The sequence below is a fragment of the Chromobacterium phragmitis genome (genome assembly GCF_003325475.1).
GTDB classification, from domain to species: Bacteria; Pseudomonadota; Gammaproteobacteria; order Burkholderiales; family Chromobacteriaceae; genus Chromobacterium; species Chromobacterium phragmitis.
The window spans coordinates 4,284,818-4,341,651 of record NZ_CP029495.1; the positions used below are offsets into that span (position 1 = coordinate 4,284,818).

The following is a 56,834-nucleotide window of genomic DNA, read 5'->3' on the forward strand; positions in this document are numbered from 1 at the left end:
TGGGCCTGTTCAACTTCCGCATTCCCGGCGAGCCCGCGCCGGACGGGGAAAGCCGCATGCCGGACTCGCTGGCCAGCTATCTGAATCTGGCGCTGGGGCGCGGCTGGCCGGTGCTGGTGCATTCCAACGGCGACCATTCGATGGAGGTGGTGCTGGACAGCTATCAACAGGCGCTGGAGGCCACCGGCGCGGACGCCCAGGCGCTGCGGCTGCGGGTGGAGCACGCCTCGCTGCTCACCGACGCCGCGCTGGGCCGCATGGCCAAGCTGGGCCTGTCGCCCAGCTTCCTGATCGGCCACGTCGGCTACTGGGGCCACGCCTTCCAGGGCGAAATCCTGGGCGAGGCGCGCGCGGAGCTTCTGGATCGCTGCAAATCGGCAAGCGACGCCGGCATGCGCTTCACCTTGCACTCGGACCATTTCGTCTCGCCGCTGGGCTCCTTGCGGATGGCGGAACAGGCGATCTACCGCAAGATGGAAGGCGCTCCGGGCGAGAGCAAGCCAGTGTTGAACGCCGAGGAATGCCTCAGCCACCGGCAAGCGATGGCCGCCGTCACGCTGGATGCGGCCTGGCAATGCCACATGGAGCAAATGACGGGCTCGCTGGAAGCCGGCAAACAAGCCGACCTGGTGATTCTGGACCAAGATCCGCTGGACCCGGCCATCGCAGACCTGCGCCACATCGTCGTCCATGAAACCTGGCGCGGCGGCGCCAGGGTTTACGCCAACCAGCGCACCCATTAACGCAGCGCCCCCCTGCGCGGCCTGTCCGGCAACGGGCAGGCCGCTTGCTATATTTGAGCATGGAGCCCGCCCCGCCACCGCAGGTACGCCACGTGTCCATCCCCAGCGCCGCCATGCCCCCGCCCCTGTCCTGCCGCGCGTTGCTGTGGCTGGCGCTGGCCTGGGCCGCGGCCAGCCCGATCCATGCCGAGCCGGCGGCACAAGCGGAAGCCGTCGCGCCGGCTTCCGGCCCGCCGGCCCAGCCCGGCCGGCGCGTGCTGCTGATCGCCTACGAGCTGCGCAACGGCGGCATCTCCAAAACCACCCGCAGTTTTCTGGACGCCGCCAACCGCCTGCGATGGAAAGTCAAGGTGGCTGACGCCAGAAGCAGCGCCGCCGCGGTGAAGGAGCAATTGCTGTTGCAGGCCACCGCCCCTGACATCTCCGGGGTGACGCTGATCGGCACCGACAGCGCGCCCTTCCACCTGGAGCTGGCCATGCTCAAGCAGATGGGCAAAGTCGCCGTGGGCTGGCACGCGGGCAGCGTGCCCGGCCCCAGCCCCGAACTGTTCGCCAACATCACCACCGACCCGCTGTCGGTGGCCAAAACCGCGGTGGACTACGCGATAGGCAGCAGTACCGGGCCGATGGGCGCTGTCATCTTCACCGACTCCCATTTTTCCATTGCCATGCGTAAGGCCAAGGCGATGCAGGACGCGCTGCTGCGCTGCAAGCGCTGCAAAGTGCTGGCGGTGCGCGACGTGGACCTGAGCCAGACCGAGAAGACCATTCCCAAGCTGGTGCCGGAGCTGGCCCGGCAATACGGCAAGGCCTGGACCCATACGCTGGGCATCAACGACCTCTATTTCGACAACATCAATTTCCCGCTGCACCAGGCGGGCCGGCCTGACATCGTCAACATCTCAGCCGGCGACGGCTCCAACTCGGCGCTGAACCGCATCCGGGAAGGCATCTCGCAGCAGAAGGCCACCGTGGCCGAACCCTGCAATCAGCAAGGCTGGCAGATGGCGGACGAGTTGAACCGCGGCTTCGCCCGCCAACCACCCAGCGGCTTCGTCAGCAAACCCTTGCTCGTCACCCAGGAGAAGCTGGCCGGCCGCGGCCGGGACGGCGACATCGAGGACGACGCCGCCTACCGCCGCGCCTATCTCGCCATCTGGTTCCCCGGCGCGCGCTGAGCCCGCCTCCTTTGCTACGCGAGTGGCGGCGCCGCTCCCCCGCTGCTATTCCTGAAAAGACGCCTTCCGGTAAGCGCGATGGACACTTCTCCCAGCCTCGGCATCCACGACCTGCCCGTCTCGGCCACCTCGCTGGCCTTCGGCGGCCTGTACCTGGTCGCCTGCGACAGCGATGCGCTGACTCAGGCGCTGCTGTTCGTGAACCTGCCCGCAGCCAACGCCGCGCCGCTGATCTGCAGTTGCCCCCATTCGCCCGGCTCCAAACAAAACACCGTGTGGCTGGACCGGCGCATCCTGTCCGGTAGCCTGACCCTGCTTTCGCCCAAGGGCGCCACCCCACCGCCGCTGAGCGAATGCCTGGAAGAGCTCAGCCACGCCCGCGACCACCTTCGGCGCGATCCGGCGCAGAAACTCCTCGTGCTCGGCAACGCCGAGGACTACCTGAACTTCAAACACCCTGACGCGTCGCGGCGAGAGCTGCGCGCGGCGATGCGCTGGACAGAGGCGCGTGGCCACTGCGCGCTGCTGCTGGCTAGCCGCCAACGGCTGGATATGGCCGCGCAGGCGATGCTGACGATGGCGGCTCGCCAATGCGCGGGACTGGCGCTGGCCCAGGAGATCGGCGCGGACACCTACAGCTGGCAGGCCGAGCACTGGATGGGCGCCGGCCCGGCTGAGGAGTCCCATGCCAGCGTGCTCACCCGCGACGCCGCCGGCGCGCTGCGCCTGCTCAAGGAAGAGTCCGACGCGCTGGCATCTCGGCCAGCAGGCGACATCCTGCAGGTTTACGCCACTCGCGCCAGCCTGGCCGGCAGCGAGCCTCCATCTCCGCTGTGGCAGCTGTTCGAGGACATTCCGGCGCTGCTGGACGCCACGCGCGACGCGGTAGCCGCCACCGTGCTGCTGGACACGGCCGGCCGCCAGCGCGAAATCTTGGGCGAAGCGGTCGCCAAGCTACGGCAGCAGTGCGGCTGCCGCCTCAAGATACTGGTGCGCGAAGCCGGCAACCGCCGCTTGCGCCAGAACGAAGAACAACTGATGCTGCAGCTGGGCGCAAATCTGGTGCTGCCTGCGGAGTTGCATTTCGCTACCGCAGTCAATCTGATCAACTCGCTGCAGCCCGCCGTCTACCAGCGCCACAGCCATCTGGAGCCCCAAAAGCTGCAGGACGCAAGCCAACCCCTTCCCGACCGCGGCTATCTGCCGCCAGCCCGCTTCGCAGACGCGGTGCGCAAGACGGTGCAGCGCAGCGGCTCCATCCATATCAGCAACACCTTGGTGATCTTGAGTCCTGCCAGCGGCATCGCCCCGCGCGAGATGCTGGCGCAAGGCCGTTTTCAACGCGCCGGCGACCTCTGCACCGCGGACGCCGCACAGGCCTACCTATTCCTGTTCGCCTGCGGAGAGGCCGATGTGCCGGCGGCCCTGCGCAACCTGTTCCGCCTGCCCGTTTCCGAACTGGCCGAGAACGAAGTACGCTGCCCGGACAACGACGCCATCGCGCAGGCGCTGGCGCGGCTGGAAAGCCAGCCCGACTTGCCTGACCTGAGCCAGGCGCTGTCTAACGACGCCCCGCCTGACACGGGCAGGATCGCGCCGCGGATAACGCTGCGCCGCGGCGCGCTGCGACGACGCGACAACGACGGGGAAGCCATCGATGCTTGACGCCCAACTCAGCGAAATCCAGTTCCAACTGCTGCTGACCGCGCTGGCAGCCGCCTGCGCGGGCTATGCGCTGCGTGCCTGGCTGGTGGCATGGCTGATGCGGCGGCGCCAGCGCAGGCTGCGCCATTTCCAGCCGCACGCCTATCGTCCGCCGACGCTGGACCTGAAAACCTCCGCCCGTAAGTCCAAACCCTGATGAGCCCGCCCCACGCTCCTGCGGGCCCAAAGCCCCCTCTCTCGCAGCCTCCCGCCGGACTGGGCGGCTGGAGCCTGTATTTCATCCTGAAACTGCTCTTGGAGTGGAAAGGCTCGCTCAGCCTGCACCCGCTACCGAACCTAGCCTTCGCGCTGCTGCTGTTGCTGCCGCTTTCCAAACGCTGGCTGCGGCTGGCGCGTTCCGCGCTGGCCTGGCCGGCCGCCCTCGCCTTGCTTTATTACGATAGCTGGCTGCCGCCGCCGGCCGCACTCTGGCAACAGCTGTCCGAACTGAAGGGCTTCAGCTTCAGTTACCTGGCGGAACTGGCGGGCCGCGTGCTGACGCCGCAGCTATTGACCGGACTGACCATCGCATTGGCCGGCTACCTGCTCATGTCCCGCATCCTTAGGCTGGGCACGCTGGTGATGGCCGCCTTGCTGTTCCTATGCGGACGCCAGCTGTGGCAGGAGAGTAGGCCCGCTCTCCCCATCGCCGCGGTGACCGCCAGCGCAGGCGCGGCCTACGCCGCGCAAACACCTGACCAGCAACTGGACAATTTCTACCGCACCGAACAACAACGCCAGGTGAACTTTCAGGGACCGCTGGCTGATCCCGGCTTTGACGTGCTGCTGCTGCACGTGTGTTCGCTGTCCTGGGACGATCTGAAGGCGATAGGCTTCGACAAACACCCGCTGCTGGACCGCTTCGACATCGTATTCGACCACTTCAACAGCGCCGCCTCCTATAGCGGCCCCGCGGCCCTGAGGGTGCTGCGAGCCAGTTGCGGCCAGCCTCGCCACGCGGCGCTGTACGAATCCGCGCCCGAACAATGCTTCCTGTTCCAGGATTTGGCCAGGCTGGGATTCAAGACCGAGCTCGCCCTCAATCACGACGGCAGTTTCGACAGCTTCCTGCAGCAGGTCAGACACAACGGCCGCATGGAACTGCCGCTGACCTCCCAAAGCGGCGTGCCGGTGGGGCTTCGCGGTTTCGACAGCAGCCCCATCTACAACGACTACGCAATGCTGAGCCGCTGGCTGCAGCTGCGGATGGAGGACGGCAGCCCCCACGTGGCGACCTACTACAACTCCATCAGCCTGCACGACGGCAATCGCATTCCGGAAGCGCCGACTCTGGATACGGACGCCAGCTACAAATACCGCGCCGATCATCTGTTTCGCGATATAGGCCAATTCATCGACCTATTGGAACGCGAGCACCGCAAGACGATACTGCTGCTGGTGCCTGAGCACGGCGCAGCCTTGCGTGGCGACAAGCTGCAATTCAGCGGCTTGCGCGAAATTCCCTCCCCAGGCATCACCACGGTGCCTGCAGCGATCAAGGTGATAGGCGGGAAAAGCCATCCACGCCCCATCCGCATCGAGCAGCAGGTCAGCTACACCGCGGTATCAACGATATTGTCCCGAATGCTGGCCCAGAGCCCCTTCGGCGCGGACTACCGGCCAGAAAGCTATGCGCAGGACTTGCCCATCACGCCCTTCGTGTCGGAAAGCGCCAACTTCACGGTGATGCAGCGCGGCAACAACTACCTGCTGCAGCCAGGCGGCAGCGCCTGGAGCGACTACCCGATGTGAGCTACCAGAGAGACGGCGGTTCCGCCGGCGGCCAGAGCGCGGGCGGTTCGCTGCCGGCCCCCTCGCTCGACGCCGGAACCGCGGGCCTCGCTTCGCTCGCGGGCGCCGAAGCAAACAGCCGCCTCTCGCCCCGCCTCGCCCGAGCAAGATTGGCGCGGATGTCGGCCCGGTCCGGCGCGATCAGCAAAGCGCGCTCCAGCAGCAAGGCCGCCGTCGCCGCGTCGCCGCGCGCCGCCAGCAGCGTCGCCAGGCGATTGATCGCCTCCGGCTGATAGGGATGCCGCCAATACTCGACGCGCGCCTGAGCCAGCTCGGAACCGGACGTTTGCGCAGCGCCCCCCCCAGCGGCCAGCAACGCCGCGATCGCAATCCAGACTGGCGCGCCTCTCATCGTCAGAATCCGGAATACGGCTGCAGCGGCTCAACCGGGAACGGCAGTGTCAGCGACGCGCCGCCCGGCTGGTAGCGTAGATAAAACAGCAGCCGGCTGGGCTGGTAAAACTGGGAGTGCTGGATGTCCAGCATGCCGCCGAAAGCCAGGCTGGACGTGGCCTGGTACTCGAAAGCGCCGGTCAGCTCCGCCCCCCAGCCAGGCCCGGCGCTGGCGCTGAAAAACGGATCTCCGGCCTGGGCCTGCAAATCCGGCCGCGTGGGATAGAACGACGACGCATCCTCCCGGGCGCTGGAGACCGATGCGGAACCTCGCAGGAAATAACTCCAGCGCTCGCCGCGCGCGGCGTAGCGGACAGGAAAGGACAGCGAGTGGTAGCGCTGAGGGCTGTAATAGCCGCCTTGACCGAAGGTGAAACCGCCCAGGTTCTTCTGGTACCAGAAATTGACGGTGCTGGCGCCTAGCGTGACCAGCCGTGCAGGCTCGTCCACGACCCGCCAGTAAATGCCGGCCATCGCCGTCAATTTTCGGTTGCTGTCCACGTTCTCGCCGGTCAACTGCTGATAGGCGAAATTGGACCACACGCCGAAAGCCCCTCCCTTGTCATAGCCCAAGCTGCCTCCCGCGCCGGCCGCCGTCACGCCGCCCCAGGTTTGGCCGGTGTAAGAATCGCGCGCGCCGGCATAGCTGAGCAGCGAGCTGGTCAACGGTCGCCGCGCCAGCTCCAGCTTGTAGCTTAAATCGCCCAGCTCGCCTGAGCGACGCGCGCCGCCGACGATATTGGACACAGGAAAGCCCTGCGGCGCGACGCCGATATCGAAACGCCAGTTCTCGCTCTCATAGCCCGCGGCCAGGCCGACGCCGCTGGCGCTTTGCGAGCCGTAGGCGGCGGCGCAGGCTTGCGGACTGGATTGCGCGGCGCAGGCCGCCACGCTTCCGAAACGGTTCAGGGTGTAGTCGTTGCCTGGATCCAGATTCAGCGAGCCGGCGCGGATGTCGACCGCCTCGCCGCGGAGAAAGTACCGGCCGCCGCCCGGCTCGCCTTTCTCCAGAAGCAGAGGCGTCTGCCACATCGTCATCTGCGAGGTGCCGGGCGTGCCGTCGCGCGGGCTGCGATACAGCAAATCGACACCTTGCCACGCCTTCCAGCCCCGCGCGTCCAGCAACTCGGCGTAAGCCTGGTGCAAATCCTCACCCCGCGCCGGCGCGGCCGGCAATGGCCGCAACGGGCCGTCATCTCCGACGGCCTGCGGCGCGCCATCAGGCGCGAACCCCTGCGGAGCCGCCTTGCGCGCCGACGCCTCCAGCCCTTCCCGATATAGGGCCAGCGCCTGCCCTGGCTGACCCTGCGCCTGCGCGCGCTCTCCTGCCAGCAGGTAGACGCCCGGCTCGGTCTGCCCCTCGCCCCTCAGCCGCGCCAATTCGCCATCCACCCGGGTGGCGTCGCCCAGCGCCGCCGCCCGGCTCAATACACGCAGCGTGAAATCGACATCCCTGCCCGGCTTGGGGCTGAGCAAACTGTCCACGCCGGCGCGCGCCGCGCCCAACCGGCCGGCGCCGATATCGGCGTCGGCCAGACTCAGTCTGGCCTCGTCATTGTCAGGCTGCGCGGCCAGCGTCCTTTCCAAGCGCGCCCGCGCCGCATCCCAACGTTTGGCGGCCAAGTCCTCCTCCGCCAACGCCCGCTGCAGCCGAATATTGCCCGGCGCGGCTTTCTCCGCCTGGCTCAAGATATCGGCCGACTCATTCGCGCGTCCGGCTGCGCGCGCCAGCTCTGCCCGGGCCAGCGCCTGGTCGGCCAGCAGGCCATCCAACGTTTGCCCCTGCTCCGCGCTCATCGCCGCCCGGTTGCGAGCCGCCGCCGCCAAAACCGGCTCGGACTCCGTCAACCTGCCCTGCGCCATCAGCAAATCCGCGTATGCCAGTTCGGCGTCGGTGCTCGGCTGCGCCAGATACAACCGCTGCGACAGTTCCCTGGCCCTGTCAGGCTCGCCCAGCCGCAGCCAACCCTTGGCCACGTCGGCGAGTAGGCCCGCATCGTCCTCGAGGCTCGCCTCGGCCGCCTGCAAGCGCCGCCTCGCCTGCGCGCCGTCGCCGCGGGCGGATTCGGCGTCGGCCAACGCCATCGTTTGCCGCAGCCAGGCGCGGCGCTGCAACGCAGCCATGCCGGGGGTGCGCGCCGCCGGCGCCACCTTGTCCAGCGCGACCATCGCGGCCAGGTTGTCGCCGCGCTTCGACTCGAACAAGGCATAGGCATAAAGATTGGCGGGATCGGCGGTGGGCGCGTCGGCCAGCTCCCGCAGCAGCGCGCCGCCCTCGCCGCCTCGCCCTGTCGCCAACAGCGCGTTGGCCAATGCGTAGCGGTTCCATACGTTCTGCGGCTGCAGGCTCACCGCCTTGCGAAAATAAGGCAGCGCCGGCGCTGCCTGCCCCTTGTCCAGCCAGGCGTCGCCTTCCGCCCTCGCAACCTGGGCCTCCGCGCTGCGATAGGCTTCGCCCAGCCGCGCGCGCTGCGCCTCGGGGATGGCTGCCAACAGCGCGCCCGCGTCCTCGTACTTGCCTTGATCCAGATACACGCTGGTCAAACCGGCCAAAGCCGGCCCGTTGTCAGGCTTGCGCCGCAACGCCAGCCAGTAGTAATCGCGCGCCGAGGGCAGGTTTTTGCGGGCCGCGTGCCAATCAGCCTCCGCCACCAGCAGGCCGTCGTCGTCCGGCTGGATGCGTCGGGCGTCGTCCAGCTTCGCCCGGGCCGCGGCCCAGTCCTGTCCTTCCATCGCAGACTTGGCCGCCGCCAGCATCTCGGCCAGGCGGGCATCGTCCAGCCGCCGCTTCCATCCCCCCCTCCCAACGCCAGTCCCTGTCGATACGCGGCGGCGGCATCGGCGTAGCGACCCTGCCTTTCGCGCAGGCGCCCCAGGTTTTGCAGAAATTGCGGATCGCGCCCGTAACGGACTGAGGCCAGTTTCAGGCTTTGCTCCGCGGCGGCCAGCAGATTGGCGTCCAACTGCTGGCCGGAGGCCAGCAATGCTCGATAGCCGGGATCGGCCAGCAGCTCGCGCTGGCGGCTCTGGACGGCATCTTCTTCCTCCATCCGGCTTTTCACCGTCTGGTCATCCGGCGCCCGCAGCAGGTATTGTCGATAACTGTCCAGCGGCGCGTTGCCGCTGCCCTGCAGCAACGCGCGGCGCCACAGCCCCATCGCATCGTCGCGGCTGTCGTCGAACTGGCTCAACGCCAACAATTCGTCCAGTACCGCCTGCGGCACCGGGGGGTGCAGCAAATAGATGCTGGCCAGAGCGATGCGAGTCTGGTGGCTGGAGGGGTACGCTGTCCGCAAACGCTGCAATTCGGCTTGCGCGCGCCTCCAGCCGTCTCCGGGAAGCCTGGCGACCAACTGCCAGTACTCCAGCTCCAACCCGCCTTCCGGCGGCCTGCCCCGGTACAACTGATTGAACGCGGCATAAGCCTCCTCCGCGCGCCCAGCCTCGGCCAGCGCCCGCGCGCGCTGCAGCTTGCCGCTGTCCTCTCCCCTCAGCCGCAGCATCAGCTCCACCCTGGCGACGCCGGGATAGCCCGGGTGGGCCGCGCGCAAACGGGCCAGCGTTTGCCGCGCCTGCTGCGGCTGCTTCTGCTGGATTTGCCCCAGGGCTTCCAGCGTCAAGGCCTCGGCGTGCAATGCCGAGGCAGGCGGTGCCATCAAAAATAGCTGGTCCAGCGCATGCCGCGCATCCTGCGGCCGCCCCAAGTCCTGCCATTGCCGGACCTGCTCCAGCAATCGCGGACCGGGGTCCACCGCGTCGGCCGGCCAGGCCGGCGCGATCAGCGCGCTCAATGCGATGCCGGCAGCGATGCGGGACATTTTCTCTCCCAGGCGGGTTGCAGTTCGCCATTGTTCGCAAAACGGAAACGGCCCTGATGCCAGCCCAGGCCAAACAGCGTCAATACATGGTCATAGTAGGCATCCGCTCTTTGATCAAGCGGCATGGACTGCAACCGGCGCAACTGCGCTCGCAGCGCGTCCGTCTCGCCTTGCGCCTGCAGAAAAGGCAGCAAGGCGGCGGAAAAGCCGGCCGGAGAATGTCCCTGGGCTTTTCCGTCGACAACATTCACTTTTTCCGGCGGCTCGCCCTCTTTCGCCACCCGCAATGCCATGGGCCTGTACTTGGCCAGCAAGGCCCCCCGCAAGGGCGCGGCCGGCGCCAGCATGCCTGCCCACAAATAGACGCGGATGGCGTTGTAGCTGCCCAGTGCCTGGCTGTCCGCGTCCGGCGACAAACCTTTGCCCGGCTGAAAGCGCAGCCAATCCGGCGCGAAGCCGGCCGGCGCGCCATCCAACAGCACGCGCTTGCTGCCGCGCGGCAGCCTGGCCCAAGCGGAATCCGGCAAGCCGTAAGCAAAACGGGCCAGCAATTGCGGCGGCAGGTAGCTGGGGTTAAGCCTGGCGGCGCCGTCGGAAAACAGGAAGCCCTGCCGTCCCGGCAGCAAGGTGAGCCCCAGCCCTGGCAAATCAGCGGTTTCTTCGCGCAGAATGCGCAAGGCCAGGAGCTTGCCCTCCGCCGTGTAGCGCGGCTCGCGCCACAACCTGCCGGCTTCCAGAAGGTCATAGGCTATCCACATGTCGGAATCGGCTGCGCTGTTGGCGTCCAGCACTTGCCAACGCCCATCCTGCCCGCGCCCCCATAGCCAGGCCGGCAAGCGCGCGCCCAGATCGCCTCCCGCCAAGCGCCCGCGCGTCCATGCCAGCAAAGAATCGAAGCCTGGCCTGTCGTTGGCCACCAGTGCGAAGAACATCGCATAGCTTTGCCCTTCCGACGTAGTCGGCAGACTGCCCTGGCTGCGGTCCACCACCCGTCCGCCATCGACGACGAAGCCCTGCCGGAACGCCTGCCAGGCGGGCCATCCGTCACAGGGATCCGCTCCCGCCTCCGGAGCGCTCAACAACAAAGCCGCGCAAAGCGGAGCCGCGATAGCCTTCATCCTCCCTCCCTCAGCCGGCGCGCCGCCAATATCCTGAAGATGCGCAAGATGACGAAGGCCATGATCAGCACCGATACCGCGGCCAGCGCGGCCAGCAGCAAGGGATGGCCCGACAGGAACAGCCATATCCAGTCCCAAAGCGGCAGGCTGCCCACGTGGTAAACCGGTCCCAGCAGCTCGCTGTCGATGGCGTCGCCGCGCAACAACGCCACGCTGCCCGATATCTGCGCCAGCTTGGCGTCGTCTATCAGCGCAGCGGCCATGCCGTTCATCGCGGCAGACTCGCTGGCAGTGACGATCACCACGCTGCGGCCAGGCGACAGCGGCGACTCCAGCCCCATCAGCGCGCCCACCTTGCCGCGGGCGGAGAAGTCCGCCTCGCCATTGGCCGGATGAGATGCCACCCCCAGCGACTGGAAGGTCACCGCATCTTCCGGCGCCACCGTGTCGCCGTCCGCCACCTGGCGCTTATCGCCGTCCAGCCGCGTGGGCAGATGGGCGCGCCAGGTTTTCAGCAAAGCCAGCTCCCTTGAATCTCCCACCACCAGCAGGTCCGCGTCCCGGACGGAATCCAGATTGTCCTCGCTCACCAGCCGGTAGCGCAGCGCCGGGAAGCCGGTGGACGCGCCCATCCGTCCCATCACGGCAAGAAAGGCGTCGATGTCGGATTTCTGCGGCTGCCGGGGCAGCACCACCGCGGTTTCGGCCAAATCAGCCAACCTGGTGAAGGGATAGCCGGAACTGGCGAACAAGGCCAGGTTTGGCATTTGGGCGTAATGCGGATATTGGCTGAAATCTATCGTCGAATCCGGGTCGATCTCGCCGCGGAAGCTGTCCACCACGCCATTGGCGCATTCGCCCTGCTTCTCGTAAGCGAAATTGAAATGGAATTCCAGCTCGTTGCGGCTGCTGACCCGAAACGGCGGCAGCAAGATCTGGTCGACATTGGTCAGCAAGCCGTTCTCCAGTACCGGCAGCCGCAAGCTGGTCTGCACCCCGCCGATGCCGCTGGCGTTCAGGTTGAGGCTTTGCACGAAAAAATCGTTGACGCCGATATTAAGCCGGGAGCCGTTGTTGGACTGCGGCCCGGTATAGCGGAACTTGAGGTTGAGCGGAATGCCGCGGCTACCCCAGGTGAACAGGTCCCCCGGCACGCGAAATGCCACCCGGACGGGCGCCAGCTGCAACCCGGACACCTGCAGATCCTCCTTGCGCGCCGCGAGGCTGCCCAGCCGCGTGGGGCGGTCGGAGCTGACCCAGTTGGGCGCGTCGTAAGGCCTGCGCGGCGCGACCAGCTTCACCTGCCCCACCCGGACCAGGTCGCCGGTCATGCCAGCCTGGCCCAGCACCAGCGCCCGCACCGCCTGCAGCAAGTCCTTGTCGTCTCTCCCCAGCAACACCAGCAGCTTGCGCTCCGGCCGTTCCGGGTGCGACATGATGGCGATCATGGGCTCCCGCACCGGCGGCAGGCTGGCGAGAAACGCCGGCCGCTGCCCATTGGCGGCGAATACGACTGCATGCTGAGGCGGCAGCATGCCGTCCAGCACGGCGGGAAAACGCGCGCCGCGCCATCCGGACAGCGCGCCGAGCCAGGAGGCTAGTTCGCCGGCGGCTCGCAGCGCGCCCAGCGACGGCCTGCCTGCGAATACCATGGGCAACCTCAGCGGAGAATAGTCTCGCGAATCGAAAAAAGGCTCGGGGAAATAAGTGAGGTCGTCGGCCACCGGCAACGCCTGAACCGTCATCCGCACTTCGCTGGCATTGCTCACCTCTGCCCAGATGCTGCTGTGCGCCTCATCCTCACAGCGCAGCGTATAGTGGCCTATCAAGCGGAACTGTATCTGGTTGAAGCTGGTGAGCAACTGCGGGTCCAGCGTCAGCGAGGTCTCCTGCATTTTGCCGCCCTGTCCTTTGACGAAGGGCAACACCGTCACCACCTGATCGTTGACCATCACCTGAACGTGGGACAGGTCGGTCAGCATCGCCGGAGAATAAATGTAGCGCAATTTCAACGTCAGCGAGGTAATCAACTCATCGGCGCGGCTGCCGAAGCTGATGGCAGCCACGCCATTCCCGCCGCGCATCCTCAGCGCTCCGCTTGCCCCCATTTGCTTGAAGCTCAGGACGCGCTCGCTTATCAGAGGGGCGGGCTGCGGAGCATCGGCCAACGGCTCGGCCCGACAGGCTATTGCCTGCAGGCATAGCGCCAATGCCAGCGTCCACAGTTTCCGTCCGGCCCCTGTCTCCATGCTCAGTCCTGAGTCAAGAAGGGCTGCCTCGGCAACAGGCTCAGCAGCCATTTCAACGCGACGCTTCCGCGCCGGCTATCGGCCCCGCTTGGAACTGCCAGCAGCAGCAAACCGCGCAGGCTGTGCCATCCCATGCGAAGAATGTCCAACGCGCTGCCTAAGGGGCTGGACTCTTGTTTGAACTCTTCCCGCGCCACCCAGGCATCCGGCCGGCCGAACGTGCATTGCACCAACTCCCCCTCCTGCTCCAACGACAAGTCCGCGAAGCGCACGCTGAGCCTGTCGCCCTTGGCGAACACCAGTTGGCAAGGAAAAGCGAAGCTGCGCTCCCCCAGCCGCAGCGACACGGTCAGTTCGGCGTCGCGCGCCAGACTCAGCCTCAGTTCTCGCGCCAATTGCAGCGCCATGCCTCCTTCAGAATAGTCAAGCGTCCAGCATCGGTAAGCCCTGCCGTCTGGAAGGTGCAGCGTCACCGGCAGGCTGGCCCGCACTCGGTGGGCGACACGCACCTGGCGCAGCTCCCTCGCCACCGCCAGCGCCACGCCCAGCAGCATCGCGTTATAGCCCGCCCAAAACATATTGATGACAGCGGTGCCCATCTCGTAATCTGGCCCGGCGGCAAGCCGCCATACCCCGAAACCGATGCCAAGCAAGTTGAAGGCCAGCAGGCACAGGTAGGGTTTGGAGATATCCCAGTCGACAAAGTCCTGGTTCATCACTCCGCCCTTGGCGGTGACATTGAATTTGCCCAATCCGGGAAAAAGCAAGGCTACTGTAGTGGGAATCACGATATACCAGGCCAGCACCGTCTCGTACACTTCGCCCCAGAACGAACGCCGGAAGCGCCCGTTAAGACGCGAATTGGACAGCACCGAGAAAATCATGTGCGGCACCACGTACAGCACGATGCCGAGCGCCGGCGCGTAGATGGTGTAGGCATGAAAAATCAGAAACGCCATCGGCGAGGTCAGGAACACCAGCCGGGGCACGCCATTAAGAAAGTGCAACATCGCATTCAGGTAGCAAAAACGTTGCGCCAGGCTCAAGCCCTTTCCTAGCAGCGGGTTATCGCAGCGGAAGATTTGCGCCATGCCCCGCGCCCAGCGGATACGCTGCCCAATATGGGCGGATAGGCTCTCGGTAGCCAGGCCCGCCGCCTGCACTACGTTGATGTAGGAAGAGCGATAACCGAGTCGATGCAACTTGAGCGAAGTATGCGCGTCCTCGGTGACGGTATCGGTGGCGATGCCGCCCACCTCCATCAGATGGCTGCGCCGCAGCACCGCGCAAGAGCCGCAAAAGAAGGTGGCGTTCCACAAATCGTTGCCGTCCTGTACCCGGCCGTAGAACAACTCGCCCTCGTTCGGCACTTTGCCATGGGTGTCCAGATTGCGCTCGAATGGGTCGGCGGAGAAGAAATGATGCGGCGTCTGCACCAGGGCCAGCTTGTCGTCCTTGAGAAAGCCTCCCATCGTGGATTTCAGAAAGGAACGGGTGGGAATATGATCGCAATCGAAAATGGCGACGAAGCAAGCCGAAGTGACGCCCAAAGCGTGGTTGATGTTGCCGGCCTTGGCATGCTTGTGCTCGGGCCGGACGATGTAGCCTGCGCCGACCGACTCCGCAAATGTCCGCACCTCCTCCCGGCAACCATCGTCCAGAACATGCACCCGCAGCTTGTCAAACGGCCAATCCAAAGCCAGCGCGGCCATCACCGTGGGCTTCAACACCCGCAGCGGCTCGTTGTAGATGGGGATGAACACGTCCACCGTCGGCCATCGTTCATTGTCTTCCGGCAACGGCGCCACCAGGCGCTTCAGCGTCCATGACGACTGGAAGAAACCCAGCAGCAGCACGATCCAGGCAAAGATCTCGGCCATCAGCAAAATCAAGCCGAAGGTCAGGTTCAACCAAGTATCGTCATTGATGGTGCTGGTAGCCCGCCACCAGATGTAGCGAGTGGATACCACCATGGAAAACACCATCAACACCAGATTGGACACCTGGCCGGGAATGCGCCGCACCCACAGCGCGATCAACAGCAACACCGCGGAAAACACCGCCTGAGACGACTCGTCAAAAGGCGTGGTGACGCAGATCGCCGCCAGCATCGCGGTCATCAGGTAGCAAGCGTAACGCAGCGCCGCGCTTTCCCAGGCGGCATAGCCCGCCATGCCCTCGGTGGTCCGTCTCAGCCTCTCGGGGTCGAAACAGGAGGGATAGCGCGCGGCCAACGCGGCGAAACCGCGCCGCCATGCGTCGAACGCCCGCGACGCCAGTCGCCTCGCGTCGCGCAACGCCGACAGCATATCGCTCTCGTAGGCCATGTGGCGGCCGGGCGGCTTCACCAGCGCCAGCCACAGCAGCTGCAACAGGATGCGCAGGGCATCCGCCAGGCTCGGCCGATCGAAATCCACATGTGGAAAGTAAGCACGCGCGCGGCGCGCCCAGGCTTCCCAGCCCTGCGCCGGCGTCACGAACAGCAATGACAGCACGGCCAGGGACATGCTTGGGGAGTCCGCCGGGTGGCGCAGCCCGCAGGCCAGGCTGAATGCCGCCCAGACCGCGCGCCTCATGCGGCCTGGCTCTCCACATCCCGCCTCAGCTTGACTGCCAGCCACACCGCCAATTGCCGCAAATCGTCCGCCACCTGGCTTTCCGGCGCGAATACGGAGACCGGCACGCCGGCCGCCAGCGCTTCCCGCATCGCCTCGTCGCGGGTCACCGGCAGCGGTGCCAGCCGTGAACCCAGCATATTGCGCAACAGATTCTCCACATCGCGGTCAAGCCGGCGCGCAGGATCGAACTGATTGATGACGAACAAAATGCCCTCGCGCGGCACGCCGCGCGCCACCAACTCCGTTTCCAGATTATCCGACAACACACAGCTGATGGGATCGGCCGGCAGCACCGCCAGCACATGGCGCGCCACGGAAAACGCCTGGTCACGACAGCTTTGCGCCCACAAGGGCGTATCCAGCAGCACCATATCGCCGACCGGCCTTGCCAGCCTGCCCAGTTCCGCCCGCAGCCAGCCCGCGGCCGGGCCATCCTCGCCCGCAGCCCAAGCGCCGTGCGGCACCAGCGACAGATGGCCTCGCCCGATCTGCCAGGCGGACTCGGCCCAGTCGGTGCCATGCCGCAGACTGGCATGCCAGCCGCCCTGCTCGCTCCAGGGCACGCCGAAATGCAGACGCAACAAGTTCTGCGGGCACAAGTCTATCGCCAGAACGGGCCTGCCCTGTTCTTCGCGATACCAGGCCATGGCCGCGGCGATGGCGGTGGCGCCGCAGCCGCCCCGGACTCCGCAAATGGACAAAATCGACATGCCAGCCCCCACGGCGATGGGCGGAGTCCGCTCACACGCAAGCCTGACCCACCGGCGCGGACAACACCGCCGGTTGCAGACCCGCCAGCCCTCCACCCTTGGGAGAAACGGCTTGGCCATTCCAGACTTGGCCGACAAGCCATTGATCGCCGGCACGCAACGCAGACCAACCCCGATACCAATATTTAGCGACGTTTAGTTAATCTTGTAATAAAAACAACAAGATCAATCCATATTGGCACAGGAATCAGACCGGCGCAGAAAACCTTCCCAAGAGTGAGGGGTTGTCAATGCGCGGCGCTGCGCGAGAACAGATTGATCACCGCCACCCCGGCGATGATCAACCCCATGCCGATCAGCGCCGGCATATCCAGCTTCTGCCCGTACAGGAACCAGGCGATCAGCGACACCAGCACGATGCCGATGCCCGACCACAGCGCGTAGGCGACGCCGACCGGGATATGGCGCAGAGTCTGCGACAGCAGGTAAAAGGCCAACACATAACCGCCGGCGGTCAGCAGCGACGGCCACAGCCGGGTAAAGCCCTCGGACGCCTTCAGCGCCGAGGTGGCCACCACCTCCGACAGGATGGCCCCCATCAGGAACAGCCAGACTTTCATCAATCACTCCGTGACGGCCGACAACGCCCGGCGGGCGACGAAGCGCGCGCGCAAGTGGTCGTACAGCCAGTTGAATGCATAGGTGTAGGGCAAGAAGAAGACAAAGAAACCCAGGTCCAGCAGGAAAGCCTGCCAATAGCCGGTATCCAGCCACCACGCCGCCAGCGGCACCAGCAATACGACCAGACCGCCCTCGAAGCCCAAGGCATGGAGACTGCGGACCGCGACGGTGCGCTGCCAGCAGAAGCGTCGCTCCAGGCGCTCGAACAATGCGTTGAATACCATGTTCCACAACATGGCGGCGGTCGACATCATCAACGCCAGCGCGCCCATGTGCAACATGTTCTTCCGCAGGACCAACGCGGCCAGCGGCACCAGCAGGGCCATCGCGCAGGCCTCGTACAGCACCGCGTGCAGTATCCGTTCGCCCAGTTTCTTATCGGTCGCTTGCATTGTTCGCTCCTTGCCGCGTAAGTACAATGCTTGGCAGCATGATTGGTTTTTCGGATACTATAAAAATACAATCCATCGGACTATCCGATATGTCTCTCTCTCTGGACGCGCTATCCGCCTTCGTCTACGCCGCGGATCTCGGTTCTTTCTCCGCCGCCGCGCGCAGACTGGGAAAAAGCCAGTCCACCATCAGCGAAGCCATCGCCAACCTGGAAATCGACCTGGGCAACCCGCTGTTCGACCGTTCCTCGCGGCAGCCGGCGCTGACGGCGGCCGGCCGGCTGCTGCTGCCGCAGGCGCGGCAAATCATGGCCGGCAGCCAGGACATGCTGCGCCAGGCGGAACAATTGATCGCTGGCGTGGAAACCCGCCTCACCATCGTGCTGTCGGACACCTTCCAGTCGCAGACGCTGGAAAGCGTCGCCTGCCGGCTGGAGGAACGCTACCCGCTGCTGGAGCTGGAATGCCTGGCCGGGGAGCAGGAAGACGTGCTGGATCTGATCCTGTCCGGCCGCGCGCAGCTCGGCCTGGTCGGCGCGATGGAACGCTATCCGCCGGACATCCGCCATCAGCGCCAGCGCGAGGGCAGCGAGCTGGCGCTGTTCGCCTCCCATCGCCACCCGCTGGCGGACATGCCGCAGGTGGACGAGCACGCGCTGGAGCCATACCGCCAGCTGCGCCTCAACACCTACTGCGACAAGACGCCGGCCCATGCCGGACCGCGCCGGTGGTACGCGCCCAGCTACCTGATGCTGCTGGATATGGCCCGCCTGGGCGTGGGCTGGGCGGAGCTGCCGAGCTGGCTGGTGAAAAGCTTCGGCGGCGGCGAGCTCAAACAGCTGGACGCGCCCGGCTGGCCCAAACGCATGCCGGTGGATCTGGTATGGGCCGCCAATCGGCCGCTAGGCGCAGCCGCGGGCTGGCTGCTCGCGCAACTGACCAATGGCGAGCTCAATCCGCCCGCCCCTGGCTGATAGGCCGGCCATTGCCCCATCCTTGCAGCCGCTTCCCTATCCTTGCGGAGCGCCAAACCGGCGTCATCGCAAGGAGAACGGCATGAGCCAGCCCGTCGTCACGGTCAAGAATCACTCCAGCCACGACATCTACATCGACAGCGACCCCAACTGGGACGACCAGCAGTTGCTGCTGAACGGCAAACCGCTGCCCCGCGGCTACGCGCTGGGACCGGACCTCTCCGCTCGGATCAGCGTGGACTGGGATGGTCCCGGCAACGCCTACATGATGGGTGTGATCTTCGCCGACGGGCCCGACTACGACTACGGCGGCGACGGCTTTTACCAATTGTCTCTGGGCCAGGATGAAAACAGCGGCCTGCTGGCCGTCACCGATGGCGGCGGCGAAGCCAAGGTCGCCTACTCCATCAGCCAGCAGACGCCATGGAGCATGACCATGGACTTCGCCGATAGCTGAACGCGCCAAAATAAAACCGGCCCTCTCGGGCCGGTTGGTCTCGATACCCCGCCGCGCGCCTCAGGCCGGCGCCAGCGCCGGGCTCCACCCCTGCGGAATCGCCCCCAGCAGCTTCTTGGTGTACCCGTCTTTCGGCTCGCGGTAGATCACGTCCGCATCCGCCTGCTCCACCACCTGCCCCTTGTTCATCACCAGCACCTGGTCCGAGATGTGCTTCACCACCGCCAGATCGTGCGAAATAAACAGATAGGACAGCTTGAATTCGTCCTGCAGGTCCTGCAGCAGGTTCAGCACCTGCGCCTGCACCGACACGTCCAGCGCCGACACCGACTCGTCGCAGATCAGCACTTCCGGCTTCAACGTCAGGCAGCGCGCGATCGCGATCCGCTGCCGCTGGCCGCCGGAGAACTCGTGCGGGTACTTGGCCAGCGCCCCGGCCGGCAGCCCCACCTTGTCCAGCAGGTCTTGCGCCAGCCGGCGGCGTTGGCCGGCGTCCTGGCCGATGCCGTGCAGCTGCATCGGCTCGGTCAGGATCTGCTCCACCGTGAAGCGCGGGTTCAAGGACGCGTACGGGTTCTGGAAGATGATCTGGATCCGCTTCTTGTAGGCGTGGAACGCCTTGGCGCTCATGCCGATCAGGTCCTGGCCGTGGAACAGCGCGCGGCCCGCCGTCGCCTGGTGCAGCCGCACCAGGGTCAGACCCACCGTGGTCTTGCCGGAGCCGGACTCGCCGACGATGCCCAGGGTCTTGCCCTTGGCCAGCTGGAAGGACACGTCCTTCACCGCGTGGAACTGCCGCTTGCCGAACAGCCCTTCGCGGATGTCGAAGCTCTTGCACAGGCCCTGCACGTCCAGCACGATCTCGTCGCCCGCCGCGTAGCCGCGCTCGCGGTGCGGCGGCTCCGCGTACGGCTCCGGCTTCAGGAAATCGTCGATCACCGCCAGCCGGGCCGGACGCCGGTCCAGGTGCGGGCGGCACGACAACAGCGCCTTGGTGTAGGCGTCCTGCGGGTTTTCGAAGATCTGCTTCACCGTGCCCTGCTCGCGGATTTCGCCGTGGCGCATCACGATCACTTCGTCGGCGAACTCGCCCACCACGCCCAGGTCGTGGGTGATGAACAGCACCGACATGCCGTGTTTCTTCTGCAGGTCGGCGATCAGCTGCAGGATCTGCTTCTGAATCGTGACATCGAGCGCGGTGGTCGGCTCGTCGGCGATCAGCAGCTTGGGTTCGCAGGCGATGGCGATGGCGATCATCACCCGTTGCTGCTGGCCGCCGGACAGCTCGTGCGGATAAGCCTTCACCCGCTTCTCCGGCTCCGGCAGGCCCACCTCGGCCAGCAGCGCCACCGCGCGCTTCCACGCCGCGGAGCGGCTCAGCCCGCCGTGCAGCGTCAGCGTCTCCACGATCTGCTCGCCCACCGTGAACACCGGGTTCAGCGAGCTCATCGGCTCCTGGAAGATCATCGCGATGTCCTTGCCGCGCAGCCGGCGCAGCTCGGACGCGCTCAACGCCAGCAGGTCGCGGCCGTCGAAACGCAGCTCGGACGCCGGATCGATCTCGCTCGACTGCGGCGGCAGCAGCTGCATGATGGCCATCGACGTCACCGATTTGCCGGAGCCGGACTCGCCCACCAGCGCCACCGTGCGGTGGGCCGGGATGTCGAAACTGACGCCCTTCAAGGCCTCGAAGCGGCCGCCGTCTTCCTGGCGGAAACGCACCCGCAGGTTGCGGACCGACAGCAAAGTCTTGTTGTTGCTCATGGTGTGATCCTCACTTTACCTTCGGGTCCAGCGCGTCGCGCAGGGAATCGGTCAGCATGCTGAATGCCGTCACCAGCAGCGACATGAACGCCACCACCACCGCCAGTTGCCACCAATAGCCTTGCATCAGCTCCTCCGGCACCTCGGACAGCATCGAGCCCCAACTCACCTGGCGGGAATCCACGCCGAAGCCGAGGAAGGACAGGATCACCTCGTACTTGATCAGGCCCACCATCAACAGGGAGAACTGCACCAGCAGCAGGTGGGAGACATTGGGCAGGATGTGGACGAACATCCGGCGCGCGCTGCTGGCGCCGATGGCGTCGGCGGCCTGCACGAACTCGCGCGAGCGCAGCTTGATGAACTCCGCCCGCACCAGACGGAAGGTGCCCGGCCAACTGGTCAGCGACAGCACCAGGATCACCGTGCCCAACCCGCGGCCGGCCACCGCGGCGAAAGCCAGCAGCAACAGCATGTCCGGCATGGCGGTGAACACGTTGTAGAACCACATCAGGAAATCATCCACCTTGCGGCCGAAGAAGCCGGCGCAGGCACCCAGCGACGCGCCGATGACCACCGACAGCAGCGCGCCGAACAAGCCGACGAACAGCGAGGTGGAGGTGCCCTTGATCACCTTGTCCAGAATGTCTCGGCCGCGGATGTCCGCGCCCAGCGGCAAGGCGTCGGCTTTCTTGACTTCCGGCGTCACGTACTTGTCGCGGTGCTTCATCGCGGCCTGGGTTTCCGCCCAGATCGGGTCCTCCTGCGGACGCAACCCGGTGCCGTCCACAGCTTGCGCCGCATGAGGGCGCGCAGCCCCGGTCTTGTGCGCCTGCTGATAAATCCAGGTAGGCGGCGCGTAGGACACCGCCACTTCATCGTTCCAGTTCCGGCCGCTCAGACCCAACCAGCTCGTCAACGCCAGCAACATGAAGGCCAGCACGATCCACAAGCAGGCAAAGCCGATTCGGTCGCGTTTCAAACGTTGCCAGCCCAGCCCCCACAGGCTGCGGGACGGGACGGCTGCCGGCGCGGCGCCGGCGGGATTCTGCAATGTCGTCATCGTCACACTCCCCTTACTTCAGCTGAACGCGCGGATCGATCCACTTGTACAGGACATCCGCCAGCAGGTTGAACACCATGGCCGCGGTGGCGATGGTGATGGTGATGGCCTTGATCACCGGAAAGTCGCTCTTGTCCACCGCGTTGAGCAATTCGTTGCCCATGCCGGGAATGCCGAAGAAGCGCTCCAGCAGCATGGAGCCCAGCATCAGGAAAGGCAGCGACATGGTGATGTTGGTGACGACGGGAATCAGCGCGTTGCGCAGCACGTGCTTGAACAGCACGCGCGGCTCGGACAGGCCCTTGGCGCGCGCGGTGCGCACGTAATCGTGATTCAGCTCTTCCACCACGAAGCTGCGATAGAAGCGCACGCTGGGCGCCAGCGCCACCAGAATGCCCAGGAGAAGCGGCAGCGGCAGATAGACCAGCAGGTTGGTGGCCAGGCTGCCGTCGTCCCAGCCCATCACCGGAAACAGGTCCATCGCGAACGCCAGCTGGTATTGGCCGACGATGATGTAGACCAGCGAGCTCACCGACATCGCCACCGTGCAGATCATGGTGACCAGGCGGTCGGTCAGCGTGCCGCGGAAATAAGCGACGGCGACGGCGATGGGCAGCGCGGTCAGCAGCTCAAGCACCAGCAGGCTGCCAGCCAGCGTCAGCGACGGGCCGACGCGGTTGGCCAGCGTGCCGGCCACCGATTGCTGGGTCGCCCAGGAGTTGCCGAAGTCATAGGTCAGCACCTGCTTGACGAACAGCAGGAATTGCTCCGGCAGGCTCTTGTCCAGGCCCAGCTGGACGCGGATATTGGCCAGCATCTCGGGCGTGAGGCGCTTGCCTTCAAGAATGAAGGTAGGGTCGCCGCCCACCCAGTTGAACAGCACGAACACCAGCAGCATGACGCCCAGCATGGTGGGGATCATCTGCCAGAGCCGGCGTACGATGAATGCGAACATGTTTTATTCCCTTGCGCCGGCGACAATAGCCGGCGGAGTCTGGCTGGATAGGATTCAGTTCCGATTGACGTCGACGTAGCGCCAGAAGCCGCCGATGGAAGATATCGGGTGGCGCTTGAAGCCGATCACGTAGGGCTGGGTCAGCTCGTTGTACATCCGGGTGACGCCCAGCACCACCGGCTGGTAGGCGGCGACGACGCGGTTCATCTGCTCGAACTTGGCTTCCCGTTCCGGCCCCACCGGCAACAGCCGCGACGCTTCGAAGGCGCGGTCGAACTCCGGCCGGCTGAACGCGGGCAGGTTGCTGCCGCTTTCTATGCTCTTGGACCACAGCTCTACCATGCTGTCGTCGCCATCCGGCATCGATGCGGTTCCGCCCAGGCTCCACATCTGCAGCTTGTGGGCATAAGCGCTCTTCAGATTCTCGTTCCATTTGGCCACTTTGAACTGCACCCGGATATGCAGGCTGTCGAAAGCTTTCTGCCAGATTTGATTGAGAATTTTGTCCAGCGCGGACGGCTGGGTCGCCTGAATAATCTGCAACGGCTTGCCGTCCGGCAAAGTACGGTAGCCGTCCGGCCCTATCTTGTAGCCGAACTGGTCCAGCAAGGCGTTGCCCAATGCCGGATCGTACGGCATCTGGCCATTGAAGCCGGGGCTGGAGCCGGGCATGCCCTGAGTGACGAAGCCCTTCATCGGCACCGCCTGGTTGGCGTAATACAAGGGAATCACTTCTTTTTGCACCGGATAGGCCAGCGCGATGGCGCGGCGCAGCGCGATCTTGTCCTTGCTGTAGCCGCCCACCACCGGATCCAGCATGTTGAAGTAGGCATAGGTGACATCCAGAGCCTGGGTGCGCGAGTGCTGGATGCCGCGCTTGACCAGCGCCGGGCTGAGCTCGGTTTCGCCCGCCTCATTGATGTGCAAGGCCGTCTTCACCGCCGACTTGGGCAGGACCACCCAATCCAGCTGGCGGTTGAGGAAAGACAGCCAGCGCGGCTGCTCTTCCTCGATCACTCGGATTTCCACCCGCCCCACCACCGGCAACGTCTTGCCCGCCAGCGCCTTGGCGATCTTCTGGTCCTCCGGGTTGTCGCCCGGCTCGCCGTCGAACACCACCTTGCGGTAATTGGGATTGGCCGCCAGCACGATCTTGTTGCCCTGCTTCCACTCCTTCAGCATGAAGGGACCGGTGCCCACCGGATGGGACATGGTGTCCTTGCGGTAAGCCTCGATCACCTCGCGCGACACCGCGCCGAACTGCTTGGCCGCAAGCGTGTAATTGAAAATGTAATTCGGCTTTTTCAGCGTCAGCCGGAGGGTGTAGCGGTCCAGCACCTGGATGCCGGGAATGGGGCTGTCGTAGTCGAACTTGCCGCGCTTGCTCGCGCGCTTGCCCGCCTCCTCCAGACCGACGATCCAGTCGGTCATCATATTGGACACCGGGGAGTTGACCACCGGGTCGGCGTAGCGTTTGAAGCTGTAGGCGTAATCGGCGGCAGTCAGCTCGCGCTTTTTGCCCTTGAACACGGGATCGTCGGCAAAGTAGATGCCGGGTTTGACCCTGACCGTGTACACCGTGCCGTCCGGAGAGATTTCCGGCATCGCCTCCACGGTATTGGGCTTGATCTTCAGCGGTCGCGCCAGATAGTCGTATTTCAGCAGCGGCTCGAAAATATTCTCGATAACCCCTATCGAATATACGTCGTTGACCTTGCCGGGGTCGAAACCGGTTTCCGGCGCAGAGATCGATACCCGGAGCACTTTGTTAGAGTCGGCTGCGTGAGCGGACAGCGCGAGCGAGCCGCCCAATGCCAGCATGGGCAGCCATTTCAGGTGCGTCATCTTGATTTGTTCTCCTTCGTAGCGCGCGGCCTTGGCGGCCGGCTTATTCTTTGCCCCTGTCATCGCCGACTGCCTCAGCCATGACAAGCGCGAATGAATGTAAAGCCAATTCGCTACGCGGATCAACAAAAAAATATCAAGATGGCATCAGGAAAATTCAATTAAGGACTTGGATGCATCATGTCGCGCCGCGGCAAGCGCCGTCGTACCAACGCTGGGGCAGGAAACGACGCAGGAACCAGAACAGCTTGGTGGGAAAGGTGACCCGGTAGCGGGCGCGGGGGCGGGGGCGGGTGGCCGCCCGCCACACGGCCTCGGCCACCGCCGTCGCCGGCAGCGTGAACGGCGCGGCATGGCCTTCCTTCTTCAGCCTCTCCAGCTGTTTCTGATAATTGTCGCGGTGGACGCTGCCGTCTATGTCCACGTTCTTCAAGAAACGCGCCAGCGCGTTGGGGCGGAAGCGGCTTTCGATCGGTCCCGGCTCCACCAGCGCCACGTGGATGCCGGTGCCGTGCAGCTCGTGCCGCAAAGTGTCGCACAAGCCTTCCATCGCGAACTTGCTGGCGTTGTAGGCGCCGCGCCAGCGCATCGCGGCGAAGCCGAGGATGGAGCTGTTGAACACGATGCGGCCATGGCCCTGCGCGCGCATCGTCTTCATCACCGCGTTGGTCAGCTCCCACGGGCCGAACAAATTGGTCTCGAACTGCTCGCGCATCGCCTGGCGCGAGATATCCTCCACCGCGCCCGGCTGGCCGAAGCCCGCATTGTTGAACAAGGCGTCGAGCGTGCCGCCGGTCCGCGCCAATACCTCGTCCAGCGCCGAGCGGATCGAGCCGGTGTCGTCCACATCCAGCCGCAGGCTGTCGAAACCCTCCGCGCGCAAGCGCTCCACATCCTCCTGCCGGCGGCAGCTGGCGAACACCCGCCAGCCCCGGTCCCGGAACCACTTGGCGGTGTGATAGCCGATGCCGCTGGAGCAGCCTGTGATCAAGATGGAGCGGGCGGAGTCGGTCATGGAGGGCCTCGGGCGGAAAAGTGAGTCGACACCCTACACCAATCCCCGCGGCGCCGAAACCGGCCGCCTGGCAAACATCGTCCCGCGGCACTGTCGTTTTGCCGCGGAATTGGACTAGAATGTCGGCCTGACACGCACGAGGAATACCGCCATGGCAAAAGCCGCCAAAGCGCCGGCCAGCTTCGAAACCGCGCTGGCCCAGCTGGAGGACATCATCCAGGCGATGGACAGCGGGGACATGCCGCTGGAGAGCGCCCTCGCCTCTTACAAGCAAGGCACCGAATTGATCAAGTTCTGCCAAGGCAAGCTGGCCGACGCGGAACAGCAGCTGAAGATTCTGGAAAACAATGAACTGAAAGCGCTGGATCTGCCCAATGGCCAATGAAACCTTCATCGGCTGGATGACCGCCATCCAGCAATACATGGAAACCGCGCTGGAGAGGCTGCTGCCGTCCGCCGACTACGCGCCGCAAAAGCTGCATGAGGCCATGCGCTACGCGACGCTGGAAGGCGGCAAGCGCGTGCGCCCGCTGCTGGTTTTCGCCGCTGGAGAGCTGGTGGGCGCGGAACGCGATAACCTGGCCCGCGCCGGCGCGGCGGTGGAAATGATCCACGCCTACTCGCTGGTGCACGACGACATGCCCTGCATGGACAACGACGTGCTGCGCCGCGGCAAACCCACCTGTCACGTGGCCTATGACGAAGCCACCGCGCTGCTAGTCGGCGACGCGCTGCAAACTCGCGCCTTCGAACTGGTCGCCCAGCCCATGCCCGGCATCGCGCCGGCCAGCCAGCTGGAAATGGCGCGCGCGCTGGCCCACGCGGCCGGCCACGCCGGCATGGCCGGCGGCCAGGCGATCGACCTGGCCAGCGTCGGCCAGCCGCTGACGCCGCCGGAGCTTGAATTCATGCACATGCTGAAAACCGGCGCGCTGATCCGCGCCTCGGTGCTGATGGGCGCGATGGCCGGCGACGAACTGTCCGCCGCGGAAAAAGAGCGCCTCGACGTTTTCGCCAAACGCATCGGCCTGGCCTTCCAGGTGGTGGACGACATCCTGGACTGCGAAGCGGACACCGCCACGCTGGGCAAGACCGCCGGCAAGGACGCCGCCAACGACAAGCCCACCTACGTCAGCCTGCTGGGCCTCGCCGAAGCCAAACGGATGGCCAAGGATTTGCACGACCAGGCCTTCGCCGCGCTGGAGGGCTTCGGCCCGCGCGCGGAGCGCCTGAAACAACTGGCCGACTACATCGTCGCCCGCTCGTTTTGAACCGCTCGTAAAGAAACCATCAGGGCGGACCACCGCCCGGCGAGCCCTCTGACTGCAGACTCACAACAATGTATCCTCTGCTTGAAACCATAAACAGCCCTGCCGACCTGCGGCAGCTGACCCGCGCCCAGCTGCCGCAGCTGGCGCGCGAACTGCGCGAGTTCCTGGTGGAGACGGTCAGCAAGACCGGCGGCCACTTCGCGTCCAACCTGGGCAGCATCGAGCTCACCATCGCCCTGCACTACGTGTTCGACACCCCGCATGACCGCCTGGTGTGGGACGTGGGCCACCAGACCTACCCTCACAAGATATTGACCGGCCGCCGCGAGCAAATGGGCAGCATGCGCCAGCACGGCGGCTTGGCGGGCTTCCCCAAGCGCGAAGAGTCGGAATACGACACCTTCGGCGTCGGCCACTCCTCCACCTCCATCGGCGCGGCGCTGGGCATGGCGGTGGCGGCCAAGACGCTGGGCATAGACCGCAAGAGCGTGGCCATCATCGGCGACGGCGCGATGACCGCCGGCCAGGCCTTCGAGGCACTGAACAACGCCGGCGCGATGGACACCGACCTGCTGGTGGTCCTCAACGACAACGACATGTCGATCTCGCCCAACGTCGGCGCGCTGAACAACTACCTGGCCAAGCTGATGTCCGGGCGCTTCTACGCCGCGATGCGCGAAGGCTCCAGCAAGGTGCTGGGCATCGCCCCGCCGCTGAAGGAGATCGCCAGCAAGGTGGAGGAGCACGTCAAGGGCTTCTTCACGCCAGGCACCTTGTTCGAGGAATTCGGCTTCAACTACATCGGCCCGATCGACGGCCACGACGTGGACGTGCTGGTGGACACGCTGAAGAACATCCGCAGCCTGAAGGGCCCGCAGTTCCTGCACATCGTCACCAAAAAGGGCCAAGGCTACAAGCTGGCCGAGAACGATCCGGTCAAATACCACGGCGTCACCAAGTTCGATCCGGCCAACGGCCTCGCCAGCGGCAAGGGCGGCGCCGGCAAGCCGCAGTACACCCAGGTGTTCGGCGATTGGCTGTGCGACATGGCCAAGCTGGACAAGCGCCTGGTCGGCATCACGCCGGCCATGCGCGAAGGCTCGGGCATGGTGCGCTTCGAGAAGGAGCACCCGGACCGCTACTACGACGTGGCCATCGCCGAACAGCACGCGGTCACCTTCGCCGGCGGCATGGCCTGCGACGGCCTGAAGCCGGTGGTGGCGATCTACTCCACCTTCCTGCAGCGCGGCTACGACCAGCTGATCCACGACGTGGCGCTGCAGAACCTGCCGGTGATGTTCGCGCTGGACCGCGCCGGCCTGGTCGGCGCCGACGGCCCCACCCACGCCGGCGCCTTCGATCTCAGCTACCTGCGCTGCATTCCCAACATGACGGTGATCGCCCCGTCGGACGAAAACGAGTGCCGCCAGCTGCTGTACACCGCTTTCCAGCTGGATACGCCGAGCGCCGTCCGCTACCCGCGCGGCACCGGCCCCGGCGCGGAAATCCGGCAGCAGATGGAAGCCCTGCCCATCGGCAAGGGCGTGGTCCGCCGCCAGGGCAAGAAGATCGCCATCCTGGCCTTCGGCAGCATGCTGCACCCCGCCCTCGCCGCCGGGGAGCCGCTGGACGCCACCGTCGCCGACATGCGCTTCGTCAAACCGCTGGACGCGGAACTGATCCGCCAATTGGCCGAAAGCCATGAGCTGATCGTCACCGTGGAAGAGAACGTGGTGATGGGCGGCGCCGGCTCCGGCTGCGGCGAGGCGCTGCAGGCGATGGGCATCGCCGTGCCGACGCTGCACCTGGGCCTGCCTGACGATTACGTCGAACACGGCGACCCGGCCTTGCTGCTGTCGCTGTGCGGCCTGGACGCCGCCGGCATCGAGAAGAGCGTGCGCGAGCGGCTGGCCGGCTGAACATGCAGGCCTCGCTGCCGCTGCCCAGCCTGGAAACCCGGCTGCAACTGCACGCGGGCACGGCGCTGTCGCTAGGCAGCGCCGCGCTGTTCACCTGGCTGTGGCACGGCTTGGACCTTCACCGGCTGCTGCCGCGCCAGGGCGAGGAGTGGCTGGCCTGGGCGGTGTTCTTCCTGCCCATCGGACTCACCGTGCGCCACATCCTGCGCCGGCCGCGCCAGCACCAGCTGGGCGACCTGATCGGCCTCTACATCGGCCTGGTGCTGCAGTTCGCCGTGGTCTACTACCTGTTCGCGCTGTTGCTGACCCAGGGCAATCCGTTCCACGGCATGACGGCGCTCTACGACGCGGGCGGCTTGCCGCTGGCCGATTTTTACCGCCACGCCGCCCTGCTGTTCCTGGACTGCTTCCACCTGTCCATCGCCACCGCGGCCACGGTGGGATACGGCGACATGTACCCCACCTACTGGCCGGTGCGCCTGCTGGCGGATCTGCAGATCATCTTCACCAGCGCGCTGGTGATCATAGGCTTCGGCCGGCATTTCTCCGGCCAGGACGCGCCGCGCTAGTCCCGCTGCTCGGCCTGGCGGATATAGACCAGGCTCAGCAGGATGAAGCCGATGAAGGCGTAGGCCTTCATCTGGCCGTTCCACTTGCTGGCCCACATCGCGAAATATTCTCCGCCCACCACCGCAAAGCCGAAATACCAGACCAGAATGGCCGCCAGCGCGCCGAGCGTGAACAGGCTCTTGCCCCAGGCCAGGCCGCCGCGGCCGGAAGCGGCCTTGAGCATGAGCAGGCCGCCGGCCGCGCACAGCAGGCCGCAGGCGGTTTCGCCGGCGATGATGGCGGCGTAGCCCAGCCGCTGCCAGAACGGGTCGCTCACCGCGCGGCTCTGCAAGGCCGCGCCATCGAACCACGGCTCCAGCGCGTCCATCGCCAGCACGTGGCGGACGAATTGCCAGTTGGAGTCGTAATCGATGAGGTTGCCGCTCGCCACCAGCAGGCCAAACACGCCGATGGACAGCGCCAGCGCGGCCTTGCACAGGTACTGGATGCGCAGGTGGACATTCAATTGTTCTATCGTCATGGGTTTCTCCAGCGATTTGGCAAACCCGCAGCATGCCATGATCAAAAGCGCGCGCCTATAAAAAAACGGCCTGGCAAAGCCAGACCGTTCTTCGCTGCCTAGACATTCCCGCTCAGCGCACCGGGATCGCCTTCAGCGCCGCCTGCAGCAGCTGCCAGGCCTTGCCCACCGACTCCACCTCCACCCGCTCGCCCGGCGCGTGCGCGCCGCGGATGTTCGGGCCGAAGGACACCATGTCCAGATTCGGGTACTTGGAGCCCAAAATGCCGCACTCCAGGCCGGCGTGGATCACTTGCACCTCGGCTTCGCCGCCGAATTCCTGGCGGTATACATCCTTGAACAGCGCCAGCAGCTTGGACTGCGGATTCGGCGCCCAGCCCGGGTAGCCGCCTTCCATCTCCACCTTGAACGCCGCCAGCGCGAACAGGCTTTCCACCTCGCGCGCCAGCATCCAGGTGCCGGAGTCCAGCAGGGAGCGCACCATCAGGTTGGCGAACACCTTGCCGTCGACGATAGTCACCACGCCCAGATTGTTGGAGGTTTCCACCACGCCTTCCACGCGCTGGCTCATGCGCTTCACGCCGTGCGGCGCCGCGTGCAGCGCGGACAGGATGGCGGACTGATCCGCCTTGGCCAGCACGCCGGCGGCCGCGGCGGATTCGGACAGCACCGACACGCCCTCGTCCACGCCGGCCAGCTCGAAGCGCATCAGCGCCTGGAAAGCGTCCAGCTTGGCGGCCACTTTGGCGGCGTCGGCCGCAGGGTAAGCCACCACGGCGAAGGCTTCGCGCGACAGCGCGTTGCGCGCGGTGCCGCCCTTCAGGCTAGCCAGACGCAGCTCGGTTTCCGCTTCCAGCTCGCGGATCAGGCGGATCAGCAGCTTGTTGGCGTTGCCGCGGCCCAGATGGATGTCGGCGCCGGAGTGGCCGCCCTTCAAGCCTTTGATGGTCAGGCTGGCAGTCTGGAAGCCGGCCGGCACCGCCTCCACGGCGTAGTCGCGGGTGACGTTGACATCCACGCCGCCGGCGCAGCCCATGTAGAACTCGCCCCACTCTTCGGTATCGATATTGATCAGGTACTGGCCCTGCAGCAGGCCGGCTTCCAGACCCAGCGCGCCGCCCATGCCGGCCTCTTCATCCAGCGTCAGCAGCACTTCCACCGGGCCGTGGGCGACATCGTCGCCAGACAGCACCGCCATGCCCAGCGCCACGCCGATGCCGTTGTCGGCGCCCAGCGTGGTGTTTTCGGCGATCAGCCAGCCATCCTTCAGTACCGGGCGGATCGGGTCCTTGAAGAAGTCGTGCTCGGTGCCGCTATTGGCCTGGCACACCATGTCCAGGTGGCCTTGCAGCACCACGCCGGCGCGGTCCTCGTAACCTGGGGTGGCCGGCTTGCGGATGATCAGGTTGCCGACCTGGTCCACGATGGTTTCCAGGCCGCGCAGTTCCGCCCAGCCTTTCATGTAGTCGCGCACCTGCTCTTCGTGCTTGGACGGGCGCGGAATGTCGCACAGGGTTTGGAAGTGTTCCCAGACGGCTTTGGGTTCGAGTTGGGCGATATCGGTCACAACGCATTCCTTGAATCGGTAGCGCGGCGCGCGCTAGATGCGCCGCGCCGCCGGGTACAACATTCGCCGTCGCGGCGAAGGCTGGAAAGAAATTCAGAAACCCACTTTAGCATGTCGCAGCCGGCGAGGCATCCGCCCGTGCCGCTGCCATGCGCATGGTTCTAGCATGCGAACATTCTACACCACGCGCAATGAATGGAAAGCATGCGAAACACCTTGCCGCGGCTGCGGAAAAATCATTTTCTCCACGCCGCTCATGGGTCATGCCGTTTTCAGGCTTGCGATTACGAACGCATCAAGCATGCAAAAACCGCATGCGTTCGCTTGGCGGGCCTCCAGAGAAACGCCGCCAAGCGCAATCAGCGGCTACAAGCTAAAACGCATGGCCTTGACCAGCGCGCCGGGCAGCAGTTTGCTGGCCGTGGCTCGCGACTCATAGCTGAGCGGGTCCGCCAGCCATTCGCGCTCGGCGGTCAGCGCCTCCAGTTGCTCGCCCAGCAAGCTGAACAGGCTGTCGTCGAAGCGCATCACTCCCAGCGGCGCGACGATCTTGCCCTCCTCCACCCAGAAGCAGGCGAAGCGCGTCATGCCGGTGATGCGGCAGGCGGAGCGGTCCGAGAAGTTCAGATACCACAGATTGGACAAGTAGACGCCGGTGCCGAGCGCTTTCAAAGCTTCGTCGCGAGGCAGATCGCCCGCCGCCAATCGCATCGACTCCGCGTCCTCGTCTCCGCCGGCGTTCGGCTCCAGGCCGAATTCGCGCGCGCTGCGCGGACCGATCAGGCTGCCGCGGTGTTCGCCGCGCGCGATCAGCTCCACCCGCTCCGGCCGGATGAAGCCCTCGCGCTGGAACAAGGGCGACAAGCCTTCCCCGCCAGCCTCCTCCAGGCTCACCAGCGGCGACAGCCTGGCCTCCCCCTCCACCAGCTTCAGCAGAGGACTGCGCTTGCTGCGCACTTCCTTTTCCGACACTCCGCCCCAGTTCAGCATGCCCAACAGGCTTCCCAGCGCGGCGGGGGTGAAGTAGGCGCGGTACGCTCCCGGCGCCAGCGTTTTCAGCGGCAGCTTCAACAGCGCCAGCTGCTCGGCGGCCTCGGCGACGCCGCGCCGCAGCGACGCCGCGTCCCAGGCCGTCCCGGCCATATTGCGCTTGACCGCCTTGTCGCCGTGGGAATACAGGCTCCAATCGAAATTCCAGCTCTCGCCCTGCTGCCAGTTGAACTGGCCCAGATGATTGGCAAAGCCGAAGCTCATGTCGCCGCAGGCCAGGATGCCCACCAGATCGTGGCCATCGGCCGCCTCCAGAATGTCCGCCACCATGGATTCCGCCGGCGGCAACCGATGAGGCTGGACGCGCTCGCCGCTCTGCGGCCGCTCGTTCAGCAACAGGAAGGGATCGTCCTCCACCTGTTCCAGCGCCGCGCGCAACTCCGGCAGCGCGCCCTCCAGCAAGGCCAGGTCATCCTCCCCGCCGCTCAGCGACAACTGCTGCGTGGCCTGGCGCGCGCCCTTGATCAGTCGCAGGTCCAGATACGCCTGCTCCACCCGTCCCGCCTGCCTCACCTTGCCGTGGTTGAAGCGGATGAAATCGGTGCGTTCGGCCTGCAGCCACAGGGTGTAGCCTTCTCCCTCCCGCAGCCAGCCGTCCAGCGCCGCCGCCAGTGTCTTCAAATGCGCGCGCATCATGCCGCTCCTCCGAATACGTCCACTTCGCCGAACACGCAGGCCGGCGAAGCATGGCCTACCCGTATCACCTGGGATGGCTCGCCCTTGCCGCAATACGGCGTCCCCATCACACAGAAGGTGCTTGCGTCGCCCACCGCCTTCAGCGAACGCCAGAAGCTGGCGGAAATGCCGCGGTAGTTGGGATTGCGCACCACGCCCTTCAATTCGCCGTTTTCTATCAATTGCCCCCATTCGCAGCCGAACTGGAATTTGTTGCGGGAATCATCGATAGACCAGCTGACATTGGTCTGCATCAGCACGCCGCGCTCCACGCCGGCCACCAGTTGCCCGAACGTCTTGTCGCCCGGCTCCACGTTCAGATTGGCCATCCGGTCTATCGGCGCGCGGTTCCAGTTGCTGGCGCGGCTATTGGCCACGCTATCCAGCGCATGGCCGTTCAGCCTGGCCCGCATGGCCGATACCGCGCCGCCCAGCGGCCGTTCCAGGATGCCGTTCCGGATCAGCCACGCCTTCTCCGCCCGCTGGCCATCGTCGTCCCAGCCATAGCTCGCCAGTTCCTTGGCCAGCGAGGGATCGAAGGTGACGTTGAGCAGGTCCGAGCCGTAGCGGTAACTGCCGAACATGTCCGGCGTGACGAAGCTGGTGCCGGCCATATTGCGCTCGTCGCCCAGGATGCGGTCCAGCTCCAGCGGATGGCCTATGCTCTCGTGGATTTGCAGCATCATCTGCTCCGGCATCAGCAGCAAATCCATCTTGCCGCTCGGGCAGTTGGGCGCGTACAAAAGCTGCATCGCCTCGTCCGCCACCCGGCGGCCCGCGCCGCGCAAGCCGGACTCCGCGATCAATTCCAGGCCGCCTTGGCGTCCCAGGCCGCCATACTGGCCGCCCAGGCTGCGCGTCTGCACTCGCCCCTGATCGAACGCCGTCACCACCAGCGAAGGCGTCAGCGCCTGCATCCGCTGCTCCACCTCGCCGCCGTCGGAGGTCAGGTGCAATTGGCGCACATCCTGCCGCCATAGCCCGGCCGACCAGTCCACCACCCGCGCATCGTCGCCCTTGGCCGCCGCCGACTCGCTCAGCAGCAGGTCCAGCAAGGCCGCTCGCGGCCATGACGGCTCGCTGGCCTCGCCCTGCCAGACGCCGCGCGGGCTCGGCGGCTTCACGCCCCGGAAATCGAACACCCCGCGCCCGGCGGTGGCGCGCGCCCAGCCGCGCGCGCGCTCGAAGGCCGCGCGCAGCCCAGCCTCGCTCAGATCGGCGGTGGCGGCATAGCCGTAGCCGCCTCCGTCCAGCACGGTGATCATCGCGCCGCGGTCGCGGCGGCGCGCCAGCGGCTGCTGCCGCCCCTGGCGGACGCGCAGCTGCTCGCTGTCCTCCTCCACATAACGCAAGGAACAAAAGTCCGCCTGCGGCCGCAGCGCCTGGAAACGCCGCCTGATGGTTTCAAACATGTTCATGGCTCCGGATGAGGGAGGCATCGCGCCGCCCAATGTCAATGGCATTGATGCTAATCAGTCCTGCCCCGTCCTGTCCATTCCCGACCCATAAAAAAAGCCGCCCGAAGGCGGCCGCTCGCGCATCGCTTCACAGGCCCAGTTCGCCCAAGCCCGGGTGGCCGTCCGGACGGCGGCCCAGCGCCCAGAAGAACTTGCGCTCGGACTCCGCGATCGGCATGTCGTTGATGCTGGCGTGGCGGTGAACCATCAGGCCGTCCGCGCCGAACTCCCAGTTTTCATTGCCGTAGCTGCGGTACCACTGGCCGCCGTCGTCATGCCATTCGTAGGCGAAGCGCACCGCGATGCGGTTGCCGTCGAAAGCCCACAGCTCCTTGATCAGGCGGTATTCCAGCTCGCGCTTCCACTTACGTTCCAGCATGGCCTGGGCTTCGGCCCGGCCGCGCGGAAAATCCACGCGGTTGCGCCAGCGGGTGTCCTGGCTGTAGGCCAGCGCCACGCGCGCCGGATCGCGGCTGTTCCAGCCGTCTTCGGCCAAGCGGATTTTCTCGATCGCGGTTTCGCGGGTGAACGGCGGCAGCGGCGGGCGGGTTTCCATATCGATTTCCTTTTCAGTTTAAGTAGACAGATCTGTCTACGCGCAAATCAGTCTAGACCAAGTAGACAAGTCTGTCTACAATCCGCTTTATGAAAAAGACCGCTCCAGACGACATTGCCGCGCTGCCCGCCCGCGACCGCATCCTCGCCACCGCGCACCGGCTGTTTTATCGGGAAGGGCTGCGCGCCACCGGCATAGACAAGCTGATCGCCGAATCCGGCGTCACCAAGGTCACCTTCTACCGCCACTTCCCCAGCAAGAACGACTTGATCCAGGCCTATCTGGAGCAACGCCACCGACTCTGGATGAACTGGTTCCGCGCCGCGCTGGCGCGCCGCGACGGCCCGGCCGCGCTGGCGGACGCCATGCGGGAATGGTTTGGCGCGGACGATTTCCGCGGCTGCGCCTTCATCAACGGGGTAGGGGAAATGCCGGAACCGGCGGTGGCGGACGCCGCGCGGCGGCACAAGGCCGAGATGCGGCAAGCCATCGCCGAGCGGCTGCCGGAGGGCGCCGGCAAGGCCGAGATGGCGGACATGCTGTCCCTGGCGGTGGACGGCGCCATCGTGCGCGCGCAGATGGACGGCCAGGCGGACGCCGCGCTGGCGGCGCTGGAGAGCATGATCGGAAAACTGGCGGGGTGACGCGCCGGCGCCGGCCGTGATAGTTTCGAAAGGAACGAAAACGCCGGAGACACCCGCATGGAACACGCCCTGTACCGCCTGCTGGACGAGCAGCGGATTCCCTACCAACGCTTCGAGCACCCGCCGGTCTACACCTGCGAGGAAGCCGCGCGGCTGATTCCGGACCTGCCCGGCGCGGAGTGCAAGAACCTGTTTCTGTGCGACGCCAAGGGCCGCCGCCATTTCCTGGTGGCGGCGCCGGCCGACGCCGGCGTGGACATCAAGGCGCTGGGCGAGGCGCTGGAAGCCAAGGGCCTGCGCTTCGCCTCGCCCGAGCGGCTGAAAAAATATCTGGGGCTGGCGCCCGGATCGGTGACGCTGCTGGCCGCGGTCAACGACCGCGATCACCAGGTGGAGGTGGTGGTGGACGCGGCGCTATGGGCGCGGGAGGCGATTCTCTGCCACCCGCTGGTCAACACCGCCACGCTGAGCGTGCCGGTGGAGGGGCTGGCGCGGCTGCTGGCCCATACCGGCCACGCGCCGCGCGTGATCGCGGTGCCCCGCCGGGACTGATTCAGCCGGCCCCCGCCCCGCCGCCCAAAGCCTTGTACAGCAGGGCCAGGTTCTTCAGGCGCTCGAGATTGGACTCCAGCATTTTTTCGTCCGCCTGGCGCTTGCCGCGCGCGGCGTCCAGCCAAGACTGCATGTCCGCCTCGCCGGCGCGGTAGCGGCTTTCCGCCAGCGCCTCGTTGCGCGCGGCCAAGCCCTGGGCCTCGCGCTGCAGCGCGGCGCTGTCTTCCAGCCTGCGCCGCGCGGCCAGCCCTTCCTCCACCTCGCGGTAGGCGGCGTATAGCGTCTTGCGGAATTCCGCCTCGGCCAGCTGGTAGTCTGCCTCGCCGGATTTCAGCTTCAGATTCAGCTGCCGCCAGTTCAGGAAGGGCAAGGACAGCGTGGCGCCCAGGCCCAGCTGCGCGCCGGGCGCGGCGCTGCCGCGGCTCACATCGCCGCCCAGGCTGAAGCGCGGGAAGAAATCGGCCCGCTTCTGGTCCACATCCGCCAGCTTGCCCCGCAGCCTGGCCTCTGCCGCCATCAGATCCGGCCGCCTGCGCAGCAGCTCGCCGGGCAGCCCCGCCGCGACGCCCGGCGCCGCGAACCGCGCGGCCAGCGGCGGAATATCCGGCAGCGGCGAGCCCGGCGGCCCGTCCAGCAACAGCGCCAAGGCGTTTTCCTTTTTGCGCAGCTGCTCGCGCAGGCTCAACAGATTGGCGCGCTGCTCCAGCGCCGCGCTGTCCGCCTGCGTAACGTCCTGCTCCGCCAGCGCGCCCGCCTTCCACTTGGAGCGGGCCAGCGCCTGCGCGCGGCCGGCGTCGGCCAGCGCCGCCTCGGCCAAGGCGATCTTGGCTTTGCCGGCGGCGATGTCCCAATACAGCTCGGCGGCGGCGCTGTCGGAGAGCAGGTCCGCGCTGACGGCGTCGTAGCGGCTGGCGACGAAGGCCTCGCCCGAAGCGCGCCGCGCGGCGTCCAGCCTGCCCCACAAGTCCACCTCGTAATCCACCTTCAGGCTCTCGCTATGGGTGCGGGACCCGCCGCCGCCGTCCAGCGGGCGCGAGCGGTTGCCCGACAGCGCGCCGCTCAGCGTCGGCCGCGCATCGCTATCGGCCAGCCCGGCCTCCAGTTGCGCCTTGCGCAATTTCAGCAGCGCGATCTCCAGATCCGGATTGCGGCGTCTCGCCTGCTCCAGCACCCGCAGCAGCGCGGGGTCGCCAAAACCGCTCCACCACGCCTCGCGCGCCATGTTCTGGCCGATCTCGCCCGGCAACGACCACTGCGCCGGCTCCGCCAGCGGCTGGCGCTGATACGGCGTGGCCTGGCAGCCCGCCAGCAGCGCGGCCAGCGCCAGCCACGGCCATGTCTTGCTTGAATTCATTGTCTACTCCCGCGCCAAGGCGTCGATCGGGTTCAGCCTGGCGGCGCTGCGCGCGGGCAAAAAGCCGAACAGCACGCCGATCAGCGACGAACACGCCACCGCCAGCACGATCGCCGTCAGCGACAGCGACATCCTCCACGAACTGACGAACAGCGCGAACACGAAGCTGATGCCGTAAGACAGCGCCACGCCGATGGCGCCGCCCACCAGGCAGACCAGCACCGCCTCGGTGAGGAACTGCTGAAGCACGTCGCCCTGGCGCGCGCCCACCGCCATGCGGATGCCGATCTCGCGGGTGCGTTCGGTCACCGAGACCAGCATGATGTTCATCACGCCGATGCCGCCCACCACCAGCGAAATCACCGCGATCAGCGTCAGCAGCAGCGCCAGCGCGCGGCTGGTGCTCTCCACCGTTTTCAGCACGTCTTCCATATTGTGGGTGAAGAAATCCTTGCTCCCGTGGCGCTGGGTCAGCAACGCGGTGATGGCCTTCTCCGCCAGCTTGGTGGGCTGGCCGTCCCTCACCCGGATCACGAAGCGGTCGAAATGCTGCTGGCCGAACAAGCGGCTGGCCGCGGTGGAGTACGGCATCCACAGCTGCAGCGAATTGCCGCCGAAGCCGCGGTCGCGCTGCGCCACCACGCCTACCACCGTCGCCGGCACCGTGCCCACCAGGATGATCTTGCCCACCGCCTCGCCGTCGCCGAACAGCTTGCGGCGGGCATTCTTGTCCAGCAGCACCACCTGGCGCTGCAGTCGGATGTCGTCGCGGCTGAAGGCCTGCCCCTCCGCCATGTTCATGCCTTGCACGCGGAAGAAATCCCGCCCCACGCCGCTGACCGAGCCATTGAGGTCGACATTGCGATAACGTATGCGCTGCGGCTGCGAGGTTTCCGGCGTCACGCTGTCCACGTAGCCCTCTGCCGCCAGCGCGGCGATATCGCCCGGCAGGAAGGTGCGGATGCCTTCGGCCTTGTCGTCGCCCCAATCCTTGCCGCGGAACACGGTGATGGTCTGGGTGCCCATCGAGCGGATGTCGTTGAGCACGTAGTCGCGGGCGCCCTCGCCGATGGCGATGATGGACACCACCGAGGTGATGCCGATGACGATGCCCAGCATGGTCAGCGCGGTGCGCAGCCGGTTGGACAGCATGGCCAGCATCGCCATCTTGAACGCCTCGGCCAGCCGCTCGCGCCAGGAAGGGCCGGCAGCCGCGGGCGGCGGCTCGGCGGCCGCCCCATCCGCGGACCCGGCCGCGCCGCTGTCGCGCAAAATCTCGCCGTCGCGGATTTCGATCACCCGGTCGGTGCGGGCGGCGATGGCCGGGTCATGGGTGACGATGATCACGGTGTGGCCGGCGGCGTTCAGCTCTTTCAGGATGCGCATCACTTCCTCGCCGCTGTGGCTGTCCAACGCGCCGGTGGGCTCGTCGGCCAGGATGATGCGGCCGCCGTTCATCAGCGCGCGGGCGATGGACACCCGCTGCTGCTGGCCGCCGGACAGCTGGCCGGGCTTATGGCGCTCCTTGCCGGCCAGCCCCAACCGCGCCAGCAGCGCGCGCGCCCGCTCGCGCCGCTCTTGCAGCGCCATGCCGGCGTAGACGGCGGGCATGGCGACGTTGTCCAGGGCCGAAAGATGCGGCAGCAGATGGTAGCGCTGGAAGATAAAGCCGAAGTGATCGCGCCTGAGTTCGGCCAGCTGGTCGCCGTCCAGGCTGCCGGCGTCGCGCCCGCCTACGCGGTAACGGCCCTCGGACGGTTGATCCAGGCAGCCCAGGATGTTCATCAGCGTGGACTTCCCGGAACCGGACGCGCCGACAATGGCCACCATTTCACCGGGCGCGATGCGCAGCGTCACGTCCTTCAGCACCGCCACCTCGTCCTCGCCGGACGGAAAGCGCCGCCAGACGCCATCCAGCTCCAATCCGGCTCCGCTCATGCGCTCACCATCACCGCGCCGCCCTCCTCGGGCTTGTCGGGCTGCTCGCCGGTCACCACCTGCTCGCCCGCCTTCAGGCCGTCCAGCACCTGGGCGCGGGTGGACGTCTTCATGCCGATGCGAACCTGCCGCTCTTCCAGCCTGCCGTCCTTGCCCTTCACCTTCACCGCGTAGCGGCCATCCTTGCCGGCCGCGCCCAGCGCGGACAGCGGAACGCTCAGCGCCCCGTCCACGCGGGCGAGGACGATGCTCACCTGGGTGGTCATGTCCACCCGCAGCTTGCCGTCGGGATTGGGCACGTCGAACAGCGCCTTGTAGAACATGGCGTTATTGATCTTTTCCGGCATCGGCAAGATGGCGCGCAGCTTGCCCCAATAGCGCTGGTCCGGCGCGCCCAGCACGGTGAAATACACCGGCAGGCCGGCCTTCACCCGGATCACGTCCGCCTCGGCCACGTAGGCGCGCACCGTCACCTTGCTCAGGTCGGCCAGTTTGAGGATCACCGGCACCGTCTGGGTGGCGATCACCGTCTGGCCCTGCTGGGTGACGATTTCCAGCACCTCGCCGTCCATCGGCGCCAGGATGCGGGTGTAGCCCAGCTTGGTGCGCCGGCTGTCCAGTTGCGACTGGTCCTGGCGGATCTGCGCCTGCAGCTCCGCCAGCCCGGCTTTCAGTGTCCGATAGGCGGTATCCGCCGCCAGCCAGTCCTTGTCCGAAGTGGAGCCTTCGGCGCGCATGCGGCGCTGCCGCGCCAGCTCCTGCTCGGCTTGCCGCAGCGAGGCCTGCTTGGCCTCGCGCTGGGCGAAGCGCGCGTCCAGCGAGGCCTCGGCGGCGCGCAAATCGTTCAGGCTGTCTTCCGGATCGATTTCCGCCAGCAGTTGCCCCTGCTTCACCTTGTCGCCGGCCTCTACCTTCAGAGACTTGAGCTGGCCATTCGCCTGAGCGCCCACATCCACCTGCCGCAACGCCTGGACCACCCCGCTGGCCAGTACCAGATCCTCCAGCTCGCCCTTCTCCACCTTGGCGGTCAATACCGCCGGCGGCGGCGGCTCCGCCAGCCAGCGGTGCGCCCCCCAGGCCGCTAAGGCCATCATCGCCAACAAAGCCATGGCGTTGCGCCATGGCCGCCTGCCGAATCCCCACCGCCGAAACCGCCGCCACAAGGCGGCCAGCCCGCGCGCGGGGAGCAAGAAAACGCCAAACCATTGCCTGAACCGCATCATCACCAACAAGCCGTTAACAAAAACAAACCTTGTCAGGCAATTCAGTTACAAAATAGTTCCTGCCCCACCTTATTCAGAAGAATCGAATGCGCCTGATCTCACTGCGATGCGGCGTTCCACGCCTTGTCGCTTGGCTCCATCGCAATCAAGCAGATTGTGAACAGCTTCTCACGCGAGGGCGGCATTGCGCGTAGACTAGTCGCTCCATCAGATCAGCAGCAGAGCATTCCATGGGTTTCCTGAACTTCAAGCAGGTCGATGTCTTCAGCTCCACGCCCCTCAAAGGCAATCCAGTAGCCGTGGTATTTGATGCCGACGGGCTGGATGATCGGCAAATGGCGGCCTTCGCCAACTGGACCAACCTCAGTGAGACAACCTTCATCCTCCCGCCCACAGACCCGCGAGCCGACTATCGCCTGCGGATTTTCACCACCCTGGGCGAGCTGCCGTTCGCCGGGCACCCCACCTTGGGCAGCTGCCACGCCTGGCTGGAATCCGGCGGCCGGCCCCAAGGCGAGGAAATCATCCAAGAGTGCGAGGTGGGGCTGGTGAAGATCCGCCGCCAGGGAAAGCAATTGGCATTCCTGGCCCCGCCCTTGCTGCGTTCCGGGCCGGTGGCGACCGAGCTGGTGGAACAGGTGCGCCTGGGATTGCGCCTGGCGCCTGGAGAGATCGCCGCCGCCCAATGGGTCGACAACGGCGCGGGTTGGCTGGTGGTGATGCTGGCCAAGCGCCAGCAAGTGCTGGACCTGCAACCCGACTATCCGGCGTTGAGAGGATTGGCCGTAGGCGTGATCGCGCCGTGCGACCCGCAACAAGACGATGTCGACGCGCAGTTCGAGGTGCGAGCCTTCATCTCTGGCGACGGGATGCCGGAAGATCCGGCTACCGGCAGCCTGAATGCGGGCATTGCCCAGTGGTTGCTGGGCGCAGGGCTGGCGCCCGCGCGCTATCGCGTCAGCCAGGGTTTGAGCATGGGACGCGCCGGGCGCATCGAGGTGGAGCAAGTGGGCGACCAGGTGTGGATCGGCGGCAATGCCGTGACCTGCATCGAAGGCCGCCTCATATTGTAGAAGCCTGCAGCCCATAGGCTGGGCAGGATGAAATGAAACCCAACGGTTACCGAGAACAAACAGATTCCACTCATAGAAATCATCGTGTTTTTCGCGGCAAACGTTGGGCTTCGCAAGCGTAGAGTGGCTAACAAAACCTCAGGCGGTCGCTTGTAAGTCGCTGATCTTCCATGTGCGCCACTGCGCAAAATATAGGTTTTGTTAGCGGCTCTTAGCCCAACCTATGGCCCTGATTTTCCTCACCATTTTTGCTGTTGATTTTTTTCACCTATCTTGTCACACAATCTAGACTGAGAAAAACCATACTCCATATCAATCACCACGACCTCTTCCCCCTTAAAACTCTCACCGAACTGATTTATCTCCATTACAACCCCTTTTTTACAATAAACATTATTAACTCCTACCCAACCATTATTTATAAATTTCCGAATGCAAGCGCGTGCAACTTTTTCAGACCAACTCTTCATCGACACTTTCCGCAACACACGATACGATCCGATCATTATCTTATCATTATTATATCTATACACAACATCTGCACCGCAACCATCCAAAATACTAGCATCCGACACCATCATAACCAAATGCTCACCTGATTCATGCTTGGTCAGCATGGAAAAAACAATTAAAAAAAACATGCAAATTATAAAAAAAACAAAAAACTTATCAAGAAAATTACTACATTTACCATGAAGATAAATCATTTAATTCTCACTTACCTTCCACTAAAATTGGAAAGCTGAACGAAGAACCACCATTAATAGGAGGGCTAGGCAATTTCAACTTATCTTGCACACATCACAAACTCTACATCTGGATTTTCCAAACAGATTACCTCAACTACATCATTGGATGTTAAAACCAGATACTGCTTCGCATCACTTCTAATCCCATATGACTGATCTAAAAACCATTGAAGATAATCTGAATTTTCAACCTCATACAGCATCCCACCCAACTTACTTACAGAATCAATCTCTTCTAAAGTTTTCAAAACATCTCCCTCATCACTTTTTCTATAACTTAGATAAGAGTTGAAAGAGATTAAAACTCGCTCCTCCCGCCTACAAAGATGAAGCTGCAAAACTCCCCCTCTATCAACGAGCATATCCAACGAAAAAACCCCATCAATCAATCTCGAGCATTTAATCATGGCCATACCTCACCTTTTCTTTGCTTTTTCCTTGCTGAATCTCTAGCGTAGGTCGCCCGTCAGAGCTCTTCTCTCGAACAATCACAGTTCTACCATCCCCCAATGTACCTACCCTCATCCCATTTGGGAGGACTCGCACATTACTTGGTTGTAAATGATCAAAATCTTTATTAGCCTCATCAATCCCACCAGGCTTTTCCCACAAAGTTGACCTCCCTTTAGGTCCGTAGGTTGGGCTGAATAGAATGAAGCCCAACGCTTACCGAGAACGAACAGATTCCACTCATAGAAATCATCGTATTTTTCGCGGCAAACGTTGGGCTTCGAAAGCTTAGCCCAAGCTATGACTCCTGACTAAAATCAGCTAAAAATTTTGCCACCATTTCACTATCATTCTGCGTTTTAACCATTTTCCTTAATACTGGAATTAAATGATAAAGCATTAAATTTATATCTTCCGACCTCAATGGTTTACATTCTCGAATTATCATTAAAAAAGGCTCCAAGGCCATAAAGCTCGCAAAAACCTCGTAGGGTAATGCACTAGCAAAAGGCATTTTTGCCAAATAGAATCGAGCCAATCTTATCTGATCCACTCTCTTCCAAGATTTTTTCTTAATAAGTTCAAATGCCTCATAATAATTTAGCTTATTTAATCCGTACTTTTCAAGCACCCAATCAGCCGCATCGGCAGAAGACATTTTCCGTATCAGTTCAATATTTTCCATAAACAGCCTCAGATATATTTAGAGCCGCTAACAAAACCTCTTGATGCCAGATGCGTATGCCCTCACCTGGCGAAGATGCAACGAAAAGTCATCAGCCAGAAGCTTTGGAAGTCATTGCAGCCGCTACTCTCCCCGCCGCCGCGTTCCCGCCGGGGTGGGAGGCCGCGGCTGGATGATTTTGCTGCCCTCAACGGCATCTTGTTTGTTCTCACTACCGGCATTCCTTGGGAGGACCTCCCGCAGGAACTCGGTTTTGGCAGCGGGATGACCTGCTGGCGAAGGCTGCGGGATTGGCAAGCGCAAGGCATTTGGGACCGCCTACACCTGGCTCTGCTGATACAACTGCGCCAACACGATCAAATTGATTGGAGCCGGGCCAGCATTGATGGGGCTAGCGTTGCCAGCCCCCGGGGGGCCAAGAGACCGGCCCCAACCCCACCGATCGAGGTAAATGCGGCAGCAAACGGCACATCATCGTAGATCGCCGAGGTTTGCCATTGGCGCTGAGCATTACCGGCGCCAATCGACACGACTCCATGGTCTTCAAAACTTTGGTCGATGCGATTCCTGCCGTTCCTGGTTTGCCTGGGCGGCCCAGACAAAAGCCCTACAAGTTGCACGCAGATAAAGGCTACGACTACCGCCGTTGCCGTGAACACCTTCGCCGACGCGGAATTTTGGTGCGAATTGCTCGTCGTGGGGTGGAAAGCAGCGAGAGATTGGGCCGCCACCGTTGGGTGGTGGAACGCACCCATTCTTGGCTAGCTGGCTTCGGGAAATTGCGCATCCGCTTCGAGCGGCGGCTGGATACGCATTACGCCTTGCTCAAGCTGGCTGTCTCATTGATATGTCTGCGATTTGTCGACAGGTTTTGTTAGCGGGTCTAAGAAGAGAATAATGTAACCTTGGAAAGGGCATGCCCCTCATCAAACTCAAAATGGATAAATAGCTCACCCATATCAAATTTGATCCATTTGCCATGCGTTCCTTTGCAAAAAGAGGTGCCTTCAAAATATTTCATCACATCGCTTATTCCCACTTCATCAATCAGGCCATCAAACAATTTTGACAAACATAAACAAGCTGAATACTCACCATCTGATTTCACATAAAATATAACAGCATTCAGAACATCAGTATCAAAAACAAATTCAATTCCAGACTCTAGGAATCTGTAAAAGACATTTTTTACTCCAAACTCATCAAACTCATCTAAAACAAAATTTTCACCAATCATTTCAATCAAAGGAAGAATATTTGAACTTCCTTCTCGAGAGCCAAGAGCTGCTGCATAAGCAGACCAGTCACCATTTACAATCATTTCACCACCCCCATCTCTTTATTTCTCTTAACAATAGCCCTAATTGTCTCATCTACTTTAATTGGATCATAACCTCTTTTTAGCAAATTGCTTCTTAATGCCATGGTATCACAACTCACAGCATTACAAAGATTTCGGGCATCTCCACCAACCTGTTCTGGAGTATTTTTCCCACCATAAGTACGCCCCTCCTTGTGGACATCTTTAGGAACTTCAACAGCAGTTGCATTATTGTAAAGCTCTCTTAACTCAGACCTACTCAGCGGCCGACCTAACTCCTTTTCCCTAGCTGTTTTAAGTGCAGAAAATGAAGGAATATGATCATGCTCCAACCCATCACCCACCACTGAGCGCGACTTCAAATCTTTATAGGAACCAACTTCTAATTCTTTTACAGGACTTGGGGAACCATTAAGCTCAGGACAACACTTCGCATTATGCACCCAAACCCCAAACTCACCCACATGGTAAGTCTGGAACTCAGCTACCTGAATGTTGAAGACAGTATCGAGCTCGCCTTCTTCTGCTTGGCTCACCACCATCAGCGGCTGGCCAGTATGGTCAACCAATATTACCCCTGCTTGCAACAGCGACGCCTTCAGCCATCCTTGATCCTTGACCCAAAATGGGTGCTCAGCCGTAGTCCGGAATGTCTCCTGCCGACCTGTTGTCCGCTGCGCGTCCGATATTACCCAACTCTGCGCGTTGAATTTTACCCAGGGAGGAAAGCCACTTCCGTCTAGGGGTGGCTGTGGATAAGTCTAATACATTCCAGTAGCCTGATTCAGTTCGATGTCACCAATACCGAGGGCTTGGTGCTGTGACCCTCACCCCCGGTAGATCAGTACCTAGAATGGCTCTGCTTCGTCAGCCCCTCCTAGCCGCGTTTTCTCCCTGGCCTTGATTCTCGATTTCGCCGTATCGCTGCTATGACGGAACCGATAGGACTCGTTACCCGTCTCGACGATATGGCAGTGGTGCGTCAATCGGTCGAGCAAGGCTGTCGTCAGCTTGGCATCGCCAAACACGCTGGCCCATTCGCCGAAGGTCAGGTTGGTGGTAATCATCACACTGGTGTGCTCGTACAGCTTCGACAGCAGGTGGAACAGCAAGGCCCCACCTGCCTGGCTGAATGGCAAGTAACCCAGCTCGTCCAGAATCACCAGGTCAACCCGCATCAACGCGAACGCCAGCTTGCCCGCCTTACCCGCCGCTTTCTCCTGCTCCAGCAAGTTGACTAGATCCACGGTGGAGAAGAAGCGTACCCGTTTGCCGTGGCGCGTAATGCCAGACACGCCCAATGCGGTGGCAAGGTGTGTTTTGCCGGTACCCGTGCCACCAATGAACACGACGTTATGTGCACTCTCGCTGAACGACAGGTCTGCCAGCTCGGCGATCAAATGCTGATCCACCTTAGAGTGGCTAACAAAACCTCAGGCGGTCGCTTGTAAGTCGCTGATCTTCCATGTGCGCCACTGCGCAAAATATAGGTTTTGTTAGCGGGTCTTAGTCTGACTGAAGTCGAACCCCGCCAGGTCGCGATGCGCAGGAAACCTGGCGGCGCTGATTGACCGCATGGCGCGGTCGGTTTCCTCTGCGGCCAGCAGGTGTTCAATCAGCCAGCGCGATGACTCGATAGCGCTTTGGGCATCTTGCGTGACGATCTCATCCCAGGCGCCGGCCATGCCGTAAAGCCGCAATGCCTTTAGCTTGCTCGCGATCTCATCCATGGCGGGCTCCCGTGCGCAGGCTGTCGTAGCGTTCTGGATCAGCCAGCGGCGCTTCCTGGACGGCGAGCTGCGTTTCCGCCTGCTCCGGCATCGGCGACTGCTTGAGCCGGTTTAGTACGTTCTCGATGTGCTCGACGCTCGGGTTACCCGACTCCAGTACCAGCTCGACGGCAACCAGCACGACCTCCAGCCCCGAGCGTGGCACCGCCGCCAGCAGTTTGGCCATGACGCGGTCACCGCCTTCGCGCTTGAGTAATAGCCGTCGCAGCCGCTGTAACGGATCTGGCAGGTCGGCGAATGGCGCACCGTTACGCAGAGCGCCGGGCTTACGCTCGATCAGCGGGAGGTAGTGCTGCCAGTCGTAACTCGTGTGGTGGCTGCCGAACCGGCGCGCGTGGGTGGCCACGATAGCGTCGTTGGCCACCAGGTCGATCCGCTCAGGGTAAACATGAATGCTCACCATCTGGCCGACCAACTCACAGGGTGCTGAGTAACGATTGCGGTCGTAGTGCACCAGGCAGATGCTGTTGACCTTGCCCAGCGTCTCCACGTAGCCGTCGAATGGCGTGACCATCGGCATCAGCTGTGGCTGCTCATGTTCCAGCATCTCGGCGATGGTGAGGCCATCGAACTCACCATGGCGCAGCTCCTGCCATAGCGTGCGGCAACGACTAAGCAACCAGACGTTCAGTTCTGCAAAGCTACTGAACCGTTGCTTGGCGGCCTCTTGCCAGATGCGCGGGCGACTGTCCTGCACATTTTTCTCGACGACGCCTTTCTCCCAGCCGGAAGCGACGTTGCAGAAGTCCGGATCGAACAGGTAGTGCGATGCCATCGCGGCGAAGCGGGTGTTGACCGCTCGTGCCTTGCCACGTTTGACCTTGTCGACGGCAGTCTTCATGTTGTCGTAGATGCCGCGGCGCGGAATGCCGCCGAGTGCCGTGAATGCGCGGGTGTGGGCATCAAACAGCATCTCGTGGCTTTGGGTGGGATAGGCCTGCACAACGAAGGCGCGGCTGGCGCATAGCTTGAGGTGCGCCGCCATGATCTTGCGCCAGATGCCGCCGATCACCAGACGCTCCTCGCTCCAGTCGAATTGGAAAGCCTCACCCAGCTCAAAGCGCAGTGGCACGTACGCCTTGGTTTGGCTCGTGCCACCACCAGCCCGCCACTGTCGGATGAAGGCCATCACTCGGCTGTAGTCGCCGGAGAACCCTGCTGCCTTGAGCTCGGCAAAGAGCTTGAGCGCGCTGCGGCGCTCGCGCTTGGGACGGTGTAAGTCCGTCTCCAGCATTTTGGTGAGCTGCACCGCATACGGTGCGATCTTGGTTTCAGCGGGTTTCCGCTGGTACTTCGGCGCCGTGCCTTCCGCCGCCTTGAGCCAGTGACGGATCGTTTTGCGGGTCAGCCCAGTTCGCCGCTCAATTTCAGATAGCGATAGGCCATCTCGGTAGAACAACCTGCGAACAATGCCCAGTTCTTTCATGGTGATCACTCCATTCTCCTGCTGAAAAATTCAGCAGGGGGATTGAACACCCTGGGTAGTTTTGAACGCGCACTAGCTCCTGAAAACTGGGTAATTTTCTATGCGTACGCACAGTACGGGAAAGCAGTTCTGATCATCGCGAGCGGATGAAGCGGGCGGCCGCTCGGTAGCCTGCGGCGGAACGAATACATCCGGACGTTGCTGCAATTCTTGGCGGCGTTGTTCCAACTGGTGCTGCTGATGACGCAGGAGTTGATCGCTTTGCTGCAGAATGGCGTCCGGCACGGCGGCGGCCCAAACGCAAGCGGGAAAGAGCAAGCCGCCCATTCGGGCGGCCTTAGTGACAAAGTTCATCGCGGCGAATTTTAGAGTTAATATTTTACATATGTTTAAAATTTCGCCGAGAATATTAACAATACAGTTACATTTCAGAGCTACGTGTAAATACGCATCCCCATGCATTTCAACTTAAAAAATAATACAAAGTCATAACAAAGGAGATAAATTTCAATTTATTATGTGATTTAAACAATAAATGCTTCGCAAGCATGTCTTCAACTCAACAAAAAAACGACAACCCAGCAGTCTCACTCCCACCGGCTTCCCACATTGCCGGCTCAACCAATCGGCATGTTCCATCGCCAATACGGTTAGAGTTAGTGCTTCGGCATCCATGCAGACGCATCAAAGGCGCTGTCCTCAGGCGTTCAATCGACCACAGGCCGATTCAATGCGCCCGGCCTCCGCGCCACCAGCGGCTTATCACAAATATCATTCTTTGCTAATGAATTTCAAAATGCGGTAGCATCCTGAGTGGCAACTCTATTCAAGGCAAAATCATGTCCCGGATCGACATCATCCAGCATCTGCGCCACCAACCTCTGTTTCAGCAGCTTTCCCCCCAGCAATTGGCTAGCCTGGAGCCCCACGTCCGCGCGCTGCAGGCGGACAAAGGGCAGTTGCTGTTCCAACGCGGAGACGACTGCGACGGCATGTACGTGGTGGTATACGGCAAGGTGAAGCTGGCTATTCCTTCGCCGCAGGGCGTGGAGAAGGTGGTGGAAATCATCCATCCGGGCCAGAGCTTCGCCGAGGCCGTGATGTTTCTGGGCAAGCCCTGTCCGGTGCTGGCCCAATTGTTGGAGGACAGCATGCTGCTGCACATCGGCGCGGCCGGCATCTTCCAGGCGCTGGCCGAAGACCCAGGCTTCGCGCGCAACATGCTCGCTGGCATTTCCCTGCGCCTGCACGGCATGATACGGGACGTGGAGCGCTACTCGGTGGAGACCGCGCTGCAGCGGGTGATAGGCTATTTCCTGCAGCAACTGGACGGCGCGCCGGACGGAGAAAAAACCGTGCTGACGCTGGAGGCCAATAAGAATTTGATCGCCTCTCGTCTGAATCTGACGCCGGAAACCTTCTCCCGCGTGCTGCAGCAATTGAATAAGGCCGGGCTGGTAGAGGTGGATGGCAAAAGCATTTCCCTATCCAACCCCGCCGCGCTGGCGGACTACGGCATGGCCCCGCCAGCCTGAGGCTCTCGCCAGCCGAGCAGGCAACTCCGATGCCGGCGCAATGCCCTGGCCGCATCGCGCAACAGCATCGCCGCCAGCCCGCAGACGGCCGCGCCGGCCAAGACGGCAGGCGCGCCGCCTAACGCCGCGGCGCATCCCAGGATCAGGCAAGCCGCGTAGCCGAACCAACCTCGGCGCTGAGCGGACTCCGGCAGCAAGGCCAGGGTGGCCGGCGGCCTGGCGCCGGCGGGAGCTTGACGCTGCAAGTCCAGCCACAGCAGAAACGGCAAAATCTTGCACCACATGCCCAGCACCGCGCCCGCCCCCAGCCCGAACAGCCACAACCAGCCGCCCAGCGCCGCCCATCCGTCGTCGGCTGGCCCTTGCGCCGCGCGCCAGCCCGCGATCAGGGCCAATGCCAAGGCCGCCATCGCCCCTTGCCAGAAGCGGCGGCCCCAGTCGCGCGGACGGCGGCTAAGATGCTGCAGGCAAAGCGTCTCCGCCACGAAAACGGCAACCATCGCCGCGGCCGGCACGAAAGCCGGCCAACCCGCGTCCAACTGCCATCCCAGCCCCGACGTCAGCAACGCGGCTGGCCACAAGCCTGCGTTCCAGCGCATCCAGGACGCGGAATAGGCTGGGGTGATCTGGAACATCGGCACCACAGTGGCCGCCACCGCCATGATCAGCCCCAGCAGCCAGCCTCCCAGCCCCCACAGGGCATGCCAGTCCAGCAAGACTTTCCATGGCAGAGGCCAGCCCGCGCCGAGCGTGCCCGCCAGCGCGATGCCCAGCCCAGCCGTCAGCGGCAAGGCCGTCAGCGCCGCGATCATGCCGCGGGTTGTGGCGTCTCGCGCCGGGCTGCGCCATGCGCCTGCCAGCGCTGCGGCGGAAAACGCAAGCAGAGCCCATCCCAGCAGCGCGGCGGCCGGCAGCAACAGCCATGGCGAAAAACCATTCAGGAAGGCCGCCGCCAGCAAGCCGCAGCCAAGCTGCAGCGGCCAGAACAACACATGCAGCAACAGACGCGGACGGGGGAACGCGGCGCCGGCGACTACCGCCAGCACCTGCAGGGCAGCGCCGCACATCGCATTGGCCAGCACCCCCAGAGCCAATAGATGCGCGACCGCCAACGCGGCCGGGTCGAAACGGGAAACCGGCCCGGGGCTGAGCCAGGCCAGGCTCAAACCCGCCGCGGACAGCCAGACTGGCGACGCCAGCAAAAACGGCAAGGGCAGCCATAGCGGCGGCGCGCGGTCGTAAGATGGCCACCCCTGCATCACGCCCGCTCCAGAAACAACAGCACCCCGCCGTCTCCGGAGAGTTCGAAGCGATATGCGATACCAGCCATCCGGTCCAGCAAGGGCAATAACGGCGTTGGGAAATGCGGCAACACGAAACTGGCGCACTTCCCAGGCGACAGCGACTCCGCCTGGCGCAGAATGATGTCCATCGGCTCCGGCGGCGGCAGTTGGCGAAGGTCAAGCGGCATGGCCGGCCTCCTCCAGCAATGCAGACAGGTCGGGCAGGCAGCGCGCGCACATCGGGTACAGGATATTCTCCTCTTTCATATTGTGCTGCTGCGCCAGGATCAGCAGGGTATCGGCCTCGGCCAGGCAGCCGTCGCCGTCGCGCGCAGCCAGCGCCGCGCCCATGCCGTCCAGCAATTGCCGCATTTGCGCGTGTTCCGCGCGCATCACCGCGGTAGGGCCTGCGCGCATGCCGCTGGCCTGCTCGAAGGAGGGAAACAGCCTCTCCTCCTCCAGCCGGAAATGGGCTTCCATATCCGCCCGAAACACGGCGAAAGCCTCGTCGGCGGCCGCCCAGCCGCCTCCGCGCACCGCCTGCTCGACATCGGAGAAACGGGCATCGCAATCGCGATGCTGGCCAGTCAGGAATTCGATGGGTTTCATCAATCGCTCCAGGTTTGAAATTCGGATCAACCAGGTTTGCCGTCGGCTCGCGCCCGCCAGTACACGGGCAAGAAACGCCCGCCCCAAAACGCCAGCGTCAGCAGCCAGCCCAGCGCGGCGAGCCCGTACATGCCGTCCCGCCATTCAGCCGGCAACGCATCCGCCGCCACCCGCGCCAGCGCCAGCCATTGCGCGGCCAGATACAGCCACCACAACGCCCTGCCCGCCTCCAGCGGCCGCCCGGAATGTCCCAGCGACACGCGCGATACGAAACCGATCATCATCGTCAGGAAAAAACCGACGGTGACGGCATGCAGCGGCGCCCACGCCAAGCCGCCGAACCATCCCTGCCAGGCATAGAGAGCGAAGCCAAGCATCAGCCAGGCGAAAGACAGATGCAGCATGGCCAGCAGCTTGACCTTCAACGCAGCCATCAGCCGCCAACGCCAACTGACATAGCCGAACAGCACGGCCAGGCACAGATCCAGCCACCACGACGGCCAGCCCGCGATGGAAAACACGCCGTGCGCCAGCGAGCCGCCCAGCATCGCCGCCAGCAGCCACCCTGGCCGCCACGCCTGATACGGCGCCAGCGCGTTGGCGGAGAAAAACGGCAGCATGCGATGGCAAACCGTCAGAAAAACAGGCAGCAGGAAGCCCCACAAGGCCAGATCGCGCATCCATAGCCAACCGCGGACATCGCCGCTGATCAGCCAGTAAGCCGCCGCAGCCCAGCCCAGCGCGCCGATGGAGAAAGCGACCAGCACGGCCCAGGCATGGCGGCGGTCCGGCGCGGCGCTCATCAGCAACAGCCGGCCGAAAATCACAAGCACGCCAAGAAAGCCCAGGCCGTAAACCAGATGGCCGGCCAGCAACCACGCGCCGCCGACAACCGCGCCGATCATCCATAGCGCCAGGCCGGCAACCAGCAGCGCCGGCGCCAGCAGATACGCGCCGCGCGCCGGCGGCGGCACGTTCAGCCAGCGCGGGCCCGCGGTGAACAGGAAACCAGTCATGAACAAGGGAAAAAAGCCGAACAGCATCAGGAAGCCGTGGGCCAGCATGGCAGGCAGCGCCAGCGGCAAAGCCAGGCCGAACACGCGGGCCGCCATTTCCGCGCTCCAGCCCGCCAACAGCAGGATGGCCAGCAGCATGCCCGGCAAAAACGCCACGCGGTGCGGGGCGGAGAAAAAGGGATGGGAATCGGCCATGGCCAAGCTCCGACAAAGGTGGGTGTGCCCGCAGTATCCGGCGGCCCGGCGCGAACGAGAATGATTTGAATCAAGCTTCCGGAAAGCCGCCCCGCTTGCCATCCCCACGGATGTTCTGCATGATGGACCTTTCGTTGTGTCAACATAGAAGCCAGCATGTCCGACATTCTCAACACCATCATCGCCACCAAACATCAGGAAATCGCCGCCGCGCTGGCCAGCCGGCCGCTCGCCGCGGTGCGGGCCGACGCAGAGGCGCGAGGCGACCGCCGCGACTTCGTCGCCGCCATCCGCGCCAAGCATGCGCTGGGCAAGGCGGCCGTCATCGCCGAGATCAAGAAGGCCAGCCCCAGCAAGGGCGTGATCCGCGCAGACTTCCAGCCGGCCGCCATCGCCGAGCGCTATGCCGCCAACGGCGCGGCCTGCTTGTCGGTGCTTACCGACCGGCAATACTTCCAGGGCGACGCCAGTTATCTGGAGGCCGCCCGCGACGCCTGTCATCTGCCGGCGCTGCGCAAGGACTTCATCGTCGACGAATATCAGGTCTACGAAGCCCGCGCGATGGGCGCCGACTGCATTCTGCTGATCGCCGCCGCGTTGGAGCTGGAGAAGATGACAGCGCTCGAAGCCCTGGCCCATGAGCTGGGTATGGCGGTGCTGGTGGAGGTGCACAACGAAGAGGAGCTGGATGCCGCCCTGCAGTTGAAGACGGAGCTGGTGGGCGTCAACAATCGCAACCTGCGCACCTTCGAAGTGAGCCTGGCCACCACGCTGAAGCTGCTGCCGCGCATCACCGACGGCCGCATCGCCGTCACCGAGAGCGGCATCGCCACCATTGAGGACGTGCGCCTGATGCAGGCCAGCGGCGTGCATAGTTTTCTGGTGGGAGAAGCCTTCATGCGAGAATCCGATCCTGGCGAGGCGCTGGGCCGGCTGTTCTTCGCCCAATCCTGAGCGAAGCCTCGCTACGAAAAACAGGCGTCCCAAAGGACGCCTGTTCCGTTCCCCGCATCGATCAATTTGGCAGATATGCCGGCAGCCGCAGCGCTTCTTGCGGCGAAAAACGCCGCGACTGCAACTGGGCGACAGCTTGCTGCCGTTGCTGAGCGCTCAGGCGGCCATCGCCGAGAATGGCCGCCCGCTCGCGCTTGAAGCCATCCAGCCGCTCCTGCCAGCCGGCCTGCTCCCGATCCAGTTCGTCCAAGCGGTCTGCCGCCGCCTGCCCCACCATGCCGGCGCGCAGCTGATACATCGCCTGGGCGCCCTCTCCGCTCCGTTTCAGCTTCTCCTCAGCCTCCGCCAGACGCAGATGCTTGACCGGTTCCTCCCTCGCCGCCCTCAACGCCGGCGGCAACCGCCGCTCCAGCTCTGCGATGCGGCGTTGCCTCTCGGCGGCGCTCAGCGCCGGGTTGGACTCGATCGCCAGCCGCTTGGCGGTGAAATCATCGTAGCGGTCCTCATCGCCAAACAAGCCTTCCAACTCGGCCTGGCTGAAAAATTGCCTCCTGGCGGTTTGCACCAGTTCCAAACGGCGCGACAAATCCGTGGCGGCCGCCGCCTGCCGGCCAGCCAACGAACGCTTGTAGCCGACATAACGCTCGAACAGCGCCATGGCTTGCTCCAGCGCGCCGACGCTAAGCGTGCGCCCCAGCTCCCGCCGCAGTTCGGCGCGTATGGCGGCGAGATCGCGCTCGCCCAGCGTGGCCAGGTAATAATCGAACAGCTGGCGCAGTCGCTGGTTCACGACCAACCGGTCCGCCGACTGCGCCGCCGCGCCGTCCGGCCGGGTGCCGACCAGCGATGGCGCAAAGCCGCCGCGCGCGGCTTGCCGGGCTGCCGCGGCTTCGGCATGCTCGCCGTCCGGCCAAGCCCACCAGGCCAGCAGCGCGGCGCCGGATGCCGCCAGGGTCAAGCCGAGGCGGCGCATGTCACAGCCCCGCGTTCTTCAGGCGATTGGCCTGCTGGCGGTACAGCGAGACCGGACTCACCTCGAACAGGCTGACCAGGCCAAAGCTCTGGTTGATCTCGTTGACGTGGTTCATCTTGTAGTCGTCGCGGATCACCTGCCCCAGGTGGGCGGAGCACACGCCCACCAGGCCATCCGACGGCGCGGAGCCGAAGGCGAGACCCAGCACGCCCATCGGGATGGTCAGCGGATCGAGAACGTTGGTAGTGGTGGCCGCCCCGGTCCAAGAATAATAACGGACGCCGCCAGCCTCGTAATCGCCCTCGCCGCAAGCCGTGCGGGGCACGCCGCCGGGGAACTTGGCGCTGAAAGCCATCGAGCCTGCCGTGGTCAGCGAATTGAGCGCGTCTACCGGATGCTGCGGCAGGCCGCTGGTGCCGGAGAAGAAGGCCAGCACCTTGACAAACGCACCCGTCACGGCGGCGGCGACGGCTTCGCTGATCGATCCCGGAGGCGCGACGCCGCGCACGATGTCCGCCACGACCGACCCCTTGTTGACGCCGCCGACCGTGGTGACCGAAGCCACCAGATCCGGGCGCACGCCCGCCACGTAGCGAGCGGTGGGCGCGCCCTGGCTGTGGCCGATCAGATTCACCTTCTGCGCGCCGGTGATGGCCAGGATGCGCTGCACCTGCTGCAGCAACTGCTCGCCGCGCGCCTCATTGCTGCCGGTGGCGGACACTTCCGCCACGAACACCTGGGCGCCGTCCTCCTTCAGCGCCGCAGGCACGCGGTAGAAGTAATCGACGCCCAGCACCTGGCCGAAACCGAACAGGCCGTGCACCAATACGATGGGATAGCGGGTCTGGGTATAGCCCGATGACGCCTGCGCCGCGACGAGCGGCAACAATAGCAAGGCGAGAAGGAAGGCACTGCGCGACAACAGCTGTTTCATTATCTCTCCCGTTATATCGTGTGATGAAGGGCCGCCAAACGGCGGCCCATACCGGGATAGATCATGCGTCAGGCAAAAGCCATATCTAATTCAAACGTTTGTCCTACAGACTGAACAAATCCATACCAAAGGACAGTCCAGCTACGCTACAGTCCACGCGGGGAAATGAACACAACTCGCCTCAGTAGTCGACGCCCAGATAGATGTAGCCGCTCAATTGTCCTCCCCTCGCGGTACCGACGCCGACGAAAAATGGCCCCAGAAACGTGTCCGCGCCCAGGAACATGGAACCGGCCGGAATCCAACGCCCCTCTCGGTTGCTCTGCAAATCGAACAGGGTGTTCTGTCCCCACAAGCGTCCGCCCTCAACCGACACGCCGGCATAGACACCAGAGCCCAATACCGGCGGCAGCGAAGCCGCCCGCCAATACACCATCAACCTGGCCAGCGCCACTCTATCCGCCAGCAATTCGCCATTCTGATAACCCGTCAGATTGAGAAAGCCGCCCAGAGACTGGGGCACGCTCTTGGTCCGATCCCCGCTAGCCTTTAATGTAAATCGCGCGGTAAAGTCGCCATAGGTGTGAGCGGTTTCGCCTACGACATCATAAGCCTGCTGGTCAAGGTCGCTGCCCAGGCCCGGCATGCCCATCTGGATTTTGCCGCTGAAGAAATAGCCCGAGCGCGGCCAGCGCGGATTGTCGAACTGATCGATCACCAGACGAGTCTGCACGCCCACATCGCGGGAACGATTGCTCTCGTCGGGGTCCAGCAATGGCAGGCCCTGCGCCATCGTCAGCTGATTCATTTCCCGATACATGCCCAACCGCCATTCGCCGTACTTGCCCAACGCGACGCCGAGGTTCACCTGGCCGCCGATGACATTGTCGTTCAGCGTCGACAATACGGTGTGGTCCTCATTGAAGTATCGATACTGCTTCTGCTGCGCGCCCAGCGACGCTGCGACGAACAGCGGGCTGTTCCGCCACAGCGGCTGGTAGAACTCCGAGTTGATGGCGCGCTGGTAGCCTATCGCCACCTCGTTGCGCCAGGCGCCGCCCGCACTGTTGATCGCAT

Annotated in this window: 52 protein-coding genes and 1 pseudogene (2 of these 53 running past the window's edge); 17 read left to right on the plus strand and 36 right to left on the minus strand. The window is 64.0% G+C overall.

The features are described from left to right. From DK842_RS20270 to bcsG, 5 genes are all read left to right on the plus strand, one after another. On the plus strand, positions 1-743 hold the final stretch of the coding sequence (locus tag DK842_RS20270; RefSeq protein WP_114063085.1) for an amidohydrolase. Its footprint begins 1,180 nt before the window's first position; only the last 743 of its 1,923 coding nucleotides appear in the window; its start codon lies beyond the left edge, outside the window; it ends in the stop codon at positions 741-743. Positions 744-835: 92 nt separating this feature from the next. Next, positions 836-1,921, plus strand: coding sequence for a type 1 periplasmic-binding domain-containing protein (locus tag DK842_RS20275; protein ID WP_114063086.1), 1,086 nt, complete (start codon positions 836-838; stop codon positions 1,919-1,921). Between the two features lie 78 nt (positions 1,922-1,999). Then, positions 2,000-3,586 (plus strand): cellulose biosynthesis protein BcsE, encoded by a 1,587-nt coding sequence (bcsE, locus tag DK842_RS20280; protein WP_114063087.1) that lies wholly within the window; start codon positions 2,000-2,002, stop codon positions 3,584-3,586. Further along, the gene (locus DK842_RS20285; protein ID WP_114063088.1) at positions 3,579-3,782 is read left to right on the plus strand and encodes a hypothetical protein; all 204 of its coding nucleotides are present in this window, start codon (positions 3,579-3,581) and stop codon (positions 3,780-3,782) included. Before bcsE ends, DK842_RS20285 begins: the two co-directional genes overlap by 8 nt. Continuing rightward, positions 3,782-5,377 carry a cellulose biosynthesis protein BcsG gene (gene bcsG, locus DK842_RS20290; protein ID WP_114063089.1) on the plus strand — a complete coding sequence of 532 codons (1,596 nt, stop codon included), beginning with the start codon at positions 3,782-3,784 and terminating at the stop codon, positions 5,375-5,377. The genes DK842_RS20285 and bcsG overlap by 1 nt, the downstream gene beginning before the upstream one ends. Before the next feature lies 1 nt (position 5,378). On the opposite strand, the gene DK842_RS20295 is transcribed toward bcsG, so the two are convergent. The 9 genes from DK842_RS20295 to DK842_RS20330 all read right to left on the minus strand — a co-directional run bounded on the left by DK842_RS20295 (position 5,379) and on the right by DK842_RS20330 (position 17,395). Continuing rightward, entirely contained in the window at positions 5,379-5,768 is a 390-nt protein-coding gene (locus tag DK842_RS20295) for a hypothetical protein (RefSeq protein WP_114063090.1), read from the minus strand. Positions 5,769-5,770: 2 nt separating this feature from the next. Continuing rightward, entirely contained in the window at positions 5,771-8,461 is a 2,691-nt protein-coding gene (locus DK842_RS20300) for a cellulose synthase subunit BcsC-related outer membrane protein (protein WP_332835410.1), read from the minus strand. After that, positions 8,350-9,627 carry a tetratricopeptide repeat protein gene (locus DK842_RS24015; RefSeq protein WP_232538541.1) on the minus strand — a complete coding sequence of 426 codons (1,278 nt, stop codon included), beginning with the start codon at positions 9,625-9,627 and terminating at the stop codon, positions 8,350-8,352. Before DK842_RS24015 ends, DK842_RS20300 begins: the two co-directional genes overlap by 112 nt. Then, positions 9,597-10,745 (minus strand): cellulose synthase complex periplasmic endoglucanase BcsZ, encoded by a 1,149-nt coding sequence (gene bcsZ, locus DK842_RS20305; RefSeq protein WP_114063092.1) that lies wholly within the window; start codon positions 10,743-10,745, stop codon positions 9,597-9,599. The genes DK842_RS24015 and bcsZ overlap by 31 nt, the downstream gene beginning before the upstream one ends. Further along, a complete protein-coding gene (bcsB, locus tag DK842_RS20310; protein ID WP_168191739.1) occupies positions 10,742-12,994 on the minus strand; it encodes a cellulose biosynthesis cyclic di-GMP-binding regulatory protein BcsB in 2,253 nt (750 codons plus the stop codon). Before bcsB ends, bcsZ begins: the two co-directional genes overlap by 4 nt. Before the next feature lie 2 nt (positions 12,995-12,996). Then, on the minus strand, positions 12,997-15,570 hold the full coding sequence (gene bcsA, locus DK842_RS20315; protein WP_114063094.1) for a UDP-forming cellulose synthase catalytic subunit: 2,574 nt from the start codon (positions 15,568-15,570) through the stop codon (positions 12,997-12,999). Further along, positions 15,567-16,322 (minus strand): cellulose biosynthesis protein BcsQ, encoded by a 756-nt coding sequence (gene bcsQ / locus DK842_RS20320; protein ID WP_168191740.1) that lies wholly within the window; start codon positions 16,320-16,322, stop codon positions 15,567-15,569. Before bcsQ ends, bcsA begins: the two co-directional genes overlap by 4 nt. Before the next feature lie 287 nt (positions 16,323-16,609). Beyond that, positions 16,610-16,942, minus strand: a complete 333-nt coding sequence (locus DK842_RS20325) for an SMR family transporter (protein WP_114063096.1) — start codon at positions 16,940-16,942, stop codon at positions 16,610-16,612. A gap of 3 nt (positions 16,943-16,945) precedes the next feature. Beyond that, on the minus strand, positions 16,946-17,395 hold the full coding sequence (locus tag DK842_RS20330) for a multidrug/biocide efflux PACE transporter (RefSeq protein WP_114063097.1): 450 nt from the start codon (positions 17,393-17,395) through the stop codon (positions 16,946-16,948). 89 nt (positions 17,396-17,484) lie between these two features. Here DK842_RS20330 and DK842_RS20335 point away from each other — a divergent pair, with 89 nt between their 5' ends. Together DK842_RS20335 and DK842_RS20340 are read left to right on the plus strand one after the other, a co-directional pair. Further along, positions 17,485-18,369, plus strand: coding sequence for a LysR family transcriptional regulator (locus tag DK842_RS20335; protein ID WP_114063098.1), 885 nt, complete (start codon positions 17,485-17,487; stop codon positions 18,367-18,369). Between the two features lie 82 nt (positions 18,370-18,451). Continuing rightward, entirely contained in the window at positions 18,452-18,826 is a 375-nt protein-coding gene (locus tag DK842_RS20340) for a hypothetical protein (RefSeq protein ID WP_114063099.1), read from the plus strand. 60 nt (positions 18,827-18,886) lie between these two features. Here the strand turns inward: DK842_RS20340 and DK842_RS20345 are convergent, their stop codons facing one another. From DK842_RS20345 to DK842_RS20365, 5 genes are all read right to left on the minus strand, one after another. Further along, positions 18,887-20,590, minus strand: coding sequence for an ABC transporter ATP-binding protein (locus DK842_RS20345; RefSeq protein WP_114063100.1), 1,704 nt, complete (start codon positions 20,588-20,590; stop codon positions 18,887-18,889). 10 nt (positions 20,591-20,600) lie between these two features. Beyond that, the gene (locus tag DK842_RS20350; protein ID WP_114063101.1) at positions 20,601-21,653 is read right to left on the minus strand and encodes an ABC transporter permease; all 1,053 of its coding nucleotides are present in this window, start codon (positions 21,651-21,653) and stop codon (positions 20,601-20,603) included. Between the two features lie 13 nt (positions 21,654-21,666). Then, the gene (locus DK842_RS20355; RefSeq protein ID WP_114063102.1) at positions 21,667-22,608 is read right to left on the minus strand and encodes an ABC transporter permease; all 942 of its coding nucleotides are present in this window, start codon (positions 22,606-22,608) and stop codon (positions 21,667-21,669) included. A 54-nt stretch (positions 22,609-22,662) separates the two neighbouring features. Further along, positions 22,663-24,453 carry an ABC transporter substrate-binding protein gene (locus tag DK842_RS20360; RefSeq protein WP_114063834.1) on the minus strand — a complete coding sequence of 597 codons (1,791 nt, stop codon included), beginning with the start codon at positions 24,451-24,453 and terminating at the stop codon, positions 22,663-22,665. Between the two features lie 178 nt (positions 24,454-24,631). Further along, positions 24,632-25,468, minus strand: a complete 837-nt coding sequence (locus tag DK842_RS20365; RefSeq protein WP_114063103.1) for an SDR family NAD(P)-dependent oxidoreductase — start codon at positions 25,466-25,468, stop codon at positions 24,632-24,634. Between the two features lie 151 nt (positions 25,469-25,619). On the opposite strand from DK842_RS20365, the gene DK842_RS20370 reads away from it, so the two are divergent. The 4 genes from DK842_RS20370 to DK842_RS20385 all read left to right on the plus strand — a co-directional run bounded on the left by DK842_RS20370 (position 25,620) and on the right by DK842_RS20385 (position 29,227). After that, positions 25,620-25,853, plus strand: coding sequence for an exodeoxyribonuclease VII small subunit (locus DK842_RS20370; RefSeq protein ID WP_114063104.1), 234 nt, complete (start codon positions 25,620-25,622; stop codon positions 25,851-25,853). After that, the gene (locus DK842_RS20375; protein WP_114063105.1) at positions 25,843-26,739 is read left to right on the plus strand and encodes a polyprenyl synthetase family protein; all 897 of its coding nucleotides are present in this window, start codon (positions 25,843-25,845) and stop codon (positions 26,737-26,739) included. The genes DK842_RS20370 and DK842_RS20375 overlap by 11 nt, the downstream gene beginning before the upstream one ends. Positions 26,740-26,807: 68 nt before the next feature. After that, positions 26,808-28,658 carry a 1-deoxy-D-xylulose-5-phosphate synthase gene (gene dxs, locus DK842_RS20380; RefSeq protein WP_114063106.1) on the plus strand — a complete coding sequence of 617 codons (1,851 nt, stop codon included), beginning with the start codon at positions 26,808-26,810 and terminating at the stop codon, positions 28,656-28,658. Positions 28,659-28,660: 2 nt separating this feature from the next. Further along, on the plus strand, positions 28,661-29,227 hold the full coding sequence (locus DK842_RS20385; RefSeq protein WP_114063107.1) for an ion channel: 567 nt from the start codon (positions 28,661-28,663) through the stop codon (positions 29,225-29,227). Here DK842_RS20385 and DK842_RS20390 read toward each other — a convergent pair. The 5 genes from DK842_RS20390 to DK842_RS20410 all read right to left on the minus strand — a co-directional run bounded on the left by DK842_RS20390 (position 29,224) and on the right by DK842_RS20410 (position 35,053). After that, complete coding sequence (locus tag DK842_RS20390; RefSeq protein WP_232538542.1) at positions 29,224-29,748, minus strand: DUF2165 family protein; 525 nt, start codon at positions 29,746-29,748, stop codon at positions 29,224-29,226. The two genes, DK842_RS20385 and DK842_RS20390, sit on opposite strands and share 4 nt — an antisense overlap. A gap of 112 nt (positions 29,749-29,860) precedes the next feature. Next, positions 29,861-31,315 carry an aminoacyl-histidine dipeptidase gene (locus tag DK842_RS20395; protein ID WP_114063108.1) on the minus strand — a complete coding sequence of 485 codons (1,455 nt, stop codon included), beginning with the start codon at positions 31,313-31,315 and terminating at the stop codon, positions 29,861-29,863. A 366-nt stretch (positions 31,316-31,681) separates the two neighbouring features. After that, positions 31,682-33,001, minus strand: a complete 1,320-nt coding sequence (locus tag DK842_RS20400; protein WP_114063109.1) for a TldD/PmbA family protein — start codon at positions 32,999-33,001, stop codon at positions 31,682-31,684. Next, positions 32,998-34,452, minus strand: coding sequence for a TldD/PmbA family protein (locus DK842_RS20405; protein WP_114063836.1), 1,455 nt, complete (start codon positions 34,450-34,452; stop codon positions 32,998-33,000). The genes DK842_RS20400 and DK842_RS20405 overlap by 4 nt, the downstream gene beginning before the upstream one ends. Positions 34,453-34,585: 133 nt before the next feature. Beyond that, on the minus strand, positions 34,586-35,053 hold the full coding sequence (locus DK842_RS20410; protein ID WP_114063110.1) for a nuclear transport factor 2 family protein: 468 nt from the start codon (positions 35,051-35,053) through the stop codon (positions 34,586-34,588). Positions 35,054-35,142: 89 nt separating this feature from the next. Here DK842_RS20410 and DK842_RS20415 point away from each other — a divergent pair, with 89 nt between their 5' ends. Next, positions 35,143-35,697, plus strand: a complete 555-nt coding sequence (locus tag DK842_RS20415; protein WP_114063111.1) for a TetR/AcrR family transcriptional regulator — start codon at positions 35,143-35,145, stop codon at positions 35,695-35,697. A gap of 57 nt (positions 35,698-35,754) precedes the next feature. Beyond that, entirely contained in the window at positions 35,755-36,249 is a 495-nt protein-coding gene (locus DK842_RS20420) for a prolyl-tRNA synthetase associated domain-containing protein (RefSeq protein ID WP_114063112.1), read from the plus strand. A 1-nt stretch (position 36,250) separates the two neighbouring features. Here DK842_RS20420 and DK842_RS20425 read toward each other — a convergent pair whose 3' ends face one another. The 3 genes from DK842_RS20425 to macA are packed head-to-tail and all read right to left on the minus strand — an operon-like array spanning position 36,251 to position 40,650. Further along, positions 36,251-37,603 carry an efflux transporter outer membrane subunit gene (locus tag DK842_RS20425; protein WP_114063113.1) on the minus strand — a complete coding sequence of 451 codons (1,353 nt, stop codon included), beginning with the start codon at positions 37,601-37,603 and terminating at the stop codon, positions 36,251-36,253. Positions 37,604-37,606: 3 nt separating this feature from the next. Continuing rightward, complete coding sequence (locus DK842_RS20430) at positions 37,607-39,541, minus strand: MacB family efflux pump subunit (protein ID WP_114063114.1); 1,935 nt, start codon at positions 39,539-39,541, stop codon at positions 37,607-37,609. Continuing rightward, entirely contained in the window at positions 39,538-40,650 is a 1,113-nt protein-coding gene (macA, locus tag DK842_RS20435; RefSeq protein ID WP_236250759.1) for a macrolide transporter subunit MacA, read from the minus strand. The genes DK842_RS20430 and macA overlap by 4 nt, the downstream gene beginning before the upstream one ends. Positions 40,651-40,994: 344 nt before the next feature. Between macA and DK842_RS20440 the strand changes: the two genes are divergently transcribed. Then, a complete protein-coding gene (locus DK842_RS20440; protein ID WP_114063116.1) occupies positions 40,995-41,837 on the plus strand; it encodes a PhzF family phenazine biosynthesis protein in 843 nt (280 codons plus the stop codon). Positions 41,838-42,076: 239 nt separating this feature from the next. Here DK842_RS20440 and DK842_RS23160 read toward each other — a convergent pair whose 3' ends face one another. From DK842_RS23160 to DK842_RS23170, 3 genes are all read right to left on the minus strand, one after another. Beyond that, positions 42,077-42,544: a hypothetical protein gene (locus DK842_RS23160; RefSeq protein ID WP_145964103.1), complete on the minus strand. Its 468-nt coding sequence runs from the start codon at positions 42,542-42,544 to the stop codon at positions 42,077-42,079. An 80-nt stretch (positions 42,545-42,624) separates the two neighbouring features. After that, positions 42,625-42,999 (minus strand): hypothetical protein, encoded by a 375-nt coding sequence (locus tag DK842_RS23165; RefSeq protein WP_145964104.1) that lies wholly within the window; start codon positions 42,997-42,999, stop codon positions 42,625-42,627. Between the two features lie 335 nt (positions 43,000-43,334). Further along, the gene (locus tag DK842_RS23170) at positions 43,335-43,721 is read right to left on the minus strand and encodes a hypothetical protein (protein WP_145964105.1); all 387 of its coding nucleotides are present in this window, start codon (positions 43,719-43,721) and stop codon (positions 43,335-43,337) included. Between the two features lie 75 nt (positions 43,722-43,796). Here DK842_RS23170 and DK842_RS20445 point away from each other — a divergent pair. Continuing rightward, positions 43,797-44,599 (plus strand): IS5 family transposase gene (locus DK842_RS20445; RefSeq protein ID WP_114063117.1). Its coding sequence is split into 2 segments (ribosomal slippage): positions 43,797-44,124 and positions 44,124-44,599, totalling 804 coding nucleotides; the frame shifts between segments, so codons are not numbered across the junction. A 5-nt stretch (positions 44,600-44,604) separates the two neighbouring features. Here the strand turns inward: DK842_RS20445 and DK842_RS23175 are convergent. The 4 genes and pseudogenes from DK842_RS23175 to istA all read right to left on the minus strand — a co-directional run bounded on the left by DK842_RS23175 (position 44,605) and on the right by istA (position 48,258). Beyond that, entirely contained in the window at positions 44,605-45,042 is a 438-nt protein-coding gene (locus DK842_RS23175; RefSeq protein WP_145964106.1) for a hypothetical protein, read from the minus strand. After that, positions 45,039-45,731: a polymorphic toxin-type HINT domain-containing protein gene (locus DK842_RS20450; RefSeq protein ID WP_114063118.1), complete on the minus strand. Its 693-nt coding sequence runs from the start codon at positions 45,729-45,731 to the stop codon at positions 45,039-45,041. Before DK842_RS20450 ends, DK842_RS23175 begins: the two co-directional genes overlap by 4 nt. 159 nt (positions 45,732-45,890) lie before the next feature. After that, positions 45,891-46,772, minus strand: a pseudogene (istB, locus tag DK842_RS20455) (IS21-like element helper ATPase IstB). Further along, a complete protein-coding gene (gene istA / locus DK842_RS20460) occupies positions 46,765-48,258 on the minus strand; it encodes an IS21 family transposase (RefSeq protein WP_114063594.1) in 1,494 nt (497 codons plus the stop codon). The pseudogene istB and the gene istA overlap by 8 nt, the downstream one beginning before the upstream one ends. A gap of 839 nt (positions 48,259-49,097) precedes the next feature. On the opposite strand from istA, the gene DK842_RS20465 reads away from it, so the two are divergent. Then, entirely contained in the window at positions 49,098-49,793 is a 696-nt protein-coding gene (locus DK842_RS20465; protein ID WP_114063119.1) for a Crp/Fnr family transcriptional regulator, read from the plus strand. Here DK842_RS20465 and DK842_RS20470 read toward each other — a convergent pair. Genes DK842_RS20470 through DK842_RS20485 form a run of 4 tightly spaced genes read right to left on the minus strand, consistent with a single transcriptional unit; the run spans position 49,769 to position 52,896 of the window. Continuing rightward, positions 49,769-51,052, minus strand: coding sequence for a hypothetical protein (locus DK842_RS20470; protein ID WP_114063120.1), 1,284 nt, complete (start codon positions 51,050-51,052; stop codon positions 49,769-49,771). The genes DK842_RS20465 and DK842_RS20470 overlap by 25 nt on opposite strands. After that, entirely contained in the window at positions 51,052-51,264 is a 213-nt protein-coding gene (locus tag DK842_RS20475) for a DUF2249 domain-containing protein (protein ID WP_114063121.1), read from the minus strand. The genes DK842_RS20470 and DK842_RS20475 overlap by 1 nt, the downstream gene beginning before the upstream one ends. Then, entirely contained in the window at positions 51,254-51,685 is a 432-nt protein-coding gene (locus DK842_RS20480) for a hemerythrin domain-containing protein (RefSeq protein WP_114063122.1), read from the minus strand. Before DK842_RS20480 ends, DK842_RS20475 begins: the two co-directional genes overlap by 11 nt. 26 nt (positions 51,686-51,711) lie before the next feature. Beyond that, complete coding sequence (locus DK842_RS20485; RefSeq protein ID WP_114063123.1) at positions 51,712-52,896, minus strand: NnrS family protein; 1,185 nt, start codon at positions 52,894-52,896, stop codon at positions 51,712-51,714. A gap of 156 nt (positions 52,897-53,052) precedes the next feature. Between DK842_RS20485 and trpC the strand changes: the two genes are divergently transcribed. Then, positions 53,053-53,850 carry an indole-3-glycerol phosphate synthase TrpC gene (trpC, locus tag DK842_RS20490; RefSeq protein WP_114063124.1) on the plus strand — a complete coding sequence of 266 codons (798 nt, stop codon included), beginning with the start codon at positions 53,053-53,055 and terminating at the stop codon, positions 53,848-53,850. Between the two features lie 61 nt (positions 53,851-53,911). Here trpC and DK842_RS20495 read toward each other — a convergent pair whose 3' ends face one another. The 3 genes from DK842_RS20495 to DK842_RS20505 form a co-directional block, all read right to left on the minus strand. Further along, complete coding sequence (locus DK842_RS20495) at positions 53,912-54,823, minus strand: lipase secretion chaperone (RefSeq protein ID WP_114063125.1); 912 nt, start codon at positions 54,821-54,823, stop codon at positions 53,912-53,914. A 1-nt stretch (position 54,824) separates the two neighbouring features. Next, complete coding sequence (locus DK842_RS20500) at positions 54,825-55,757, minus strand: esterase/lipase family protein (protein WP_114063126.1); 933 nt, start codon at positions 55,755-55,757, stop codon at positions 54,825-54,827. A 181-nt stretch (positions 55,758-55,938) separates the two neighbouring features. Continuing rightward, on the minus strand, positions 55,939-56,834 hold the final stretch of the coding sequence (locus DK842_RS20505) for a patatin-like phospholipase family protein (RefSeq protein WP_168194944.1). 1,237 nt of this gene lie beyond the right edge of the window; only the last 896 of its 2,133 coding nucleotides appear in the window; the start codon falls outside the window, past its right edge; its stop codon occupies positions 55,939-55,941.

Bases quoted from the DNA above. Each gene is read 5' to 3' on its own strand.
- bcsE (WP_114063087.1), top strand. From the start codon at position 2,000: ATGGACACTTCTCCCAGCCTCGGCATCCACGACCTGCCCGTCTCGGCC.
- DK842_RS20285 (WP_114063088.1), top strand. From the start codon at position 3,579: ATGCTTGACGCCCAACTCAGCGAAATCCAGTTCCAACTGCTGCTGACC.
- bcsG (WP_114063089.1), top strand. From the start codon at position 3,782: ATGAGCCCGCCCCACGCTCCTGCGGGCCCAAAGCCCCCTCTCTCGCAG.
- DK842_RS20295 (WP_114063090.1), bottom strand. From the start codon at position 5,768: ATGAGAGGCGCGCCAGTCTGGATTGCGATCGCGGCGTTGCTGGCCGCT.
- DK842_RS24015 (WP_232538541.1), bottom strand. From the start codon at position 9,627: ATGTCCCGCATCGCTGCCGGCATCGCATTGAGCGCGCTGATCGCGCCG.
- bcsZ (WP_114063092.1), bottom strand. From the start codon at position 10,745: ATGAAGGCTATCGCGGCTCCGCTTTGCGCGGCTTTGTTGTTGAGCGCT.
- bcsB (WP_168191739.1), bottom strand. From the start codon at position 12,994: ATGGAGACAGGGGCCGGACGGAAACTGTGGACGCTGGCATTGGCGCTA.
- bcsA (WP_114063094.1), bottom strand. From the start codon at position 15,570: ATGAGGCGCGCGGTCTGGGCGGCATTCAGCCTGGCCTGCGGGCTGCGC.
- bcsQ (WP_168191740.1), bottom strand. From the start codon at position 16,322: ATGTCGATTTTGTCCATTTGCGGAGTCCGGGGCGGCTGCGGCGCCACC.
- DK842_RS20325 (WP_114063096.1), bottom strand. From the start codon at position 16,942: ATGAAAGTCTGGCTGTTCCTGATGGGGGCCATCCTGTCGGAGGTGGTG.
- DK842_RS20330 (WP_114063097.1), bottom strand. From the start codon at position 17,395: ATGCAAGCGACCGATAAGAAACTGGGCGAACGGATACTGCACGCGGTG.
- DK842_RS20335 (WP_114063098.1), top strand. From the start codon at position 17,485: ATGTCTCTCTCTCTGGACGCGCTATCCGCCTTCGTCTACGCCGCGGAT.
- DK842_RS20340 (WP_114063099.1), top strand. From the start codon at position 18,452: ATGAGCCAGCCCGTCGTCACGGTCAAGAATCACTCCAGCCACGACATC.
- DK842_RS20345 (WP_114063100.1), bottom strand. From the start codon at position 20,590: ATGAGCAACAACAAGACTTTGCTGTCGGTCCGCAACCTGCGGGTGCGT.
- DK842_RS20350 (WP_114063101.1), bottom strand. From the start codon at position 21,653: ATGACGACATTGCAGAATCCCGCCGGCGCCGCGCCGGCAGCCGTCCCG.
- DK842_RS20355 (WP_114063102.1), bottom strand. From the start codon at position 22,608: ATGTTCGCATTCATCGTACGCCGGCTCTGGCAGATGATCCCCACCATG.
- DK842_RS20360 (WP_114063834.1), bottom strand. From the start codon at position 24,453: ATGACGCACCTGAAATGGCTGCCCATGCTGGCATTGGGCGGCTCGCTC.
- DK842_RS20365 (WP_114063103.1), bottom strand. From the start codon at position 25,468: ATGACCGACTCCGCCCGCTCCATCTTGATCACAGGCTGCTCCAGCGGC.
- DK842_RS20370 (WP_114063104.1), top strand. From the start codon at position 25,620: ATGGCAAAAGCCGCCAAAGCGCCGGCCAGCTTCGAAACCGCGCTGGCC.
- DK842_RS20375 (WP_114063105.1), top strand. From the start codon at position 25,843: ATGGCCAATGAAACCTTCATCGGCTGGATGACCGCCATCCAGCAATAC.
- dxs (WP_114063106.1), top strand. From the start codon at position 26,808: ATGTATCCTCTGCTTGAAACCATAAACAGCCCTGCCGACCTGCGGCAG.
- DK842_RS20385 (WP_114063107.1), top strand. From the start codon at position 28,661: ATGCAGGCCTCGCTGCCGCTGCCCAGCCTGGAAACCCGGCTGCAACTG.
- DK842_RS20390 (WP_232538542.1), bottom strand. From the start codon at position 29,748: ATGACGATAGAACAATTGAATGTCCACCTGCGCATCCAGTACCTGTGC.
- DK842_RS20400 (WP_114063109.1), bottom strand. From the start codon at position 33,001: ATGATGCGCGCGCATTTGAAGACACTGGCGGCGGCGCTGGACGGCTGG.
- DK842_RS20405 (WP_114063836.1), bottom strand. From the start codon at position 34,452: ATGTTTGAAACCATCAGGCGGCGTTTCCAGGCGCTGCGGCCGCAGGCG.
- DK842_RS20410 (WP_114063110.1), bottom strand. From the start codon at position 35,053: ATGGAAACCCGCCCGCCGCTGCCGCCGTTCACCCGCGAAACCGCGATC.
- DK842_RS20415 (WP_114063111.1), top strand. From the start codon at position 35,143: ATGAAAAAGACCGCTCCAGACGACATTGCCGCGCTGCCCGCCCGCGAC.
- DK842_RS20420 (WP_114063112.1), top strand. From the start codon at position 35,755: ATGGAACACGCCCTGTACCGCCTGCTGGACGAGCAGCGGATTCCCTAC.
- DK842_RS20425 (WP_114063113.1), bottom strand. From the start codon at position 37,603: ATGAATTCAAGCAAGACATGGCCGTGGCTGGCGCTGGCCGCGCTGCTG.
- DK842_RS20430 (WP_114063114.1), bottom strand. From the start codon at position 39,541: ATGAGCGGAGCCGGATTGGAGCTGGATGGCGTCTGGCGGCGCTTTCCG.
- macA (WP_236250759.1), bottom strand. From the start codon at position 40,650: ATGGCTTTGTTGGCGATGATGGCCTTAGCGGCCTGGGGGGCGCACCGC.
- DK842_RS20440 (WP_114063116.1), top strand. From the start codon at position 40,995: ATGGGTTTCCTGAACTTCAAGCAGGTCGATGTCTTCAGCTCCACGCCC.
- DK842_RS23160 (WP_145964103.1), bottom strand. From the start codon at position 42,544: ATGATTTATCTTCATGGTAAATGTAGTAATTTTCTTGATAAGTTTTTT.
- DK842_RS23165 (WP_145964104.1), bottom strand. From the start codon at position 42,999: ATGGCCATGATTAAATGCTCGAGATTGATTGATGGGGTTTTTTCGTTG.
- DK842_RS23170 (WP_145964105.1), bottom strand. From the start codon at position 43,721: ATGGAAAATATTGAACTGATACGGAAAATGTCTTCTGCCGATGCGGCT.
- DK842_RS23175 (WP_145964106.1), bottom strand. From the start codon at position 45,042: ATGATTGTAAATGGTGACTGGTCTGCTTATGCAGCAGCTCTTGGCTCT.
- istA (WP_114063594.1), bottom strand. From the start codon at position 48,258: ATGAAAGAACTGGGCATTGTTCGCAGGTTGTTCTACCGAGATGGCCTA.
- DK842_RS20465 (WP_114063119.1), top strand. From the start codon at position 49,098: ATGTCCCGGATCGACATCATCCAGCATCTGCGCCACCAACCTCTGTTT.
- DK842_RS20470 (WP_114063120.1), bottom strand. From the start codon at position 51,052: ATGCAGGGGTGGCCATCTTACGACCGCGCGCCGCCGCTATGGCTGCCC.
- DK842_RS20475 (WP_114063121.1), bottom strand. From the start codon at position 51,264: ATGCCGCTTGACCTTCGCCAACTGCCGCCGCCGGAGCCGATGGACATC.
- DK842_RS20480 (WP_114063122.1), bottom strand. From the start codon at position 51,685: ATGAAACCCATCGAATTCCTGACTGGCCAGCATCGCGATTGCGATGCC.
- DK842_RS20485 (WP_114063123.1), bottom strand. From the start codon at position 52,896: ATGGCCGATTCCCATCCCTTTTTCTCCGCCCCGCACCGCGTGGCGTTT.
- trpC (WP_114063124.1), top strand. From the start codon at position 53,053: ATGTCCGACATTCTCAACACCATCATCGCCACCAAACATCAGGAAATC.
- DK842_RS20495 (WP_114063125.1), bottom strand. From the start codon at position 54,823: ATGCGCCGCCTCGGCTTGACCCTGGCGGCATCCGGCGCCGCGCTGCTG.
- DK842_RS20500 (WP_114063126.1), bottom strand. From the start codon at position 55,757: ATGAAACAGCTGTTGTCGCGCAGTGCCTTCCTTCTCGCCTTGCTATTG.